Annotated in this window: 38 protein-coding genes, 1 other RNA gene and 1 riboswitch; of the genes, 15 read left to right on the top strand and 24 right to left on the bottom strand. The window is 40.7% G+C overall.

Annotated features, from left to right (window positions below; translation table 11 throughout):
- The 5 genes from B9Y69_RS05380 to B9Y69_RS05360 all read right to left on the bottom strand — a co-directional run.
- On the bottom strand, window positions 1–442 hold a 442-nt coding region (locus B9Y69_RS05380), incomplete at its 3' end, for a GNAT family N-acetyltransferase (protein WP_085471936.1).
- Between the two features lie 13 nt (window positions 443–455).
- Entirely contained in the window at window positions 456–911 is a 456-nt protein-coding gene (locus B9Y69_RS05375; RefSeq protein ID WP_085471935.1) for a GNAT family N-acetyltransferase, read from the bottom strand.
- Window positions 912–1,757: 846 nt separating this feature from the next.
- Window positions 1,758–2,125, bottom strand: a transfer-messenger RNA (tmRNA) gene (gene ssrA, locus B9Y69_RS05370).
- Window positions 2,126–2,202: 77 nt separating this feature from the next.
- The gene (locus B9Y69_RS05365) at window positions 2,203–2,439 is read right to left on the bottom strand and encodes a hypothetical protein (RefSeq protein ID WP_085471934.1); all 237 of its coding nucleotides are present in this window, start codon (window positions 2,437–2,439) and stop codon (window positions 2,203–2,205) included.
- A 3-nt stretch (window positions 2,440–2,442) separates the two neighbouring features.
- Window positions 2,443–3,306, bottom strand: coding sequence for a universal stress protein (locus tag B9Y69_RS05360; RefSeq protein ID WP_085471933.1), 864 nt, complete (start codon window positions 3,304–3,306; stop codon window positions 2,443–2,445).
- Window positions 3,307–3,525: 219 nt separating this feature from the next.
- Here B9Y69_RS05360 and B9Y69_RS05355 point away from each other — a divergent pair, with 219 nt between their 5' ends.
- Window positions 3,526–4,137, top strand: a complete 612-nt coding sequence (locus B9Y69_RS05355) for an RNA polymerase sigma factor (protein ID WP_085471932.1) — start codon at window positions 3,526–3,528, stop codon at window positions 4,135–4,137.
- Between the two features lie 12 nt (window positions 4,138–4,149).
- Entirely contained in the window at window positions 4,150–5,481 is a 1,332-nt protein-coding gene (locus B9Y69_RS05350) for an outer membrane beta-barrel protein (protein WP_085471931.1), read from the top strand.
- 2 nt (window positions 5,482–5,483) lie between these two features.
- Here the strand turns inward: B9Y69_RS05350 and B9Y69_RS05345 are convergent, their stop codons facing one another.
- Window positions 5,484–6,095 carry an HAD family hydrolase gene (locus B9Y69_RS05345; RefSeq protein ID WP_085471930.1) on the bottom strand — a complete coding sequence of 204 codons (612 nt, stop codon included), beginning with the start codon at window positions 6,093–6,095 and terminating at the stop codon, window positions 5,484–5,486.
- A 387-nt stretch (window positions 6,096–6,482) separates the two neighbouring features.
- On the opposite strand from B9Y69_RS05345, the gene B9Y69_RS05340 reads away from it, so the two are divergent.
- The 3 genes from B9Y69_RS05340 (at window position 6,483) to trxA (ending at window position 12,669) form a co-directional block, all read left to right on the top strand.
- Window positions 6,483–7,691: a purple acid phosphatase family protein gene (locus B9Y69_RS05340; protein ID WP_085471929.1), complete on the top strand. Its 1,209-nt coding sequence runs from the start codon at window positions 6,483–6,485 to the stop codon at window positions 7,689–7,691.
- Window positions 7,692–7,824: 133 nt separating this feature from the next.
- Window positions 7,825–12,249, top strand: coding sequence for a DNA polymerase III subunit alpha (gene dnaE, locus B9Y69_RS05335; RefSeq protein ID WP_085471928.1), 4,425 nt, complete (start codon window positions 7,825–7,827; stop codon window positions 12,247–12,249).
- 102 nt (window positions 12,250–12,351) lie between these two features.
- A complete protein-coding gene (trxA, locus tag B9Y69_RS05330; RefSeq protein WP_085471927.1) occupies window positions 12,352–12,669 on the top strand; it encodes a thioredoxin in 318 nt (105 codons plus the stop codon).
- 59 nt (window positions 12,670–12,728) lie between these two features.
- Here trxA and B9Y69_RS05325 read toward each other — a convergent pair whose 3' ends face one another.
- Window positions 12,729–13,367 carry a hypothetical protein gene (locus tag B9Y69_RS05325; RefSeq protein ID WP_234991106.1) on the bottom strand — a complete coding sequence of 213 codons (639 nt, stop codon included), beginning with the start codon at window positions 13,365–13,367 and terminating at the stop codon, window positions 12,729–12,731.
- 52 nt (window positions 13,368–13,419) lie between these two features.
- Window positions 13,420–14,541 (bottom strand): lipid-A-disaccharide synthase, encoded by a 1,122-nt coding sequence (gene lpxB, locus B9Y69_RS05320; RefSeq protein ID WP_085471926.1) that lies wholly within the window; start codon window positions 14,539–14,541, stop codon window positions 13,420–13,422.
- 223 nt (window positions 14,542–14,764) lie between these two features.
- Here lpxB and B9Y69_RS19085 point away from each other — a divergent pair, with 223 nt between their 5' ends.
- Window positions 14,765–15,745, top strand: coding sequence for a hypothetical protein (locus B9Y69_RS19085; protein WP_144036500.1), 981 nt, complete (start codon window positions 14,765–14,767; stop codon window positions 15,743–15,745).
- Between the two features lie 32 nt (window positions 15,746–15,777).
- On the opposite strand, the gene B9Y69_RS05310 is transcribed toward B9Y69_RS19085, so the two are convergent.
- From B9Y69_RS05310 to B9Y69_RS05290, 5 genes are all read right to left on the bottom strand, one after another.
- The gene (locus B9Y69_RS05310) at window positions 15,778–17,073 is read right to left on the bottom strand and encodes an NAD(P)/FAD-dependent oxidoreductase (protein WP_085471925.1); all 1,296 of its coding nucleotides are present in this window, start codon (window positions 17,071–17,073) and stop codon (window positions 15,778–15,780) included.
- A 146-nt stretch (window positions 17,074–17,219) separates the two neighbouring features.
- Entirely contained in the window at window positions 17,220–18,503 is a 1,284-nt protein-coding gene (gene hisD, locus B9Y69_RS05305; RefSeq protein WP_085471924.1) for a histidinol dehydrogenase, read from the bottom strand.
- 1 nt (window position 18,504) lies between these two features.
- Window positions 18,505–19,356 (bottom strand): ATP phosphoribosyltransferase, encoded by an 852-nt coding sequence (hisG, locus tag B9Y69_RS05300; protein ID WP_085471923.1) that lies wholly within the window; start codon window positions 19,354–19,356, stop codon window positions 18,505–18,507.
- 237 nt (window positions 19,357–19,593) lie between these two features.
- Window positions 19,594–20,433, bottom strand: a complete 840-nt coding sequence (locus tag B9Y69_RS05295; protein ID WP_085471922.1) for a prephenate dehydrogenase — start codon at window positions 20,431–20,433, stop codon at window positions 19,594–19,596.
- A 20-nt stretch (window positions 20,434–20,453) separates the two neighbouring features.
- Window positions 20,454–21,614, bottom strand: coding sequence for a pyridoxal phosphate-dependent aminotransferase (locus tag B9Y69_RS05290; RefSeq protein ID WP_085471921.1), 1,161 nt, complete (start codon window positions 21,612–21,614; stop codon window positions 20,454–20,456).
- Window positions 21,615–21,854: 240 nt separating this feature from the next.
- Between B9Y69_RS05290 and B9Y69_RS05285 the strand changes: the two genes are divergently transcribed.
- The 4 genes from B9Y69_RS05285 (at window position 21,855) to B9Y69_RS05270 (ending at window position 26,387) form a co-directional block, all read left to right on the top strand.
- Entirely contained in the window at window positions 21,855–23,690 is a 1,836-nt protein-coding gene (locus tag B9Y69_RS05285; protein ID WP_085471920.1) for an ABC transporter ATP-binding protein, read from the top strand.
- A gap of 156 nt (window positions 23,691–23,846) precedes the next feature.
- Window positions 23,847–25,040: an aminofutalosine synthase MqnE gene (gene mqnE / locus B9Y69_RS05280; protein WP_085471919.1), complete on the top strand. Its 1,194-nt coding sequence runs from the start codon at window positions 23,847–23,849 to the stop codon at window positions 25,038–25,040.
- Between the two features lie 5 nt (window positions 25,041–25,045).
- A complete protein-coding gene (locus B9Y69_RS05275) occupies window positions 25,046–25,672 on the top strand; it encodes a histidine phosphatase family protein (protein WP_085471918.1) in 627 nt (208 codons plus the stop codon).
- A complete protein-coding gene (locus B9Y69_RS05270) occupies window positions 25,665–26,387 on the top strand; it encodes a menaquinone biosynthetic enzyme MqnA/MqnD family protein (protein ID WP_085471917.1) in 723 nt (240 codons plus the stop codon). The genes B9Y69_RS05275 and B9Y69_RS05270 overlap by 8 nt, the downstream gene beginning before the upstream one ends.
- 426 nt (window positions 26,388–26,813) lie before the next feature.
- Here the strand turns inward: B9Y69_RS05270 and B9Y69_RS05265 are convergent, their stop codons facing one another.
- From B9Y69_RS05265 to B9Y69_RS05230, 8 genes are all read right to left on the bottom strand, one after another.
- Window positions 26,814–27,998 (bottom strand): chloride channel protein, encoded by a 1,185-nt coding sequence (locus B9Y69_RS05265; protein ID WP_085471916.1) that lies wholly within the window; start codon window positions 27,996–27,998, stop codon window positions 26,814–26,816.
- A gap of 31 nt (window positions 27,999–28,029) precedes the next feature.
- Window positions 28,030–28,091: riboswitch (Fluoride riboswitch) on the bottom strand.
- A gap of 7 nt (window positions 28,092–28,098) precedes the next feature.
- Window positions 28,099–28,473, bottom strand: coding sequence for a DUF423 domain-containing protein (locus B9Y69_RS05260; RefSeq protein WP_085471915.1), 375 nt, complete (start codon window positions 28,471–28,473; stop codon window positions 28,099–28,101).
- Window positions 28,474–29,178, bottom strand: a complete 705-nt coding sequence (locus B9Y69_RS05255) for a thioredoxin domain-containing protein (protein ID WP_085471914.1) — start codon at window positions 29,176–29,178, stop codon at window positions 28,474–28,476.
- Between the two features lie 89 nt (window positions 29,179–29,267).
- Entirely contained in the window at window positions 29,268–30,518 is a 1,251-nt protein-coding gene (locus tag B9Y69_RS05250) for a PQQ-dependent sugar dehydrogenase (RefSeq protein WP_085471913.1), read from the bottom strand.
- Window positions 30,519–30,624: 106 nt separating this feature from the next.
- Complete coding sequence (gene rplI, locus B9Y69_RS05245) at window positions 30,625–31,068, bottom strand: 50S ribosomal protein L9 (RefSeq protein WP_085471912.1); 444 nt, start codon at window positions 31,066–31,068, stop codon at window positions 30,625–30,627.
- Between the two features lie 10 nt (window positions 31,069–31,078).
- Complete coding sequence (rpsR, locus tag B9Y69_RS05240) at window positions 31,079–31,342, bottom strand: 30S ribosomal protein S18 (protein ID WP_085471911.1); 264 nt, start codon at window positions 31,340–31,342, stop codon at window positions 31,079–31,081.
- On the bottom strand, window positions 31,342–31,710 hold the full coding sequence (gene rpsF / locus B9Y69_RS05235; RefSeq protein WP_085471910.1) for a 30S ribosomal protein S6: 369 nt from the start codon (window positions 31,708–31,710) through the stop codon (window positions 31,342–31,344). The genes rpsR and rpsF overlap by 1 nt, the downstream gene beginning before the upstream one ends.
- A 97-nt stretch (window positions 31,711–31,807) precedes the next feature.
- Window positions 31,808–32,209 (bottom strand): YchJ family protein, encoded by a 402-nt coding sequence (locus B9Y69_RS05230; RefSeq protein ID WP_234991104.1) that lies wholly within the window; start codon window positions 32,207–32,209, stop codon window positions 31,808–31,810.
- Between the two features lie 135 nt (window positions 32,210–32,344).
- On the opposite strand from B9Y69_RS05230, the gene B9Y69_RS05225 reads away from it, so the two are divergent.
- On the top strand, window positions 32,345–32,860 hold the full coding sequence (locus B9Y69_RS05225) for a lipocalin-like domain-containing protein (RefSeq protein ID WP_085471909.1): 516 nt from the start codon (window positions 32,345–32,347) through the stop codon (window positions 32,858–32,860).
- Between the two features lie 106 nt (window positions 32,861–32,966).
- On the opposite strand, the gene B9Y69_RS05220 is transcribed toward B9Y69_RS05225, so the two are convergent.
- Genes B9Y69_RS05220 through gyrA form a run of 3 tightly spaced genes read right to left on the bottom strand, consistent with a single transcriptional unit; the run spans window position 32,967 to window position 37,881 of the window.
- Window positions 32,967–34,136, bottom strand: a complete 1,170-nt coding sequence (locus tag B9Y69_RS05220) for a tetratricopeptide repeat protein (RefSeq protein WP_085471908.1) — start codon at window positions 34,134–34,136, stop codon at window positions 32,967–32,969.
- A gap of 3 nt (window positions 34,137–34,139) precedes the next feature.
- Entirely contained in the window at window positions 34,140–35,237 is a 1,098-nt protein-coding gene (locus B9Y69_RS05215; RefSeq protein WP_085472010.1) for a tetratricopeptide repeat protein, read from the bottom strand.
- A gap of 4 nt (window positions 35,238–35,241) precedes the next feature.
- Window positions 35,242–37,881, bottom strand: coding sequence for a DNA gyrase subunit A (gyrA, locus tag B9Y69_RS05210; RefSeq protein WP_085471907.1), 2,640 nt, complete (start codon window positions 37,879–37,881; stop codon window positions 35,242–35,244).
- Window positions 37,882–38,261: 380 nt separating this feature from the next.
- Here gyrA and serC point away from each other — a divergent pair, with 380 nt between their 5' ends.
- The 4 genes from serC to lysA all read left to right on the top strand — a co-directional run bounded on the left by serC (window position 38,262) and on the right by lysA (window position 43,167).
- A complete protein-coding gene (gene serC / locus B9Y69_RS05205) occupies window positions 38,262–39,329 on the top strand; it encodes a 3-phosphoserine/phosphohydroxythreonine transaminase (protein ID WP_085471906.1) in 1,068 nt (355 codons plus the stop codon).
- A gap of 18 nt (window positions 39,330–39,347) precedes the next feature.
- The gene (locus tag B9Y69_RS05200) at window positions 39,348–40,295 is read left to right on the top strand and encodes a D-2-hydroxyacid dehydrogenase (protein WP_085471905.1); all 948 of its coding nucleotides are present in this window, start codon (window positions 39,348–39,350) and stop codon (window positions 40,293–40,295) included.
- A gap of 377 nt (window positions 40,296–40,672) precedes the next feature.
- Entirely contained in the window at window positions 40,673–41,986 is a 1,314-nt protein-coding gene (locus tag B9Y69_RS05195; RefSeq protein WP_085471904.1) for an aspartate kinase, read from the top strand.
- Window positions 41,987–42,009: 23 nt separating this feature from the next.
- Window positions 42,010–43,167: a diaminopimelate decarboxylase gene (lysA, locus tag B9Y69_RS05190; RefSeq protein WP_394365778.1), complete on the top strand. Its 1,158-nt coding sequence runs from the start codon at window positions 42,010–42,012 to the stop codon at window positions 43,165–43,167.
- The last annotated feature ends 162 nt before the right edge of the window (window positions 43,168–43,329 follow it).

Raw genomic sequence — 43,329 nt, 5'->3', positions numbered from 1 at the left:
AACCATTTTTTTTGTAAAAGCTGATCGCTCTCGGGTTTTCTTCCCAAACACCTAGCCAAACGTAGTCTGCTTTTTTTTCCTTGGCGATCTCCATAGCTTTTTGATACAGGACTTGTCCGACATTTTTGCCATGATATTCTTTTAATACATAGATACGTTCTATTTCGAGGGCTTTCTCATCTTTTAATTCGGTTTGGGATTGACCGAAGTTGATTTTTAAGTAACCGATCACCTCATTTTGGGCTAAGGCGAAATAGAACATAGAGGTTGAATTATTCAGTTCGTCGGTGAGCTTTTCGAAAGAAAACCCTTCTGTTAAATAATTAGCCATATTTTCCTCGGTATTACTTTCGGAAAATGTTTCAAAGAATGTTTCTTTGCCTATTTTTTGTAATTGATCGATATCGCTTAGGGATACTTGCTTTATTGTTATCTGTTCCATCAGTGCCTTGTTTTTAGATGTTCCATTCGTAATTTAACCAATCCTTGTTTTCTTCTGCGCCTAATCTTTCATAGAACTTTATTCCTGCTTCGTTCCAAGGTGCTACGGTCCATTTTATCTGTTTACAATTATTCGTTTGAGCTTCTTTTTTCAATACATTCATTAGTTGCTCGCCAATTTTTTTACCACGATAATTTTCATCGACAAAGAGCTCTTTCATATAGATTGCGGGGCGATTTTGGGCTGTGTATGGGAGGAAGTAATAAACGAGCATCCCTGCAATCTTGTCGCCATCTTCGGCTACAATACAATAAAAATCTGGGTTTGCTTTCTTAAAGCCACTGTCTCTGACAATTTCTGGGGTGATGGCAAAGCTGTTGATGTATTTTTCGAACACAGCTAATTCTTTCATTAAATGCCAGATTTTATCGCTGTCCTTTTCTTCGGACTTTCTAATTAATATACTCATTTTCTGAAATTGTTTATTAAGGAACGATGATGCTAGCGGATATAGTTTGGGTAACTTTAGGACAATGGATCTTATTTGTAGTAAAGTGGAGCAACATATGTTCGTAGTGAATATTGAGTCTAAGTTCGGAAATGAATTTGATGTAAATTTTTACAAATGATAAAAAAAAAGTAATTTCTTTTATTTATATCATGCGTAAAACTGTCACGTCCTGTAGCAGTTTTGTTTCAGTTTGAAAATAAAGGTATCCGATGGGTGAGATATGTTGGATATTGATGTTTTAGACTATATAGGTGTGTTTGTTTATTAGATCTTGAATTTTTTTTTATTTAACCAATTTACGGGAAAGCCCTTTATAATGGAAAGTGAGATATGTATTTTTTGGACATCATAGGACTAATCAAATTATTACAACATTAATTTCCCTTTTTCTGGTTATAAACTAAAATTAAGCGTTGCTTAAAATCGTAGTATTTATACTTGCTGAAGAAAAAGTAAATAAAAAATAATGAAACAAAAAAAGGGTACTTTCCTAGGTTATTTGCTTTGGTGGGCTTAGCGTACATGTGGATTGTGAGATTGGCTTTCATAGTCGTGGTGTTTTTACTTTCCTTTAATTTGCTTCTTTTTGTGCTCTAAATCAAGATGTTTGAATCTTGTTCTTGCTTCGTAACTATCTTGTAGTCATGTTTTTATGGCCTTTGGCGAGACCAAATTTTGAATATTTTTTGGTCTCGATTTGGTCTCGCTGCAAATGTGAATTATGGAATGATCGGGAGGCTTTAAAACGAGAAAACCCTATAAACAGTGCTGTTTATAGGGTTTTGGTACGGTTTGTACCTCAAAATGTGGAGCCGGAGGGAGTCGAACCCTCGTCCAAACATAGTATGATTTACGCTTTCTACATGCTTAGCTTCTCTTTAATTGTCGAGAGAGGGAAGGTGAGTCGCTTACCTATACCGTACTCCGTATTTGCTGTTTCTCGCCTCGGCTTAGCAAAATCACCGCGACCAGTTCTATTGTTCGATGCCCCGAATGTTAGACCAAAGAACAGGATCTAACGGGACAAATAGCTATGTTAAGTCTAACTTAAGCAGCTAAGGCGTAGTTTTCTTCGCCAGTTGTAAAGTTGAAAGTTCAGATTTAAGTGCTCTTCTTACAACGCACTGCATGCTTACATAACCATCGCTATCCTGTCAAATCCAGTCGACCCCATTATGTAAATGTAGGCTACAAAGATACGAAATATATAATCAAAAATAGCCTGTTATTACGAAAAAGCCCTATAATATTATTTGAGCAACATTGCTTCCCTATGGTTTAGCAACGCATTTAGCTTAGGTGCACCTTTGGCAAGCAAGGCTTCATGATATGGCGCTGGAACCATAATTTTATAATTACGGCCCTTTACCTCCAAGAAAAACAACGCACCATGTGCCTTTTGAGATTCATCAATCAAGAGCGTATACTTCGCCGCTAATTCATCCAACCTTTTCTCCTCCGTCAGCGATTTGATTAACTGCTGCATCACCTAAAAAACTTCCTCCGTATTATCTCCTTCATGCAAGATTAACGTAGCCGTATTCGTGTGTACCGTCAGCCTATTACTGATACTAGAAACAAATAAACGATTTAAGAACGTACGGTTGCGTTTCACAACACATAAAAGGTCAACCTTATGGGCAGCAATATACTTATTAAGTGTATTTTCGATGCTCTCATCGAAATCTAAGAAAACAAACTCAAGTTCGTAATCTTTAAAAATGTTCTCCCAATGATCAGCCACACCAATGATATCTACATCATTATTCTTATTCACATTGACACACTTCACCTTAACACCAAACTTCTTCGCAAGCTCTAGTATTTCTCTCAATGCTGCTTCATCTTTTTGGCGGAACAACGTTGTGAAGACAATCTCTTTAATACCTTGATAAGACGCCTCCCGCGGAACGGATAACACCGGTACCTTTACACCACGGATAACCCCAATCGTGTTCGAACCGAAAATTTTATCAATAATACCTGTTGCACGATTCGTACCCATAACAACCAAATGGATACCCTCTTTTTCGATAATCGTTTGTGCGTTGGAAACTACAGTACCTTCTTCAAACAAAAAGGTTAAGGGAATATCAGATCTATTCTGCTTATGCGCCATATCACGCAATTGCGCAGTATATTTTTTAAAGCTCTCGAAACGATGCAACTCATAATTTTCATAGACCTCAGGAACCATTTCTGGTTGGCCCGCATGCGTTGCTGATAAAACAGGCTGCATATAGGTATTCATCACATATATTTCTGCGTCCATCTCCTTCGCTAAGCTTAATGCATATAAAAAAGCATTGTTAGCAGCGTCTGAAAAGTCGGTAGGGAATAATATCTTTCTCATGACTCATTCGATTTTTGATTATCCTAATTTAATGCTTTTATTTTGTTTAAACAAGTTTTTATAGAACCCCAATACGCTTTTTTCTTCGCGTGTAGCGTTTGTAAATGCGTATTCGTTTATAGTAATAAAGTAAGGCTTAAAGCATGCGAAAAAATTAATCCGCTGTTCTGATAATAGAAGATTATTTAAGTAATTTGGCAATCTGAACAGACGATTTAAGTGAAGAGTATAAAACAGTATTTCAAAAGAGACAAGCCATTTTCGCTGCGCGAAGCTTTGGATGACTGTCTTTTGGCTAATACTGAGCGTGGTAAAGCCTTCCTGTATAAGAAGTATTATGGTTATGTGATGGCGGTAGTTTTGCGTTACATCGCGCAAGAGATGGATGCAGAAGAAGCTGTAAACGAAACTTTTGTGAAGGTTTTTCGGAAACTTGAAAGTTTTGAACGGCACCCCGACGAAGAGATTCTAGAAAAGACATTTAAGTCTTGGATGGCACGAATAGCTGTAAATACATCAATCGATCTTTTACGTACAAAAAAGCAAACCAATCTTTTTGAAGATAACGACGAAGAGAATGTGATGTCGCAAGCTGTTATGGTAACCGATCGGTTAGCGGTAGAGGACATCCTAAAGCTATTAAATCAGATACCAGATGTGCAACGCTCGATTTTCAATTTGTTTGAAATCGAGGGCTATACACATGAAGAAATAGGGAAGATGTTGGATATTCCGGAGAGTACGTCGCGGACGTACCTCACCAGGGCCAAGCAGCGTTTACGGAAGTTGTATGTGGAAGAATTTGGGGCATTACGTAATAGTAATCCTTAACTAAAGAGTAAGATGAAGGATAAAAATAACAAGGAATTAATCGACGTTGTCAGAGAGCAGCTTAAAGCTTTCGAGGAAACTCCATATAAACAAGGAGCCTGGGAAAGCTATAAAGCGACGTATGAGTCGGCAGGGAAGACCAGAAGGCTTACGAGCTGGTATTGGGCTTCTGCAGCGGCAGTCGTTGCTATGGGCATCGGCTTATTTATCTCCCAACGACAAACGGTTGATATTCCTGTTCAACAGGTTGTGCATACAGATCAAAGATCTACTGCTTCGCCGGCAGAGCGTGGTTTGGGCAATTCGTCCGATGCTGCAACCGAACTTCCTCTTATGAATACGAATGAAAGCGAAGAGCTTGCTCGAGTAGAAAGTGGAGATGCACATAATGCGGCCGTTTCATTGCCAAATACTTTCGCGCAACGTGCGCAGATTGCGGTGCAACAGATTCTCTCTTCAATTACTCCAGAGACAGCGGCGACCGTTCAGGCATCGCAACTTGCACATACCCATATAGCGGTGGGACGCCCCGTACTTCGAGATGTTCACGATGGTGATCCGCAGGTTGCAGATGTGGACCTTGGATTGGGATTTGCATTAGCGCAACAAGATGCTAGTTCAAATTTTAAAAAGGAGAATCAAGCCCTTGCTTTGGCGCCTAAAAAAATGCGTATCTTATCTAAAATGGAACTTGGTGCCTTTTTGAGTCCAAGTACAACAGATAGTAAAATAGATTTAGGCGGTGGTTTGATATTAGGGTATCAATTGAATGATAAGCTGACACTTCGTACTGGCGCTTCTTTCAATCAATATGAGGTGGGTATTTTACCTTCGGGAATGTATGGGAAAGAACAAGTACAAAATTCACCTGTCGTCGGTCAGGCTTCAAAAGATATGCCGTACAAAACCTATGCAACATTGCCTAATATCAATGCCGTAACAGGAAAAGTACAGACATTGGATATCCCGTTGGAATTGCAATACAAGATGGGGAAACAGTTTTATACAAGTGTTGGAGTATCCTATGCTGCTGTTTTATCGCAGGAACGCTTCAATCACTATCAAGAAAATGCAGATCCATTGATGTTTTCGTCAACCTCAAACACAGAACGTCCGACGAATGAAGATGTAAAAGTTGTCGAAAGAAAGGTGCAATCGGTGGATAATAATGTGGATCCAAATGGGTTTGCCGGATTTGTGAACTTCTCTATCGGTAAGAAAACAAACCTTTCGAAGGCATTGAAGCTTTCTATTGAGCCTTACGTGAAAATCCCTGTCGGCCAGTTTAAACGAGCCGACATGAATTATACAAACGGTGGGATAAAAGTGATTACAACCTTCTAGGACTAGATTTGATCCACCCGAACCCATCCCATTCCAGCTGCTATGGCACCTTGAACTCCCGGATCGCCGTCTTCAAATACCAAGCACTCAGTTGGATCAACTCCTAGGTTTTTCGCCGCAAGTAGAAACGGTTGTGGGGAAGGTTTACCTAGTGGAGTATCACCTGCACAAACCAATGTTTCAAATTTATCGGTAAGTCCAATTACATCCAGTGTGATAGCCAAGGTTGAACGGGACCCACCCGAAACAATTCCAATTTTTTTCTTTCCGATATTCGATAATAAATGCGCCAATACATAATCGACTGGTTGGGTATCACGAATAAAACGTTCTATAAAGATGGCTGATTTTCGTTTTGCAAACGTAGGGATGTCAAAAATAGTTTGATATCGTGTGGAGATTTCCTGCGCAACATCAATGGTGGGCCATCCTGCCAGCTCCTCCACAATATTAGGATCTAATTTAACCCCGTATTCTTCCGCAACGGCAACGTATGCCGCTTTGTGTGCGTGCATATTGTCAGCTAGCGTGCCGTCCACATCATAGAGCAAAGCCGTATAATTAGCTGACTTCTCTTCCAGCGTTTTGTATTTTTCTAACGAAATAGTGTTCATGCTGCAAACATAATAAAACCATATTAAAGTTGGGGCCATTGAGAATAAGGCGTAACGCCTCGGTATTTGTAACTTTAATGTGAGAATCTATCTTTTTTATGCTCCCGCTGTAACAATTGTTTGAGCAACTCCGTTATAGTTTCAAATTTCATAATTTAGGTTAATAATTGGTTAGTATGAACACCTGGAGCTCCCCGCTCTGGGTGTTTCTTTTTTTGTTGCGTATAAAACCAAATTTAGGTATGTTTGCTTACCTAAATTTAAAACTTAACAAACAGCTTTATTAACTTATTTTGTAGTGTTCAAACAAAACATCACCTGTTCGATCTATTTTCGACATGTCACTGTTTATGTTTGGAGGCTCATCACTAATCTTTTTATGTTGTAATGAACAAAACAAGACGGAATTTTTTAAGACAGCTGACTGTTGCGGCGTCGGTATCGACTTTGCCTGTTAGTTTAACGGCAAGTCCATTTATTCGAAGCTCCTCGTCTGATGAGGGGAGTTTTTCATTTGTTGTTGAGCCTTATTTGCAAAATCTTCAGCAAGATGAAGTAACGATCTTTACCGTGGTAAATCGGAAGGCGTTCACGTGGGTAGAACGTATGGATGAAAACCAAAAGGTAGAACGTTTTTATGAAGTACATGAGGGGCTTCGCCATGCAAATGACGTGCTATCACGAATTACTTTAAAAGGACTGAAGCCGAACACGCAATATACCTACCGGGTTTGCTCCAAAGAAATAACCAAATTTGATCCCTATAAGATTGTCTATGGGGCGGAGATAAAAACAGCCGACCGTCAATTTAAAACGCTTGATACAAAGCTTCAAGATACAGTCTCTTGTTGTGTCTTTAATGATGTGCATGAAGATACAGCGACTTACGCTGACCTTTTAGCCTTGGTGAATAAAAACACATTGGATTTTGTGGTCAACAATGGGGATGCTGTCCATCATCTATCCACAGCAGACGATTATAGCAAAAAGGCATTGGCTCCCTTATCAAAAGCCCTTGAAGGACGTATTCCAATGATAATAAACCGGGGTAACCATGAAACAAGAGGTGGATATGCATTTGACTATAATAAATACGTAAAGCATGATTCGGGACATTATTACCACAGTTTTGCTTCAGGGAATGTGTACTGGATCTTTTTAGATACGGGAGAGGATAAGCCCGATGACCATGAGGTCTATGCCGGATTGTCCGATTACGATGCCTATCGCGAGGAGCAAGCCATTTGGTTGACGAAGGTGATGGCTAGTAAGGCCTACAAAAAAGCGAAGTTTAAGGTTGTTGTAATGCATATTCCGACTTATCACTCCGATGAGTGGCATGGAACTGTACATTGTCGCAACCAGTTCTCACCGCTTTTTGATAAGAATGGAGTTGACTTAGTTGTAGCCGGGCATAGCCATCAACATGGACATTATCCGCCAGATAAGGATCATAAATATACGCTGTTGATCGGCGGTGGACCAAAAAAAGGAAATCGTACTTTGGTGACTATTGAAGGAAAAGGAAATGACTTAACCTATAAGATGTTGGGCGATGACGGGCGTATTATTGCCGAAAAGAAATTGACGAAATAACCGCCAGCCCGGTTTTGTGTAGCAGGTCGATAAGACAAACACAAGACCGGGCTGTTTGTAACTCCGGAGTTTGTGTGGATAAAACAGACGTATATTTTATTAACTTTGCTAGTAAGTAGAAAAGGGAAGATACATGTATATTATTTTTGACACGGAAACGACGGGTTTACCAAAACGTTGGGATGCACCTATTACCGATACCGATAATTGGCCGAGGTGTATTCAAATTGCTTGGCAGCTACATGATGAGATGGGGCGATTGGTGGAGCATCAGGATTACCTGATAAAACCCGATGGTTTTAATATCCCCTACGATTCCGAAAAAATTCATGGTATTTCTACCGAGCTAGCGGAACAAGATGGCGTGCCTCTGATGGATGTTCTGGTGAAGTTCAATGAAGCTTTGGCAAAAGCCAAATTTGTTGTTGGACAGAACTTGGGATTCGATATCAATATCATGGGGTGCGAGTTTTATCGTTATGGAGTTGATTCAAAGATGGCAAGCATGCCCCTCTTGGATACCTGTACCGAAGTTACAGCAGACCTTTTGAAACTTCCTGGAGGACGGGGAGGACGCTTCAAATTGCCTAATCTAACGGAGTTACACGCCTACCTATTCGGTGTTCCTTTTGCGGAGGCGCATAATGCCACCGCCGACGTGGAGGCAACTACGCGTTGTTTTTTTGAATTGGTACGTCGCGAAGTATTCACGCCTGAAGAACTACAAGTTGACACAGGTTATTTTGTAGACTTTAAACAAAATAACCCAGATTTAATTCCAACGGCTGGCCTAAAGCATATCAACTTAAAGGCCGCGTCGGACGCTATCCGAAATAAAAGTAAGTCTGGTAGTACAACGGTTGAGGTTGACGAATCCTTACTTCAAGCACTTAAAGATGCAGAGTTCGTGCATCTCCATAACCACTCCCAGTTTTCAGTTTTACAATCAACGATTTCCATCCCTTCCTTGGTGGGGGCGGCGGCTAAACAAAATATGGTCGCTGTCGCGTTAACCGACCATGGAAATATGATGGGAGCGTTCCACTTCGTGAGCAATGCGCTGAACTATAACAAAGATATTGAAGCGAAGAATGCCGATGCCATGGAGAAGGGGGAACAGCCTGTTGGTCGGATTATAAAGCCTATTGTAGGAGGGGAGTTCTATGTCTGTGAAGATCATACCGATAAAACACGGAAAGATAATGGGTATCAAATGGTCTTTTTAGCGAAGAATAAGGAAGGGTATCATAACCTCGCCAAGATGGCCTCTGTCGCTTACACTAAAGGATTTTATTATGTGCCTCGTATTGATCGATCGGTTGTCGAGCAGTATAAAGAAAACCTTATTGTTCTTTCCGGTAACTTGCAAGGAGAGGTGCCGAGTAAAGTCTTGAATATTGGTGAAGCACAGGCGGAGGAAGCTCTTCTTTGGTGGAAAGATACTTTTGGTTCTGATTTTTACATCGAAGTGATGCGTCACGGGCAAGAAGATGAGAACCGTGTCAATGAAACGTTAATTCAGCTAGCGCATAAGCATGAGGTGAAACTTATTGCTACAAATAACACTTATTACGTCAATAAGGTAGATGCCCATGCGCACGATATCCTACTGTGTGTGAAGGATGGTGAAAAATTAAGTACACCTAAAGGGAGGGGACGAGGGTTTCGCTTCGGTTTACCTAACCAAGAGTATTATTTCAAGTCGGCAGACGAAATGAAAAAGGTGTTCGCTGATTTGCCGGAAGCGATCATCAACATCCAAGAGGTACTGGATAAGATTGATATTTACTCCTTAAACAGGGACGTCTTACTTCCAAAATTCGAAATTCCAGATGAGTTTATTCATCAGGAGGATGATGAAGATGGAGGAAAGCGTGGTGAGAACGCTTTTTTAAGACATCTTACCTATGAAGGAGCGAGGAAACGATACGATGAGATTGATGAGATCGTAACCGAACGGTTAGACTTTGAGCTTGCTACTATTGAGCGTACGGGGTATCCGGGCTACTTTCTAATTGTACAAGATTTCATCGCAAAAGCGCGTGAAATGGGGGTATCTGTTGGACCTGGTCGTGGTTCTGCAGCTGGATCAGCTGTAGCCTATTGTTTGGGAATTACCAATCTTGACCCCATTAAATATGACTTGCTATTTGAGCGTTTCTTAAATCCCGATCGGGTTTCCATGCCCGATATTGACGTGGATTTTGACGACGAAGGTCGTGGACGGGTCATGCAATATGTAATTGATAAGTATGGTGCTTCCCAAGTGGCGCAAATCATCACTTACGGTACGATGGCGGCCAAGTCCTCCATTAAGGATACTGCACGGGTACTTGATCTTCCGCTTCAGGAAGCGAATGATATTGCTAAACTAATTCCGAATTTAAAGCTAAGTAAGATTTTCTCACTCGATGAAAAGTCGTTAAAAGAAGTGTTGCGGAGTGAGGAAATTGAAGCCGTTAACCGCTTGAAGTCTTTAGCAGATGGTGCGGGACTCGAAGCCGAGACTATTAAGCAGGCTCGTGTGCTGGAAGGATCCATGCGTAATACAGGAGTCCACGCCTGTGGGGTTATTATTACGCCCGACGATATAACGAACTTCGTTCCGGTCTCTTTAGCAAAAGATTCAGAACTCTTTGTTACACAGTTTGATAACTCGGTAGTAGAGAGTGCAGGATTGCTGAAAATGGACTTTTTGGGATTAAAGACCCTAACCCTGATCAAGGATACCGTAGTAAATGTTAGGCTTCGACATGGAATTGAATTAGATCCGGATAATTTCCCTATTGATGACGAGCTTACTTATGAACTCTTTCAACGGGGAGAAACAATCGGTGTGTTTCAGTATGAGTCGCCGGGGATGCAGAAGTACATGAAAGAGCTGAAACCAACTGTTTTTGCCGATTTGATCGCCATGAATGCTTTGTATCGACCGGGGCCGATGGAGTATATCCCATCCTTTATTAAGCGTAAGCATGGTATTGAGCCTATTACATACGATTTGGATGCTTGTGAAGAGTATCTGAATGAAACATATGGTATTACAGTTTATCAAGAACAGGTAATGCTGTTGTCACAGAAATTGGCGGGCTTCTCTAAGGGTGATGCCGACGTACTGCGTAAAGCAATGGGTAAGAAGCAAAAGTCTGTTCTGGACAAAATGAAGCCTAAGTTCGTTGGTCAGGCCGTTGAGAAGGGGCACAACGCAAAAGTGTTGGAAAAGATTTGGACCGACTGGGAAGCATTTGCGTCTTATGCGTTTAATAAGTCGCACTCTACATGTTATGCCTGGGTGGCCTATCAGACGGCATACTTAAAAGCACATTTTCCAGCGGAATATATGGCCGCCGTGCTTTCCAATAACATGAATGATATCAAGCAGGTGACCTTCTTTATGGAAGAGTGTCGCCGCATGGGACTGGAGGTTTTAGGGCCAGATGTAAACGAATCATATTATAAGTTTACCGTAAACGATCAAGGAGCTGTGCGTTTTGGTATTGGTGCAGTAAAAGGTGTAGGAGCAGGTGCGGTAGATACCATTGTGCAGACGAGAGAGAAAGATGGTAAGTACAAATCTGTCTTTGATCTAGCGAAGCGTATTGACTTAAGATCGGCTAATAAAAAAGCTTTTGAAAGTTTAGCGTATGCAGGCGGTTTTGATAGTTTTACTACGACGCATCGAGCGCAATACTTCCATAATGATGGTGATAACTCTACAGGGTTAGAAAAAGCTATTAAATATGGAAATAGAATAAAAGAGAATGAAAATTCAGCTCAGGCGAGTTTGTTTGGTGGTTCCGCTGCTACGGAACTTCCTGAACCCGTTATGGCCCCTTGTCCGCAATGGGGGTTAATTGAGAAACTGAAGTATGAGAAGGATGTGATCGGAATATACTTGACGAGTCACCCTTTGGACAACTATAGGTTTGAGATTAAACGATTCTGCGCTAACACTGTTCGGGATTTACAGCTTATCAACAAAGTGAAAGCGAGTGAGGTTGAAGAGGAAGTATTGATTGAGTTTAATCGGATAAAGAACAAAGAGGCCGTGGTTGGGGGAATTATAGCCATGGCAAACCACCGTGTTTCTAAAAATGGTAAGCCGTTTGGTTCCTTCATTATTGAAGATTATGGCGATTCTTTTGAGATTATGGTCTTTGGTGAGGATTATGTGAAATTTAAGGGCTATTTACAAGAAGGTTTCTTTGTGCAGATACGCGGTTTAGTCCAAGAACGTTTCAAACAAGTGGGAAACTGGGGGTTTGAGCTTAAAGGTATTCAATTGCTGTCTGATTTACGCGAGAAAATGGCCAAATCACTAACAGTACAGATTCCACTTCATCTCTTGAACAATGAATTTATTGATTTAATGGAGGATTTGATTGAAGGAACGAAACAAGAAGGACAGGAGGCATATTGTCAACTTAATTTTCAAGTAGTTGATATTCAAGGTGATATAAGTATCGAACTTCCGGGTAAAGCCTTGAAGATTATCTTGACAAATGAATTTTTGGATGGTATCGATGCAGTAGAAGGAGTGAAGTATAAATTAAATTGATAGGGTATAGAAAAATATGAATTTGCAATGGCTTTTATATTTTTTCTATTAGCTATCTTTGTATATTAGATTTACCGAAGAATTGATTAAAAATTAGATATTATGGCATTAGAAATTACAGACAGCAACTTCGAAGAGCTTGTATTAAAATCAGATAAACCCGTATTGATTGACTTTTGGGCAGAATGGTGTGGTCCATGTCGCATGGTTGGTCCGGTTGTAGATGAAATCGCAAAAGAATACGAAGGCCAAGCCGTAGTGGGTAAGGTTAACGTAGATAATAATCCTGATATTTCCGTGAAATATGGTATCCGTAACATTCCGGCATTATTATATTTCAAAAATGGCGAGATTGTAGATAAACAAGTAGGCGCTGTGCCTAAATCTGTTTTAGTAGAAAAATTAACGAAACAGTTATAAAAAAATAAAGCCGCTCTAGAGCGGCTTTATTTTTGATATGATTATTTATGGGTATTGCATTATAGTTTTTCAATTTCTACTTTTCCTTCCTTACCAGGGGAACCCGAATAAATTTGTCCTTGTGGTAAACCACGAAGCCCAGGTGCCGACATCGCAATTCTAGAATAGATCTGATTCAGGTCCGATGTAGGGTTTATAGCACGTCCACCAGCGGACACATCAACCAACAAGTAATTCTTCTTCTTTCTATCTGTCGTCTGTGGTGCGATACCATTGCCATCATATTTAAGCTTCACGATACCACCGTCCCCATTCGGATCGGTACGTGTGCCATTCATTGCATCTTCGCCTCGGGCTATCACATAAAGCGAACCTAGTTTCTTAAAGTTAATTTCAATATCGAAGTTCGATGCATTGTTTCGTCCTGCAATACCGCTAATCGATGCACGATCTCCAATTTCAGCATGTTTAACGACCAATTTAACATCTTTCTTGCCCATGAATATCAAGGATGACTTATCCTTCATGATTAATGTGTCAATATAAATGACAGACGATGAATCACGATCGTTAAAATATTGTTTTTTCTTTTTCCCCAGCTCAAGTTTGCTGATATGTTGCGTATTGGTCTGCGCCTGTATCGCGGCAGAAGTCAATAGGCCAACGAACATCAAAATTATAAAACGCTTTATTTTCATAGTGTTTAAATTTTTGTTTCTATTCGTTAGAGTATAGATACATCAAAAAAGTTTAATCACTACTGTCGCTTGTGTAAGAAAAAATTAATTTCGCTGCCTTTTGCGAAGCACCAGGTTGTCCTAACTTCTCGGCTAAGATGTCGTAATTCTCTAATACACTTGCGCGATGTTCCTTGTTGTTAATCAGCTCTTTAAGCTCATCGGCGATAGCGCGTGTCGTACAGTCTTCTTGGATTAATTCACGGACAGACAGGAAGTTATTAATCAAATTTACGAGTGAAATAAATTTTACTTTTACAAGAAGTCTAGCGATTTTTATGCTCAAAGCATTCGCTTTATATACGACAACTTGTGGTACCTTAAGTATGCCCGTTTCTAAAGTAGCTGTACCGCTGGTGACTACCGCTGCATCAGCGACCTGTAATAAATCGTACGTTTGGTTAAAGACCACTCGAATAGGAAGGTCTCCGATATAGCGTTGGTAATAATCGGTGCCAAAGTTGGGGGCACCGGCAATTACAAACTGATGGGCCGGAAATAGATAATACAAACCCACCATTTCTGGTAGTATTTTCTCAATTTCCATTTTTCGGCTCCCTGGGAGCAAAGCAATAACAGGACGTTCATTAAGGCCGTTATCTTCCTTGAACGCTGGATTAAACTGGTAGCTGGAGATCGCATCTAAAAGTGGGTTCCCGACATAATCTACTGAATAATTGAATTTTTTATAGAAGTCAACCTCAAAAGGCAGGATACACAACATGTGATCCACTATTTTTTTTATTTTATGAACTCGACCTTGATTCCATGCCCATATTTTAGGCGAGATGTAGTAGCAAACACGTATTCCTTTCTTTTTGGCGAACGCAGCAATCTTAAGGTTGAATCCTGGAAAATCTATTAGGATGAGTGTGTCCGGTTGGTAACGGATAATATCCTCTTTTACAGCTTTAAGATTCTGACGTATCGTGCTTAAATTCATCAATACTTCGACAAAGCCCATGAAAGCCATGGCAGAAGTGTGGATAAGTGGATCTTGATCGGCTGCAGTTTTCATCTGGTCGCCTCCTACAATACGAAAATCTGCATGCGGATCTTCCCGTTTTAAAGAAGCAATCAGATTTGCGCCATGAAGGTCGCCCGAGGTCTCACCGGCAACTATATAGTATTTCATATGCTTAAGCTCAATTTCTTTTTCTAGTTAAACTTAGATAAAATTGCGTTTATACGCAATTTATATGGGGATTATAAAATAGAAATCGCTTCAGTAGATAAATATCAATTAATAATTTATAAATTAGCTTAATACGAACCGGAGGATGGTTTGTTATTTATAAGATAAACAAAAACCTTATTGCCTTGTTTATCTTTTATTATAGAACCTTAATAGGTATTTTATGACAACAGAAAAAAATGAGCAAAAGGATGGGCAGTCTGTAGAAAATACAACGCCCGAGACCAAAACGACTCCCGTAACTAAACCAGCTCCCAAACCCGCACCTAAAAAAGTAACAACGAAGGTTGCTACAAAGGCTACTGTAACAGCGAAAGCTACAACAAGTGCAGGAAGCAGTCCAGAAGCAGCGGCTGGTAAAACTACAACAGCAAAATCAAGCTCAACCAAAACCACGGGAACTAAGCCTTCTGGAACTAAACCTTCTGGAACGAAAGTTAGTGCTTCGAAACCCGCTGTGGCGGCATCTAAGACAACATCAGCACCAGTCAAAACAACGGCTGCAGCTGTGAAGACCGCTACACCTGCTGCAAAAACAGCGGTAGCGCCAAAGGCGAAGGTCGTAAAGGCTACGCCAAGTAAAGCCCCTATTAAAAAGGCTACAGCAAGTGTCGGCAAAAGTACACCTGCTCCACAGACCAAGGTTGAGCCGAAAAAAGAGCTTATTCCTGTAAAGATTAACAAAGAGATCGTGCCCGTAAACGTGCTCAAAGCTAATAGTACGAGTTCTGCGGGAGTAAAGAGTAAGGCCGCTGAGAAAGAGGTAAAGAAGAGCGACAAAAAGTCGACACCTAAGAAAGAAAGTAATTCGATCGATGCGAAAGAGGTCAAAATGTTACGAAAGGAGTCTGGCTATAGTGAAGAGTTTAAGGTAAAAAAATCGAAAGATGATGCAAAAGCTGAACAGGCCAAAAGCAAAGATAAAGTGAAGGAAACGGCGAAGCTAAAAGATAAGTCTAAAGAAAAAGAAAAGGCGAAAGAAAAAGAGAATAAAGCCAAGAAAGAAAAAAAGGCAAAGCAAGACAAAAAAGCTAAAAAAGAAGCCAAGAAGAAGAGAGATAAATCCGCTAAAAAATTGAAGAAAACAATAAAAAAAATAGCAGAAAGCGTGGTGAAGAAAGATAAAAAGAAGAAAAAGAAATAATAAAAAGGGGCTGGTTAACCAGCCCCTTTTTATTATGCATTTGTACGTACTTCGTTTTTATCACGTTTTCGCTCACTTCGGATAATAAGTCGTAAACCTGAGTTTGCCGAATAGAAGGACCAAGTCCAGTTTCCGATTAACTTCCCTTTATTACGGAATCCCGCAATAGGGATAAGGTGGATCAATAACCAAGTCAACCAAGCAAATAATCCTGTAAACGATAGTTTAGGTAAGTCGGCTACCGCTTTATAACGCGAGATAACAGCCATACTTCCTTTATCCCAATACGAAAAAGCTTTTAATATATTGTTTGTGTCTTTCTTAACAATGTTTTTTGCTAATAATACACCTTGCTGCATTGCCACTTGAGCAAGTTGCGGGTGACCATTAGGGAAGTTCGGGTCGCTCGATTGAAAACAGATATCGCCGATAGCGAAGATATTAGAATAACCTTGTACGGCGTTGAATTCATCGACCAAGACACGGCGACCACGCGTGATAACCTCTGCCGGTAGTCCCGGTAGTTCACGTGCAATAACACCCGAAGTCCAGAGTAATGTTTTTGTTTTTATTTCAGTACCGTCCCCTAAAAAGACGACATCATCTATGTAATCCTTAACAGCAACGCCTAACGTAATTTCTACTCCCAAATTCTCAAGCACACGTTTTGCCTCCTGTTGTGCTACTTTGCTCATCGGCCCCAGTAGGGCAGCACCCGCATCAACCAAGAAGATTCTTGGTTTGATCTCTTTTAATTCAGGGTACTCTCTTTTGATGATACGATCGCTGAGCTCAGCAATCATTCCGGAAAGCTCAACACCAGAAGGACCACCACCAGCAACGACAATATTTAAGTAGGCGTCCCTATTTGGGTCGTCTTTACGTTGGATATATTCCTCTAGGTTTAGTAATATTTTATTACGAATAGCTAACGCATCACTCATATTCTTCATGGGAAACGCATTTTTCTTCACGTTTTCCATGCCAAAATAGTTCGTCTCTGTACCGGTCGCTAATACCAAATAATCATAAGAAAGAACGCCAGCATCTGTCTCAATCGTGTTATCGGCACTGTTGATCTGGATTAATTTTCCCAGGTGGAAAGAAAAGTTTTTGTATTTTCTAAACAGTTTCCGGAAAGGAGCACTGATATTAGAAGATTCGATAAAAGCTGTTGCTACCTGATAGATAAGAGGGGGGAAGAAGTTATAGTTGTTGATATCCACTAAGGTCACATGGTAGGCCGGATTGTCGCCTAGCGCCTTAATGAAGTTAATACCCGCGAATCCTCCACCTACTATAACAATATGTTTTTTGATGTCTGCCATAAATACACTGATCGTTTTGTTCTGCAATCGATATAAGGTGGTTGTCTATGCAATAAGTGAATATACAAACCACCTATAAAGAAGGTGCAAAATTAGATAAAATTTATCGTTTATCCGCGATAAAAGCATGAGGAATATCGAAAGGATTACTTCCGAACAGTCACTGCATTTTTATGTGCTTGCAATCCCTCCAGCTCCGCTAAGATCTCTACGGTCGCACCTATTTGCTTTATTCCTTCTTCATTAATATGTTGAAACGTTATTTTCTTCACAAACGAATCTACTGATACACCAGAATATGCACGTGCGTATCCAGATGTAGGAAGGGTGTGGTTTGTCCCCGAGGCATAGTCTCCTGCACTTTCTGGCGTAAGGTGTCCTAAAAAGACAGAGCCAGCATTTAAGATCCTCCGCGTTAATGGTTCCCATTCGGCAACTTCCAAAAGTAGGTGTTCAGGGGCATAGCTATTGGAGAACTTCATCGCATCCTCAAGATTGTTTGCTAAAATAGCATATGAATTTTCTATTGCTTTTTGCGCAATATCTTGACGCGGTAATTGTGCCAATTGCTGCACAAGCTCTTGATTCACACGCTCGATAAGCGATTCTGTTGTTGCGACAAGTATAGCTTGACTGTCCGCTCCGTGCTCTGCTTGTGCCAATAAATCGGCCGCCACGAAAGTAGGGTTGGCGGTTTCATCAGCAATAACAAGTACTTCAGAAGGACCCGCAGGCATATCGATACTTACATTTGTCATACTTTGAACCAAGCTTTTTGCTTTGGTGACAAATTGATTTCCCGGGCCAAAGATCTTGTCTACTTTTGGTATTGTCTCCGTACCAAAGGCCATAGCAGCGACAGCCTGGGCACCACCTACAAGATAAATGCGTTCTATCTTAAGTAAATGCAAACAGTAAGCCACGTATCCGTTAATCTTACCATCTTTCTGTGGAGGCGAACACACGACTATTTCTTTACATCCCGCAATGCGTGCTGGGATACCAAGCATGAGCAATGTACTCGGCAAAACTGCGGACCCCCCAGGAATGTATAATCCAACTTTTTCGATTGGACGAATTTCCCGCCAACACTTCACACCGGGCATTGTTTCGACCACGCGTTCTCGTTTTACCTGAATGCTGTGGAAACGGTGAATATTTTGAAAGGCAATTTCCAGGGCGCGCTGCTGTTCCCGTGGGATACGCATTGCTAGGTCTTCAATCTCTGATTTATCGAGATAAAGGGTATCAAGGGAAACCTTATCAAATTTTTGAGCCAATTCTTTTAAGGATGAATCGCCGCCCGTACGAACGTTTGATATGATATCGAGCACAACATCTGTTACCTGAAGGCTCTCATCGGCATTGCGCGTTATCAGTCGTTGTATATCCGTTTCGGATAAAGTGCTATATGGATAGGTTTTTAGCATGTTACATAATGATTTTTTCGATCGGCATCACCACGATACCTTGTGCACCAGCAGCTTTCAACTTATTGATCTTATCCCAGAAATCATCTTCCGTAATAACGGTGTGTACAGCCACCCAACCATCTTCTGCCAAGGGCATTACCGTCGGGCTTTTGACGCCGTGCAGAAGTTCCGTAATTTGTGGGAGGTTAACCTTCTCGACATTCAGAACCACATATTTGGTTTCTTTCGCCCGTAGTACCGATTGTACCCGTTGCAAAAGTTCACATAGTGTAGGATCTTCAGCAATTCCATTGCGTCCAATTAAAATGGCTTCTGAGTTTTTAACGTCGATAAATGGTTTTAAACCATTGCTTTTAAGGGTTCCACCAGTCGAAACAATATCACAGATTGCATCGCTAAGGCCTAGTCCTGGCGCTATTTCTACAGAACCAGAGATTTCTTGGATGTTGGCATTAATGCCCTTTGAAGTTAAAAAGTCTTGTAGGATTACAGGATAGGATGTTGCGATAGACTTTCCATTTAAATCAGAAAGCTGCTCAATATTAGAATCTTTAGAAACGGCAATCTTAAGCGTACATTTGCCAAATCCTAACCGTTGTAGGTAAGAGACTTCGACCTGTGTTTCATCGATTACATTTTCCCCAACAATACCCAAATCTGCTATGCCTTGCGCAACGTAACCGGGAATATCATCATCCCGAAGGAAGAGGATTTCTAGGTTAAAGTTATTGACACGTGTAATGAGGGAGCTTTTGTAGTTCTCGAAATCTAAACCACAGTTTTTTAATAATTGTACAGATTTTTCGTTTAATCTACCCGATTTTTGGATAGCTATTTTAAGATTTTTCAAAATATAAGGTTTTGCTTTTTATTATTAATAATACAGAAAAAATACACCGGGGGAGAAACTGCTTCACGTAGAAACATAAACATTACATATCGCCAAACTGGCGATGATGCATATGTGTATGAATAGTGAACAATGGTGTCATTTTTATTAATAATATAGCAAATGTAAGCTATTGCTGTAGAGATATCAAGTATTTGGTGAAATAAATATTAATTTCTTACAACAATAGCCCTTTATTTACTTTATAATGCGTTTTATCTTATTTGATTTCTTGATTAACTTATGTAATCCTTCATAATCTTCAGCCGCTAGTTTATTATAGAGGTTTTGAAGCTGTTTGATATGTTCTTCCAATACTTCAAGCACATTTTCACGATTCTGCTTAAAGATCGGCGTCCACATCTCCGGCGACGATTTCGCTAAACGTACTGTTGATTGAAAACCGGAACCAGCTAATTCAAAAATACGCCCTTGTGATTTTTCTTTCTCCAAAACTGTTAATGCCAAAGCAAAAGAAGTTAAGTGCGAAATATGTGACACATAAGCGGTATGTTCATCGTGTTCATCGGCATTCATGAACGAGGTTTTCATTTCCAATTGTTCAGTCACCGCATCAGCGAGCTCGAAAGCATCTTCGTCCGATTTAAAGGCTTCAACGTAAACCATCACCTTTTCTTTGAATAATCCCGGGACAGCTGCCTCTGGACCTGAATACTCCGTTCCTGCCATTGGATGTGCAGCCACGTATCGACCACGTTTTGGGTGATCGGCAATGGTGCGTAAGATATTTGTTTTGGTCGATCCCATATCAATAACGACCTGATCGGTAACCTTATCGAGTAAACCCGGAAGTATTTTGACTATAGCGTCAACCGGGATGGTCAGGATAATAATCTTGGCTTGTTTAAGCGCTTCCTCTAAGGGCAGAATCTCATCGACTAGACCGAGCTGAAGCGCTTTCTTTTGGTTGGCTTCATTTTTTTCTACACCAATTATTTTTTGAGCAAATTGGGTCTCTTTTAAGCGGATTCCGATGGAGCCCCCAATAAGACCGATACCAACTATAGCAATATTCATGTTCGTTGTTCTATCGTTTATTAGCGAATAGTTTTAATTCTTTCGATCGCTTGATCCAATACTTCCGTCTTGGCACATAGGCTAATCCGTATATAACGGTTCCCACTAGAGCCAAAGATTCCCCCTGGTGTAATAAAGACATGTGCTTTATCTAATACATCATCTGTTACAGCGTAACAATCTGTTGCATCGTCAGGTATGCGAGCCCATACAAATAGACCAACTTGTTGTGGATCGTAGGTACAACCAAGCAAATCCATTATAGCTTCCACTTTTTTACGTCTTATTCCGTATTCTTCGTTTAATTGCGTGTACCAAGTGGCTTCCAATTGTAATGCAACGGCCGCAGCCAGTTGAAGAGGAAGAAACATACCGGAGTCCATATTACTCTTAAAGCGCATAATTTCAGCGATACGGTCCGGATGAGCAACGAGCATACCGACACGCCAACCAGCCATATTGGATGATTTGCTAAGAGAGTTCAGTTCAATGGCTACATCCATTGCGCCCGGAACCGAAAAGATACTCATCGGTTTATCATTTAAGATAAAGCTATATGGATTATCGTGGCAGATAAGAATGTTATGCTTTCTACCAAAAGCAATGACGCGCTCGAAAAGATCATAAGTAGCAAGTGCACCTGTTGGCATATGCGGATAGTTGATCCACATAAGTTTCACTTTGGAGAGATCACGTTTCTCCAAGGCCTCTAAATCCGGGAGCCATTGATTTTCTGCACAAAGTTCATACGGAACAATCGTTGCTTCTGTAAGACGCACGGCGCTGGTATAGGCGGGGTACCCTGGGTTGGGAACCAAAGCTTCATCACCAGCTTGCAAATAGGTCATACAAATGTGTACTATTCCTTCTTTGGAACCGATCAGGGGAAGAATATCTCGTTCGGCGTCAAGTTGCACATGATAATAGCGCGCATACCAGTCGGCCATAGCTTGCCGTAGCACAGGAGAGCCCTTATAGCTCTGATAACCATGCGTGGTGGCCTTGGCCGATTCCTCGTTCAATACCTTGATAACATCGGGATGCGGAGGTAAATCTGGACTTCCGATACCGAGGTTAATGACTTGAGCGCCAGATTTATTCATGGCGTCAATTTCCCTAAGTTTCTTCGAGAAATAGTACTCCTCTGTTGCTAGGAGTCTATTTGCGACTTTAATATCCATTCTGATTTGCGATTTAAGCTGCCTAAATTACAGATTATCTATAAGACTTGTAGACAAGTTAAGGTAAAATATTATCTCTTTTATATGGCGACGACTGTGGGCCTCAAGAGTGGTTGTTTGTGTTAATCTCCGTAAACGTATGTTAAATAAACGACATAATTGAAATAAACATTCGTTTCATTTCAGCGTATATGTTTATTTGAGTATGGTTTTTATTACTTTTGTAGCTTATCGGATTACATGAAAACTTATTTTAGACTGCTATCGTTTGCAAAGCCTATTGAGAAATACGCAATTCCATATATTATCTGTACCATTATTACAGTCATCTTTGGAACGTTAAATCTCGCTCTATTAGTGCCTTTGCTGCAAGTATTGTTCAAAGGTACTGGAGATGCAGACCTGCAGCCTGTAGCTGTCGCAGAAAAACCATCAGGTCTGGATGATCTAGGTGGATGGTTTACATATTATGCAGATAAGCTGTATTATGAATTAGGACCCTATGAAGCATTAAAGTACGTCTGTATCGTTATTATTGCCTCTGTATTTTTAAGTAATGTGTTCCGCTACCTCTCGCAGCGTATCATGGAAAATCTACGTATCCATACGTTGCTGAATCTTCGCAAGTCTGTTTTCGATAATGTGATGGATCTGGATTTAGCGTATTTCACGAACCAGCGTAAAGGAGATGTGATTTCAAAAATCGCATCAGACGTTCAGGTGGTACAGTTCTCTGTTACAGCAACATTACAAGTGGTGTTTAAAGAGCCACTACAGTTGATTGCTTATGTCTTTGTACTTTTTTCTTTGTCGGCGAAGTTGACTTTGTTCTCTTTATTAGTTATTCCAGTTTCGGCATTTTTTATATCGCGGATTGTAAAGCGATTGAAAGAGCAAGCACGCGAAGGACAACAGTCATACGCCAATATGATTTCATATTTGGATGAAGCTTTGTCAGGCATAAAGATCATTAAAGCATTTAACGCCGTTCCGTTTGTAAAAGATAAATTTAATAACGAGAGTGCAAGCTATTCAAAGATTATGCGTCGTATGGCACGTCGTCAACAAATGAGCTCTCCCGTTTCCGAATTGCTGGGCGTAGTGATGGTGGCTATCATTTTGTTGTATGGTGGTAATTTGGTTTTAAGTGGTCAGGGTGATTTAAAAGCATCTGAATTTATCGGATATATTGCTGTTTTTTCACAAGTGATGAGACCTGCGAAGGCATTAACTGATGCTTTTTCAAATATCCACAGTGGTATTGCAGCAGGTGAACGTGTGCTTGATCTTATTGATGAGAAGAGTCACGTGAACGACAAACCAGACGCGGTGGCTTTAAAATCTTTTGAGCAGTCTATTGTATTTAAAGATGTGCATTTCGCTTATGGCGAAAAGGAGGTATTAAAAGCGATTAATATAGAAGTCCCTAAAGGAAAGACAGTCGCTTTGGTGGGGCCTTCCGGAGGTGGGAAATCTACGTTGGTAGATCTTATTCCGCGCTTTATGGATGTAACAAGCGGAGCGATCTTATTTGATGGTACAGATCTTCGCGATGTACAGCAGGAATCTTTACGTGCGTTGATCGGAACCGTAAATCAAGAATCTGTTTTATTTAACGATACCATTTATAATAACATCGCATTTGCAAATGAAAGTGCGACGCAGGAAGAAGTGGAGCAAGCGGCTCGCATTGCAAACGCCCATGAGTTTATCCTGAAAACTGAAGGTGGTTACGATACGAATATCGGCGATCGTGGGGCGAAGCTATCGGGAGGGCAGCGACAACGTATATGTATCGCCCGTGCTGTACTTAAAAATCCACCGATTATGTTGTTGGATGAAGCAACCTCGGCATTGGATACCGAATCCGAAAAGTTAGTTCAAGATTCCTTGTATAAACTGATGGAGAATAGAACAACTGTTGTGATCGCTCACCGCTTGAGTACGATCCAAAATGCCGATAAAATTGTGGTGATAGACAACGGTACTGTGGTAGAACAAGGAGGGCACCTGGAGCTTATTGCGAAAGGCGGATTATATAAACGCCTGATTGATATGCAACAGTTTGTAGATTAATATTTTAAAGCGACTCTGGTGAGTCGCTTTTTTTGTGCCAGTCATTTAGAGCAGCGAAATGCACCCATATTTTCTTCGCTTTATTGTGCATCTGTTTGCCTTTTTAGGCGGTTTTTAAAAGAAAAATAGCTAAGTTTGTTTAGATAGGAGATAGAAATGAATGCAACGCAAAAGCTTGAGTTTTTAATTCAAGATCATAATTTATCAGCAGATTTAAAGGCGATTGCCACGAAGGTAATCCAAGGAGAGCGCATCAGCTTCGATGAAGGCGTTTTACTATATGAAAAAGGCGAGCTTGGTTACCTTGGTGCCCTCGCAAATTTTATTCGCGAGAAGCGACACGGTGACAAAACTTATTTTAATCGTAATTTTCATATTGAACCTACGAACGTATGTGTGTACGACTGTAAGTTCTGTGCCTATTCGCGCTTGATTAAAGAGCGCGAACAAGGGTGGGAGATGGATGTCGATGGGATGATGGAGATCGTGCAAAAGTACGATGGGGAACCGGTTACCGAAGTTCATATTACAGGGGGCGTGGTACCGAAACAGAACCTTGAGTTTTATGCCGAATTTTTTAAGCGCTGTAAGGCACATCGTCCTGATCTTCATATCAAAGGACTTACACCGGTAGAGTATTACTACATCTTTAAAAAGGCTAAATTAAGTCACTACGATGGCTTGAAATATTTAAAGGAATGTGGACTTGATTCAATGCCTGGTGGTGGCGCTGAGATTTTCGACTCAGAAATCCGTGAAAAGATAGCGGGCGATAAGTGTACGGCAGAGCAATGGTTGGATATTCACGAACAAGCACATAGTTTGGGCATGCGTACCAATGCGACGATGTTGTATGGGCATATTGAGGAGTTTAAGCATCGGGTGGACCATATGGACCGCCTTCGGCAATTACAAGATAAAACGGGAGGCTTTCAGGCTTTTATTCCATTAAAGTTTAGAAACCAAGGGCACCAAATGTCGGATGTACCGGAAGTATCGGTTATTGAAGATTTGAGGAATTACGCCATTTCTCGTATTTATTTAGATAATTTTGAGCACATAAAGGCTTATTGGGCAATGATATCGAGAGATACAGCTCAACTTTCACTTGCTTTTGGTGTTGATGATATTGATGGCACATTAGATGATACGACCAAGATTTACTCGATGGCTGGCGCAGAGGAACAAACGCCTGCAATGAGTACCCAACAGTTGGTTGAACTTATCAGACAGGTAGGTCGTCACCCAATTGAGCGAGACACGCTTTATGGCGTTATAACGGACTTCAAGGATGTTGTTTTTGAAACAGAAAACAAACCCAAGTATTACTCTTTACCTGTAGTAGAATAAAGAAATTGAAAAAGATATTTTATTTTATCCGGCACGGACAGACCGATTTGAATCGGAGAGGGATCGTGCAGGGACGTGGTGTAAACTCACCGCTCAATGATACGGGAAGAGAGCAGGCACAGGCTTTCTTTGACGCCTATAAGGATATCCCCTTTGATAAGGTTTATATTTCGACGTTGCTTCGTACGAAGGAAACGGTACAGTCTTTTCTTGATTTAGGAATTCCTTCCGAGGAGCTGATAGGATTGGATGAGATTAGCTGGGGCGTTTACGAAGGGAAGGAACAAGATGAAACGATTATGGCGGGATTTAACCAAGTTGTTGCGGCGTGGCGCGCTGGTGATCTAGACTTAGGTATAGAAGCGGGGGAGTCTCCGAATGCACTAGTTGAACGACAGAAGGAGGCGATTGCTCATATGTTGAAACAACACGATGAGGAGACTGTTTTGGTATGTATGCATGGACGTGCGTTGCGGATTATGTTGTGCCACCTTACCAATATACCGGTCAATCTCATGGATGACTTCCCGCATACGAACACGGCCTTGTATGTATTGGAATATTCCGATGACGTATTTACCATTATTGATCATTACAACATTAAACATTTAGAGGAGTTAGGCGATGCATAAAATACGCATATCTGCAGTATCCTACACCAATACATTACCCTTTCTTCAGGGGATAAAAGCTTCTCCGGTGGTTATGGATCAGATTGATCTATCGGTAGATTATCCAAGTGAATGCGCCCGCAAAGTATTGGAGGATGAAGCTGATATGGGAATTATTCCGGTAGCAGCTTTGGCAAGATTAGAACATTACGAGATTATTGGTGACTATTGTATTGGGAGTGATGGTGCTGTAGACTCTGTCTTCATATTTTCGAATAAACCAATAACAGAGATTAATTCTTTATTGTTGGATAAGCAGTCACGTACTTCAAATGGCTTGGCACAGATTCTCTTAAAGCATTATTGGAAACGTGAAGTTAAGGTTGTAGAGCATGGTGAAGCAGATGCTTATGTCCTGATCGGAGACCGGACCTTCGGAAAGAAAGAAGAGGTGCCTTATGTTTATGATATGGGCTATTACTGGAAAGAGATGACCGGTTTGCCTTTTGCTTATGCAGTATGGGTAGCGAATAAATCATTACCATCATCTTTTGTTCAGGTTTTCAATGAAGCACTTGCTGCTGGCGTATCTCACCCCGAGGACGTGATTGAAGGATTGCCTGTATATCCTAATTTTGACTATAAGCAGTATCTTACCAAGAATCTTGATTTTCATTTAACGGATGCCAAACGGCAAGCGATTCAAAAGTATTTGGAATTGTATCGGAGCTTGTAGGTTGTGCAAGCAAAAGTGCTCCTCCAATAGTATTTATTACCAAGAACGCAACCAGAAACTAATCTATTCGTATGGTTTTCTTTCCATGTAGGGGCTACCCTTGCGGTCGCCCATTTTTGATTATTCATAAATTACTGAAAAAAGGAAACGATTGCTAATTGTGAAGGAGGGCGGGGGCAAGCCCAGCCCCTACGTATGACGAATTAAAAATCACGAACCACAAGCAACGAACTCCGGTCTACGAGCTAGGCACAAACCACCATCCACCAACTAGCCACAAACCCCGAAGGGCTCAGCGGAGCTAAATCTTGTGGCTCTACAAAACCACCAACTACAATCTACCAACTACAATCTACAAACAATAATCTACCAACTACACTCTACCAACTACAATCTATAAACAATAATCTACCAACTACACTCTACCTACGAATAAATACTTTTCTTGCCAGAGAGCACATAGGCCACAACACAAGCAACCAAAACCCACGGAAGTACGTCTACACCGAATAGTTCGGCGCCCATGATTGCACAAGCTAAGGGTGTTTTGGTACTACCTGCAAACACCGCGACAAAACCCATCGCAACGAGGAGTGCCATTGGAAGCGGTATAAATAAAGCAAGAGCATTTCCTAATGTCGCACCAATAAAGAATAAAGGTGTTACTTCACCACCTTTAAAGCCACAACTAAGCGTGATGGTGGTAAGGATTAATTTAACCGCAAAATCATAGGCCGGCAGTTCACTGTCGAAGGCCGAGACTAGGGTTGGAATACCAAGACCAATATGTCGTGTTGTATGCGATAATAGAACCCAGGCAACAACGATAGAGCCGCCCAGGATTGGACGGAAGAGCGGTTGCTTTATGAAAGAAAAAGCCTGGTGAAGATAACTGTTAAACTGTATAAATATATATGCCGTACAACCGAAGAAAGCTGCGGCAAGCAAAAGACTTCCGAAATGTAGCCAACTCCACATGGTCGGCAAATCGGTCAATTGTGGGTAATGTGTATGCTGGTTTCCGTAAATATTACACACATAAAAAGCCAAGAAAGCGGTCGCCATTGTTGCCAACAGTCGCTTATAGTTAAAGTAGCGCCAACCGACAAGTTCTATTGCAAAGAATAAGCCTGCCCATGGTGTGCCAAAAAGCGAGGCGAACCCAGCTGCAATACCACAAGAAAGTAACGTTCTTCGATCTTCCGCACTTCCCGGTAAGAAGCGCGAGAACTGATCTGCAATAGTGGCACCATACTGAATAGCTGTTCCTTCACGTCCAGCGGATCCGCCAAATAGGTGGGTGATTAATGTGGTGACAAATATAAGTGGAGCCATAAGGAAAGGCAATACGGCGCTGGGGGCTTTAAACTCAGCGAGTACTAACTTATTCCCACCTTGTGAAGCAGATCCATAGCGTTGATACAACCACACTATAAATACACCCGCTAAGGGAAGAAGATAGATGAGAACGAGATGTTGTTGACGGTAATTCGTGACCGCGTTTAGCAAATAGAGAAATAGGGCAGAGGTGCTGCCAACAAGAAAGGCAATAAGTACAATACTTAAAAGCCATCTAAAAATAAGATTACGGGATAGTGCTGATAGAGACATACTTCAATACGTTAATGAGATAATTCCATTATTCAAAGTAGACGTCATCAGCTCCAGTAGCGGTTCAAGGCAGACATCATTGCCTATAGTTAAAAATATATTATAAAAAACTTACAATAAGGGATATCCAACCTATTATCATCAACAAGCCACCTAGTGGTGTAATCGGACCTAAAAAACGCAGATTTACTTTCCAATGGTTTGCGAAAGCTAACAGATAGATACTTCCTGAAAACAAAAATACGCCGAAAGCGATCCCGTAAAATGCGAGTCTGGCGCTATAAAATGAGAAGTCCGCTTGATATCCGATAATAAGTAACGCTAAGGCAGCGTACATTTGATAGCGAACACCAACCTCAAAAGAGGAGAGCTTATCTTCCGGAAGAAATTTCTTAAAGGCATGTGCACCAAAGGCACCCAATATAATAGCTATTGTCGCTAGTAAAGCAGCCGTTACAAGAACCGTTGTGTTCATTTATAGTTGTTTTTTTATTGCCTGTACTAATTCCGCTTCACTTAGCCCGCCAGTATGATCCCACACTTGCTTCCCATTTTTATAGAGCTGTAATCGCGGTATTGCGCTTATTTTTAATTCCTTTAACAAGTCTGGGTTAGCATCTGCATCGATGTAAACAACCTTTGTTTTATAGCTTTTATCTGCAGCAATTTTTTCGATATACGGTTTTATTTTTTGGCACGGTCCACACCATTTTGCAGTAAAGTCTATAAAAACTAGTGGATGTGATTGCTGTATTGCTTGAAAGTCAGCTAAGGTTAAGCCCTTTAGATCCTTTACATTGCTTTTTGCTGTTGTCGCAGAAGCTTTAGTTTCACTGTTCAGCTTCATGAGACCGCCCTCCAATTCGAAAACAGTAAAGCCTTCTTTTGTGAGCATTTGGGCAGCTTGTGTGCTACGCCCCCCACTAAAGCAAAATACATAAACCGGCTTTTTCTTGTTGAGTTTAGCAGCTTGCAATTGAAAAGTTGACTTATCGTTCCAATTGATATTTTTAGCGTGTTCCAACGTTCCCTTAGCATATTCCTCAGGCGTGCGGACATCCACAAGCTGTGACTTGCTATTCTTTTTTAATCGCTGTTGGAAATCTGTTGGCGACAATTTTGTTTGCGCAGCCAAAATCCCTGAAGAAAGCAGGGTCAAGAACAGGAATAGATATCTCATAGTAACGTAAAGGTAATTAAAAAACTAAGGCTAAGAAATACAAATCCCCCAGAATTGAGTATCTCTGGGGGATTTATATTATTAAAAATTTACTTTTTACTTATTTTATACAATAAACCAGCATCAGTAATCGCAAAGATCTCACCATTCTTGCCTTGGACTACATCCCGGAAACGCTGTCCTTCTTTCGCTAATAAGCGTTCCTCGCCAACCACCTTTTTATCTTTAATGACTAATCGTGCGATATGGGTACTACTTAATCCGCCAATAAATAGACTGTTTTTCCATTCAGGAATTGCATCTCCCGTATAGAACATTAATCCGCTCGGGGATAATACAGGATCCCAATAATAAACAGGTTGCTCCAATCCTTCTTTCTGTTGTATAATTGGATCACCGATAGGTTTTCCACTATATTCCAATCCATAGGTGATCGTCGGCCAACCATAGTTTTTACCCGCCTCCACAAGATTTAGTTCATCACCGCCACGTGGGCCGAATTCAGTTTCCCAAAGATCACCTGTTTCTGGGTGTATCGCAATTCCTTGCACATTACGGTGGCCATAGCTATAAATCTCTGGCAACGCCTTACTATCGTTTAAGAAGGGATTTCCGGCAGCCGGTTGTCCGTCTTTCGTGATACGAATAACCTTACCCAAAGCCGATTTTAGATCTTGCGCTTGTGGTCGTGTCTCCAGCTCAGAGCGTTCACCTGTTGTTACGAGAAGATTGCCGGACTTATCGAAAATAATCCGTCCACCATAATGAAGCTTACCATTGAAAGTTGGTAACGCTCTGTATATCGTTGTCGCATTTTCAATTGTTTTATCATCCGCGGCCAATTTGCCCTTAGCCACGGCCGTATGGTTTCCTCCACTTACTGGTTCAGCAAATACCCAATATACCATTCTGTTCGTAGCAAAATCAGGATCTAGCGTGATACCAAGCAATCCACCTTGCCCTTGCTCATCGACCTTAGGAAGACCTGTAATGGCTTCGCTTACGGTACCATCAGCATTTACAATACGAAGTACACCTGCTTTTTCTGTAATCAATAAACGTCCATCAGGAAGTACGGCAATACCCCATGGTGATTTTAATGCTTTGGTAACTACCGTATGCTCGTACGGCGTTGTCGTTTTCACCCCAGCAACGCGCGTTTGGCCGGCAAAAGCAGGTTTATAATCCGTATTTGCTTTTCCGGACTCGACAGGCGGGTAGATGCTATCGGTGGGTGCACCATCCACTGGTGGCTGACTGGTCGAAGCACTGTTACTACAGGATGCAGCCAACACTAAGGTAGCCGATGCGAGTAAAAATGCAGGAATTTGGATTCTCATAGTTTTCTTATGTGTTTAGGATATAGACGCAAAATAGCGAAATTTGTTTTATAAAAAAAGCCGTCATACAAATGTATGACGGCTTCTTACTTTTTATGTGGATTGCTTATTCAGCAACTACTTCAAAAGGAACTTGTACTTTCACTTCTTTGTGTAAGTTCAAGTTAGCGATGTATTCACCTAAAGTTTTAGGCTCAACTTCGAAAGTGATGCGACGACGGTCAACATCAAAACCTTGCGCTTTCAAAGCATCAGCAACTTGAATGCTGTTTACTTTACCGAAGATTTTTCCTGTTTCACCAGCTTTAGCACCGATAGAAAGTTTTACGCTTTCTAATTTAGTAGCTAATTCAGCTGCATCTTTCTTGATTTTCTCTTGTTTGAACTGAGCTTGTTTAATGTTCTCAGCCAATACTTTTTTAGCAGACACTGTTGCTAAAGTAGCAAATCCTTGAGGAATTAAGTAGTTACGACCGTAACCTGGCTTAACAACTACGATATCGTCTTTCTCGCCAAGGTGCTTAATATCTTGTTTTAAAATAATTTCCATGTCGTTCTTCCTATTTTAATGAATCAGCTACATAAGGTAATAAACCGATAATACGCGCACGTTTAACAGCTTGAGCTACTTTACGTTGGAATTTCAAAGATGTTCCTGTAAGACGACGAGGTAAAATTTTACCTTGATCGTTTACAAATTTCATTAAGAAGTTCGCGTCTTTGTAATCGATATACTTAATACCGTTCTTTTTGAAACGGCAATATTTTTTACGATTGTCCTCTACTTTAGGGGCAGTTACGTATTGAATATTCTCGTTTGCCATTAGTTTGCTACCTCCTCAGTTTTAGTTTCAGGTTTTTTGTTGAAAGCACCGCTACGTTTTTTCTCAGCGAATGCTAATGCATGCTTGTCTAACGCAATAGTTAAGAAACGCATAACACGCTCATCACGTTTGTATTCAACCTCTAATTTTTTGATTAATTCACCTGGAGCCTTGAATTCAGTTAAGTGATAAAATCCAGTTGTTTTTTTCTGGATCGGATACGCTAATTTTTTCAAACCCCAATTGTCTTCAGCGACAATCTCGGCTCCGCCTTCTGTTAGGATAGCTTTGAATTTTGCGATTGTTTCTTTCGCAGCCTCCTCAGAAAGCAACGGGGTAAGAATGATGACAGATTCGTACTGTTGCATTTTTTTAATAGTTATATTAATTAAATATTTGTTCCGCACTCACGGAAGTGCAAAGGTAAGAATATTTCTTATATAAAAGATGTTTTTCTGCAAAAAATCACGATAGCAATCTGCCATCGACATAATACCAGATTCCTTGTGTTCGCTTAAACGTTGATTTCTCGTGGTGTATCTCTACTTCTCCGTTCGCATTAAGGTAATGTGCTTTGAATTCTACGGTAGTTTCGGTGGCGCGTAGTACTTCGAGCTGCATCCATTTGTTCGCTGAAGCCCATTGTGCTATTGCTGCTTTTTGCTGAAAACGTCGCGTAGTAGGGTGGAAGCTGTTATATAGAAAGTCGATTAAGCCCTTAGTAAAAGCGCAATACCGGGCGCGCATAAGGGATTCGGCCGTAGTAGCCTCACGTAAATCTTGATGTATTGGGGCGCAGCAATCCGAATAAGGTTTTTCCGAGCTGCAACCACAAAGAAAAGTATCAACTGCAGTTTGTAAAATCACGATACAAACTTATAGAAAAATGTCTGTAGACACGATAAATTGATCAGTAGATTGTCACAATTTTGTTTGATTGCGAAATGTCTAAACTATTTGCGCACACTGAACGTTTTGAAATATAAAACTAACGCAATTTTCATGACTACATTAAAAAATGAATTAGTTGGAACATGGAAGCTCCTTTCTTATATAGAGGTGCCGATAAATGGTACCGATTCTTTGTTTCCGCTAGGTAAAAACCCAAATGGACTTTTGATTTATGCGCCCGATAGTTTCATGTCCGTACAGATTGCAAAGGAGGGAAGACTCTTGTTTGAGAGTAACGACAAGCTTCTACCTAGTGTTGAAGAAATGGAATCCTCGATAAAGGGTTATTTAGCCTTTACGGGTAAATATAAAGTTGACAATAGTACAGCCGTTGTTCATTATTTAGTAAAGAGTGCGCTTTATCCGAATTGGAACAACAAAGTGTTATCGCGAAAGATCGATTTTGAAGGCGATATCTTATACATGAAATCTGTAGAACCCACACTTTCTAATGGACAGCAGGTGAACTCCTACATGACCTGGCAAAAAGTGGATCGGTCGATTGATGATTTTTTTGATGAAGGGGTTATCGAAACGGCGTATATATCCAATTCGCAATACGAATAAGTTGTCGCGTGGCATCTTGTCGTCCGGCGAAATAACATGCATAATGAAAAAGGGTGCGATCCATTGAATTGGCGCACCCTTTTTCTATTTATGTCGTTGGCTAACGTTAGTTCAAAGCGTCTATTTTCGCTTTCAATTCGTTAGATTTAGCCTCATCCTGTTGGAAATCGTAGTAACCTTTTAAACTTTTCAAGGCATCTACATCTTTCGGATTAAGGGCAACGGATTTTTCCAAGTAAGGAAGAGCTTCTTTGATTTTCTCTTTCAACTCCGTTACTTTTTTGTTGTAATCGTTGTTTGATAATGTTTTGTTCTCGTTTAATGCGTTTAGCTGATCGCGTACACTATTTATTATAGTAGCTGCAGCATTTTTATTTGCATCATTATAGTTTGGATCAATCTCAACGGCTTTTTTGTAAGCAGCAATTGCTTTATCGTTATTGTTTGCCGCAGAATGTGCAATACCTAAATAGTAGTACAACGATTTGTTGTTACCATCTTTGGCAATTTGGTTTTCGATATCAGCAATTACTTTTGATTCTTTACCAGCGATCAGGTTCAATTCAATGTTTTGAACGGCAGCGTCGTTATCATTCGGGTAAGCCTGTGCTGCTTGTGCTGCGTAATCAAGTGCGCTAGCCGTATCTTTCATGGAAAGGTAAAGCTTAGGTAGGTCAACCATCACCGATTTATGTGCGGAGAAATCCTTTTTAGGAATCAGTAACTTGTACTTTTCAACTGCATTTTTGTAATCTTGGTTTTGGATTGCCGCCAAACCTCCGTAGTAAGTAAGTGTTGTGTCTCCAGGAAGGAAAGTTAACGCTTTATCAAACTGCGCGTAAGCGGATTTAAAATCTTGTTTTTCCCAAGAAGCTACCCCTTGATTAAAATTGTATTGACCTAAGACCTGTCCAACGACAGCGATATTCTCTGCGTTTTTCTTTTCTGTGTCCAAGGCCTTTGCTTTTTCAACACCTTCAGCTGCTGCTGTAGCCGCTTCTGGAACATTATCCATGGAAGCGATATTCGCATTTACCAAAGCGTAGATTGTCCATGCTTCAGGATCATCTTTCGTCTTTTCGTGGGCAACTGCTAAATCAATTGCTTCTTTAGCCGCGGTAAGATTTGATTTACCCAGAGCAGCAGAGCCTGCACTTTTTAATTCTTCAAACTTTTGTAAGCTGCTTTTTGCTTTTCTTAAATTACTTGTTTGCGCAAATGTCGTTGTACCTGCAGCAACCAGTAAAGAAAATACTATGGCTTTTTTAAAATTCATTTTTTAATTATTTGAAAGTTGATTTAATAATAGCTTTACTCGGTCTAATTGAGCCAAATCACCAGCCTTTTCGTAATACATAGATAGCGATTTTAGTGCATTGACATCATATGGTCTAATCTCATTTGCTTTTAACAATAAGTTTTGCGCATAGTATTGCGCCTCCACATTGGTGTCGTTTTTCAAAAAATCACCTAAGAATATCAGCCCTAAGGCTAAGTTGGCTTCGTAGTTATTTGGACTCAATTGCAATGTTTTCTGATAGTATCGTTTAGCGATATCGATGCGGCCGACAGTTTCGTTAGCATATCCTGCTAGATAATTCAACTCCACATTTTCGGGCTCAAATTTTATCGCTTCATCAATAATAGGAACGATAGCTTCGTAGTTATTATTGTGTGCTAACTCCTGAATTAAATTCATGAGCACAACTTTATTATCCTTGAATTTAGATCGCGCTGTTTCCAAGGTGCGTAATTGCGCATGCTTATCTCCAGATAGACGGTATACATCAGCAAGTTCCAGATACATGGTTGCCGTGGCGTCATCATCCTTAATAACGGTCGTATAATAACCGATTGCTTCCTTATACTGTTTACTTTGTACCGCCAGTAATGCCAAGTTATAGATTACATCCGTGTTGCCAATTGATAATTCTTTCACTTTGATGTAATTATCGTAAGCCGTCTTGTAGTCTTTTTTACCCAGGGCTTTATTGGCGCTTGAAATATGTGCCGCAGCTAAATTTTGCTTTACATATTTCATTTCGGCCGGATAGTTTTGAAGATCATTAGCCCTTAGTTTACCCAATGCATGATAGGTAATATCAATAGGATCTTTGGGGTTCTTGATCGTCCGGCTTGAGTCAGCATAAGCCATCGCACTATAAATCATGGCACGAAGGACATTTACTTTTGCGCTTGTCGAGTCCCGTTTGTTTTGGTATCCGGCATCGTTAAATTTCTTTGCACTTTCCAGATTCTTTAAGTCTCCCGATTGCATGTACATGGCAAAACTGTTGCTACTCTCTTTGTAATTAGATTGTGCAAAGCCTGTAAAAGAACAGGAGACTAAAAGACCCAAAATAACCGTTTTCTTCATAAAATTATGCTTCGTTGTCTTCGTTATCAGCTTCAGCGTCATTAGATTCCGCATCTTCTGAAGGACTAATTATTGCACCATTTGACGCATCACGTAGGATGTTGTCTGTGTCATCCGTTGTTGGGGTGTCGATTTCACCCTCTGCACCGCCTAAGCCTTCTTCATCATCCTCTTCGCGCTCTACTTTGGTGATCGATGCAATTTCATCTGTATCATTTAACGTTATTAAGCGCACGCCTTGTGTGGCACGACCCATAACACGTAATGAATCAACGCCAATACGAATCACGATACCAGATTTATTGATAATCATCAAGTCGTCCTGGTCGGTTACGCCTTTGATTGCAACAAGCTCACCGGTTTTATCCGTAACATTAATAGTTTTTACTCCTTTACCACCCCGGTTTGTTACGCGGTAGTCCTCGATATCCGTACGTTTACCATAGCCTTTTTCAGAAACAACAAGAACAGTAGAATCATTGCTGTCAACAGCGATCATACCTACTACTTCATCTTGCTCACTGGCCAAAGTAATACCACGTACACCTGTCGCGGTTCTACCCATTGGGCGAACTGTTCCTTCATTAAAGCGAATAGCGCGACCCGAGCGAAGAGCCATCACGATTTCGCTGGTACCCGTTGTTAAACATGCTTCCAATAGCTCATCGCCTTCATTGATATTAATTGCATTAATACCATTTGCACGCGGACGAGAGTAAGCCTCTAGCGATGTTTTCTTGATCGTACCTTTCTTGGTACACATAATAATGAAGTTATTCTCCAAGTACTCCTGATCCTTCAAGTTGATTACCTTGATAAAGGCCTTGATTTTCTCTTCTTTCGGAACATTGATAATATTCTGCAGGGCACGGCCTCTCGAAGTACGACTTCCTTCAGGGATCTCAAAAGCACGAAGCCAGAAACAACGTCCTTTGTCGGTAAAGAGTAGGAGGTAGTTATGTGCAGATGCTGTGATGATATGCTCGGTAAAGTCTTCATCGCGTGTGGTCGAACCAATAGCTCCCTTACCACCACGGCCTTGACGACGGTACTCTGAAAGCGGAGTGCGTTTTACATAACTGTTATGCGAAATGGTAATGACGATTTCCTCATCATCGATGAAATCTTCCATACGCATATCCTCTGCCGAGTGAACGATAATAGAGCGACGCTCATCACCATATTTTTCTTTTACTTCAGCAAGTTCGTCTTTAATAATACGCATACGTAAGCCTTCGTCACTCAAAACTTCTTTCAAGTAGTCGATAGTCTTCATTAATTCGGCATATTCTTCTTTAATCTTGTCACGTTCCAGTCCTGTTAGACGACGTAACGTCATGTCTAAAATAGCACGTGCTTGAATATCGGTCAGGCTAAAGCGTTCCATTAATCCTGTACGCGCATCCTCTGGTGTCTCGGAGCTACGGATTAATTTAATCACTTCATCCAGGTGATCTAATGCAATTAAATAGCCTTCTAAAATGTGTGCTCTTTTTTCTGCTTCCGCCAACTCATATTTAGTACGACGGATAACAACCTCATGTCTATGTTCCACAAATTCATGGATCATATCCTTCAAGTTCATCAACATCGGACGCCCTTTAACTAAGGCAATGTTATTTACAGAAAATGAGGTCTGTAAGGCTGTGTATTTATAGAGATTGTTTAATACCACATTGGCATTAGCCTCTCTTTTTATTTCGTAAACAATACGGAAGCCATCGCGGTCAGATTCATCACGGATGGTAGCGATACCTTCAATTTTCTTTTCGTTGACAAGCTCTGCCGTGCGCTCAATCATATTCGCCTTGTTGACTTGATATGGTATCTCGGTAACGATAATACATTCGCGTCCATTTTTCAAGGTTTCTATCTCGGCTTTACCACGCATAACCACACGTCCACGACCCGTTTCACATGCATCTTTAACGCCATTGTACCCATATATAATACCGCCGGTAGGGAAGTCAGGGCCTTTGATGTGTTGCATCAACTCTGAGATCTCAATATCGCGGTTGTCAATATACGCTGTAATACCGTCAACAACTTCTGTGAGGTTGTGTGGCGCCATATTAGTCGCCATACCTACAGCGATACCCGAAGCACCATTTACCAATAAATTTGGAATCCGAGTAGGGAGAACTGTTGGTTCTTCAAGGGAGTCGTCAAAGTTGAGTTGAAAATCTACCGTATCTTTATTGATATCAGAAAGAATATCTTCTGCAATCTTTTTCAATCTGGCCTCCGTATAACGCATTGCTGCTGGAGGGTCACCATCAACCGAACCGTAGTTACCTTGACCATCAACCAACGGATAACGCATGCTCCAGTCTTGCGCTAAGCGCACCATTGCATCATACACCGATGAGTCACCATGTGGGTGGTACTTACCTAATACGTCACCGACAATACGCGCCGATTTTTTATAAGGTTTACTACTGGTAACACCCAAGTCCAACATACCATATAAAACCCGTCTATGTACAGGTTTCATACCGTCTCTTGCATCAGGCAACGCACGAGAAACAATCACCGACATCGAGTAATCGATATAGGCAGACTTCATTTGGTCCTCTATGTTAATGGGGATAATCCTGTCGTTAGCAGGAAGTAGATTGTTTTCGTTCTCTGTCTCTTCAGCCATATTAAAATTTGGTTTCGATAAAACTTAATAATGTGCACCTGAATAAAGTACACACATCGCATGCGAAGTTACGATTTTTTTCGTTCAAAGTGGCAAAATCTCCTTGCTATTATTATTGTATAACATAAAGTCTAGGGGACGGTTCAGATGAAGTTTTTTGCATGTTCTTTAAGGTATTGGGAGTAATTTGTTGATTAGAAGGGCGCAAACGTTATTGTTGTGTCATTTTTATATTAAAAAAAGTAAAATTTTATATTCTTATCAATAAAACATTGAAAAATGTAAAAAACTTTTAAAAAAAATTTTACTTTTGCTTTTCATTTAGCCAAAGGTGGTTTGATGAGGGAGTAGTTATTTTATTTATCATTAATTTTTTTACGATGAAACATAATTTTGGGGCAGGACCATGCATCCTTCCAAAGGAAGTATTTCAAGAAGCGGCACAAGCAGTAATCGATTTTAATAATTCGGGCTTATCGATCCTTGAAATATCGCATCGTTCCAAAGATTTCGAACAAGTTGTTATTGAAACAGAAGCCCTTGTGCGCGAATTGTTAGCCGTTCCTGCCGATTATTCGGTGTTGTTTTTGCAAGGAGGCGCCAGTCAGCAATTTGCTATGGTTCCTATGAATTTGTTGCCTGAAGGAGGTAAAGCAGCTTACTTGGATACGGGAGTATGGGCTTCCAAAGCCGCTAAAGAAGCTTCGAAACTGGGGAACGTAGAAATCGTGGCTTCATCGTCGGATAAAAATTATACGTACATCCCGAAGGTATTTACTGTACCAACAGATGCAGCATATTTCCACTATACATCAAATAATACAATCTATGGTACGGAGATTTTTGAAGCACCAAAAGTTAATGTTCCTTTGGTTGTTGATATGTCCTCGGACATCTTAAGTCGTACGATAAACGTAGCGGATTACGACCTGATTTATGCGGGTGCACAAAAGAATATGGGACCGGCTGGTGTAACCTTGGTTATTGTAAAGAATGATATTCTAGGGAAATCGGGACGTACTATTCCTGCCATATTTGATTACAGATCACATGCGTTGGCAGGCTCTATGTATAATACGCCACCTGTATATTCAATTTATGTATCAATGTTGAACTTACGTTGGTTAAAAGCAAAAGGTGGTATTGAGGTTATTGAGCGAGAAAATATCATCAAAGCACGGACACTCTATGACGAAATCGACAGAAATCCGTTTTTCCGCGGCACAGCCAATCTGGAAGATCGTTCACGTATGAATGTGAGTTTTGTGATGGATACAGCAGAGCAGGAAGCAGAATTCTTAGAATTAGCGAAGGAACGTGGTTTGATCGGTATCAAAGGACACCGTTCGGTTGGTGGATTCCGTGCTTCAATTTATAATGCATTGACGCTATCGTCTATAAATGCATTGGTTGACGCGATGAAGGAGTTTGAAGAAAGATATAAATAAGCTTAGTTAGATACAAGAATGAGAATATTAGCAAATGATGGTATCGATGCCGTTGGCAAGCAGCTTTTAGAAGCAGCAGGCTTTGAGGTTGATACAAACCATATACCGCAGGAGGAATTAGCGGAAAAATTAAAAAATTACGATGCAATAACGGTACGTAGTGCCACTAAAGTTAGACAAGCGTTGATTGATGCTTGTCCCAATATAAAGGCCATTGGTCGGGGCGGTGTTGGTATGGATAATATTGATGTTGAATATGCCCGCTCAAAAGGTATTGCCGTTATTAATACGCCTGCAGCTTCATCGTTATCTGTAGGTGAGCTCGTATTTGCACATTTACTAAATGGAGTTCGTTTTCTTTATGATGCGAACCGTAAGATGCCAATTGAAGGTAATACTAAATTCGGGGACCTGAAGAAAGCATACGCAAAGGGTGTTGAATTAGGAGGGAAGACATTAGGTGTTGTTGGCTTTGGTCGTATTGGTAAAGAAACAGCAAAGATCGCTTTAGGTTTAGGGATGAACGTATTGTATACCGATTTATACGAAGGGCCTAAGGCGCTAACGCTTACACTTTCGGGAGGAATCCAGGTGGATGTTCCTGTGAAACAGGTTGCCATCGAAGAGATCTTTAAAAATGCTGACTTTATATCTTTGCATGTACCTTTCTTAGATAAACCGGCTATTGGGGCTGCTGAGTTTGCTCTATTAAAAGATGGTGTTGGTTTGGTGAACGCTTCACGCGGTGGCGTGATTGATGAGCTGGAATTGATTAAGGCGTTGGATGCTGGAAAAGTGTCTTTTGCTGGTCTTGATGTGTTCGATAACGAACCTACACCGAGAACAGAAATTCTTACGCATCCACGGATTTCTTTAACACCGCATATCGGTGCTGCTACGAACGAAGCGCAAGAACGTATTGGTGTCGAACTAGCAACATTGCTTATTGAGACATTGAAGAAGTAGTACTTCCGCATAATATAGATGCGGCGCAAGAGCTTTTACAGCATTTGCGCCGCTTTTTTTTGAGAAAAAATATAGAAATATAAAAAAATAAACCATCGTTGTTTATTCTTTGACTGCTGCTGTTTCAAGAAGATTTTTTGTGTATTGGATGGGATCAATGAACAAAGACCAGTAATGAGCATCGAAAAGGGATATTGTGCTAAAAGTATACGAATAGATGAGGTTGGAAAACACGTTGTTTTTTTTGTTTTGTTTATTATAATACAGACTTTTGCATTTTTAAACACGGATAATTAATACTAATTACTTCGTACCTGAGACGTATTGCTTCGTATTTTATATGCGTTACTACGTGCTTATGTACTTAAATAAAACTTATGAAAATTCTAAAATTTGGTGGCACCTCGGTTGGTAGTGCAGAACGCATCAAAGGATTACTTGAAATTGTAAATCCTGCGGAGCGTCAAATTGTCGTGTTATCTGCTGTAGCAGGCACGACAAATGCTTTGGTAGAAATTGGACAGGCTTTTCTTGCTGAGAAGAAGGACGAAGCATTAGCACTTACCAAGCAGCACAAGGATAAATATGAGCTTTTGATTCAGGAGCTTTTTACGACTGTTGAAGGGCTATCAAAGGGTAAGCAATTGATTGATTATCATTTTAATTACATTGCTTCCTTAGGAAATGAAATGTTCACTTCGGTGGAAGAAAAAGCTATTCTTGCACAAGGTGAGTTGCTTTCGACAACACTGTTTCATTTTCATTTAGAAGAAATTGGTGTTCCATCGGTATTATTGCCTGCCCTTGATTTTATGAAGATCGATGAAGACAATGAACCCATGGTCGATTATATTGGCGAGAAGTTAGGTGCTATATTGGACCTTTCGCCAGCAAATACACTATTCATTACACAAGGTTATATTTGTCGAAATTCATTTGGTGAAATCGACAATCTACGTCGTGGTGGATCTGATTATACTGCGTCCCTAATAGGGGCTGCAATACGGGCTGAAGAAGTTCAAATCTGGACGGATATCGATGGTATGCATAATAATGATCCCCGTATCGTAAAAAACACATCGCCTATTGCAAACCTTAGTTTTGATGAGGCAGCTGAACTGGCTTATTTTGGAGCGAAGATATTGCATCCGCAGAGTGTGTTTCCAGCACAAAAATATAACGTACCCGTACGTTTGTTAAATACAATGGATCCAGCTGCAGCAGGGACATTGATTAGTAAAGACGGCGGAAACAAAGGACAGATACGAGCAATTGCTGCTAAAGATGGCATTACGGCTATTCACATCCATTCTTCAAGAATGTTGTTAGCTTATGGTTTTTTACGTAAAATATTTGAGATATTTGAACGCTACAAAACGCCAATTGATATGATCACGACATCTGAAGTTGCCGTTTCTTTAACGATTGATGAAACACGCTATTTAGCGGATATTATTAAAGAGGTGGAGGATTTCGGTCGTGTGAGCATCGATAATGAACAAACCATTGTATGTGTAGTCGGAGATTTTAGTGCCAATATGCATGGTTATGCGGCACGCGTGTTGGATGCGATCAAACATTTGCCTATTCGTATGATTTCCTACGGCGGGTCAGATTACAATGTATCGATCCTTCTGGATAGCGAACATAAAACAGAGGCGTTGCGTTCGTTGCACAATAGATTATTTTAAGTAATAGAATTAAATTCGATATGTTGTTTACAAAAGATCAGCAAGAGAAGATAAAAAATTTAGAGACCCCGTTTTACTACTATGATATGGGGTTACTCGAGCGAACGTTGAATAGTGCTAAGGCTGCTGCTGATAAGCGTGGATTTCATGTACATTATGCCTTAAAAGCTAATTTCAATGATCGCGTATTGGATATGATTCAATCGAAGGGATTTGGTGCTGATTGTGTAAGTGGTAATGAGGTGCAAAAATCAATTGATAAAGGCTTCGCTCCGGAGATGATTACCTTTGCCGGTGTCGGAAAATCCGATAAAGAGATCATTGCGGCATTGAAACACCAGATCTTCGCTTTCAATGTAGAGTCTATCCAAGAGATGGAGGTTATCAATGAGCTTGCTGGTCAGTTGGGTGTTGTGGCCCAGGTATCGCTTCGCATTAACCCGAATGTGGATGCACATACACATCATTATATTACGACTGGCTTGGATGAGAATAAATTTGGGGTGCCTACTTCGGAGTTAGAAATTGCGGCTTCGGTTATCCGTCAAGCACAGCATGTAGAGCTCATCGGATTGCATTTTCATATAGGCTCTCAAATCACAGATATGAACGTATTTAAGAGTTTATGTGTGAAGGTTAATGAATGGAAAAATTGGTTTGAAGAGCGGGGAACAGCGATTAAAGTCTTGAATGTTGGAGGAGGACTAGGGGTTGATTATCAACATCCAGATGAAAATTCCATGCCTGACTTTGAAGCATATTTTGATATTTTTGATAAGTTTTTGGAGCGTACCGCACAGCAAGAAGTACACTTTGAATTAGGTCGTGCTTTAGTGGCGCAGTGTGGGAGCTTAATCAGTAAGGTTCTGTATACGAAAAGTGGTATTAAAAAGAACTTTCTAATTCTAGATGCAGGGATGACAGAGCTTATGCGTCCGGCTCTCTATCAGGCTTATCATAAGATCGAGCATGTCGCAAAAGAGGTGACGACAACTATAAACTACGACGTCGTCGGCCCGATTTGCGAGAGCTCAGATTGTTTTGGTAAAGAAGTACCATTACCAGAATCCCAACGAGGCGATCTTATTGCTATCCGCACTGCGGGAGCTTATGGCGAGGTGATGGCATCAAGCTATAATCTTCGTGATGAAATTCGTTACGTTTATAGCGACAAGCTTTAAAAGCAAGTAGTTCTTTAGTGCATAGTACGTAGTCTATAGTACATTGTTCTTACTTTCAAAATAGAGCGTATGGGGTACCTCGTGTTTCATACGCTCTATCCATCACGATCTACCAACCACAATCTACCAACCACAATCTACCAACCACCATCTACCAACCAC

Origin of the sequence: Sphingobacterium psychroaquaticum (assembly GCF_900177625.1) — a bacterium.
GTDB lineage: Bacteria > Bacteroidota > Bacteroidia > Sphingobacteriales > Sphingobacteriaceae > Sphingobacterium > Sphingobacterium psychroaquaticum.
Note: the sequence above shows the minus strand (reverse complement) of the source record. Positions and strands in the feature narration are given on the sequence as shown.

What these genes read in the sequence shown, in the direction of transcription:
- B9Y69_RS05215 (WP_085472010.1), bottom strand. Translation starts at nt 35,237, where the DNA reads ATGAAGAAAACGGTTATTTTGGGTCTTTTAGTCTCCTGTTCTTTTACA.
- B9Y69_RS05360 (WP_085471933.1), bottom strand. Translation starts at nt 3,306, where the DNA reads ATGAGAAAGATATTATTCCCTACCGACTTTTCAGACGCTGCTAACAAT.
- lpxB (WP_085471926.1), bottom strand. Translation starts at nt 14,541, where the DNA reads ATGAAATACTATATAGTTGCCGGTGAGACCTCGGGCGACCTTCATGGC.
- B9Y69_RS05340 (WP_085471929.1), top strand. Translation starts at nt 6,483, where the DNA reads ATGAACAAAACAAGACGGAATTTTTTAAGACAGCTGACTGTTGCGGCG.
- B9Y69_RS05345 (WP_085471930.1), bottom strand. Translation starts at nt 6,095, where the DNA reads ATGAACACTATTTCGTTAGAAAAATACAAAACGCTGGAAGAGAAGTCA.
- B9Y69_RS05285 (WP_085471920.1), top strand. Translation starts at nt 21,855, where the DNA reads ATGAAAACTTATTTTAGACTGCTATCGTTTGCAAAGCCTATTGAGAAA.
- B9Y69_RS05200 (WP_085471905.1), top strand. Translation starts at nt 39,348, where the DNA reads ATGAGAATATTAGCAAATGATGGTATCGATGCCGTTGGCAAGCAGCTT.
- gyrA (WP_085471907.1), bottom strand. Translation starts at nt 37,881, where the DNA reads ATGGCTGAAGAGACAGAGAACGAAAACAATCTACTTCCTGCTAACGAC.
- B9Y69_RS05375 (WP_085471935.1), bottom strand. Translation starts at nt 911, where the DNA reads ATGAGTATATTAATTAGAAAGTCCGAAGAAAAGGACAGCGATAAAATC.
- B9Y69_RS05195 (WP_085471904.1), top strand. Translation starts at nt 40,673, where the DNA reads ATGAAAATTCTAAAATTTGGTGGCACCTCGGTTGGTAGTGCAGAACGC.
- B9Y69_RS05255 (WP_085471914.1), bottom strand. Translation starts at nt 29,178, where the DNA reads ATGAGATATCTATTCCTGTTCTTGACCCTGCTTTCTTCAGGGATTTTG.
- dnaE (WP_085471928.1), top strand. Translation starts at nt 7,825, where the DNA reads ATGTATATTATTTTTGACACGGAAACGACGGGTTTACCAAAACGTTGG.
- B9Y69_RS19085 (WP_144036500.1), top strand. Translation starts at nt 14,765, where the DNA reads ATGACAACAGAAAAAAATGAGCAAAAGGATGGGCAGTCTGTAGAAAAT.
- B9Y69_RS05220 (WP_085471908.1), bottom strand. Translation starts at nt 34,136, where the DNA reads ATGAATTTTAAAAAAGCCATAGTATTTTCTTTACTGGTTGCTGCAGGT.
- mqnE (WP_085471919.1), top strand. Translation starts at nt 23,847, where the DNA reads ATGAATGCAACGCAAAAGCTTGAGTTTTTAATTCAAGATCATAATTTA.
- B9Y69_RS05260 (WP_085471915.1), bottom strand. Translation starts at nt 28,473, where the DNA reads ATGAACACAACGGTTCTTGTAACGGCTGCTTTACTAGCGACAATAGCT.
- hisD (WP_085471924.1), bottom strand. Translation starts at nt 18,503, where the DNA reads ATGCTAAAAACCTATCCATATAGCACTTTATCCGAAACGGATATACAA.
- rplI (WP_085471912.1), bottom strand. Translation starts at nt 31,068, where the DNA reads ATGGAAATTATTTTAAAACAAGATATTAAGCACCTTGGCGAGAAAGAC.
- B9Y69_RS05290 (WP_085471921.1), bottom strand. Translation starts at nt 21,614, where the DNA reads ATGGATATTAAAGTCGCAAATAGACTCCTAGCAACAGAGGAGTACTAT.
- B9Y69_RS05365 (WP_085471934.1), bottom strand. Translation starts at nt 2,439, where the DNA reads ATGCAGCAGTTAATCAAATCGCTGACGGAGGAGAAAAGGTTGGATGAA.
- B9Y69_RS05310 (WP_085471925.1), bottom strand. Translation starts at nt 17,073, where the DNA reads ATGGCAGACATCAAAAAACATATTGTTATAGTAGGTGGAGGATTCGCG.
- B9Y69_RS05225 (WP_085471909.1), top strand. Translation starts at nt 32,345, where the DNA reads ATGACTACATTAAAAAATGAATTAGTTGGAACATGGAAGCTCCTTTCT.
- B9Y69_RS05350 (WP_085471931.1), top strand. Translation starts at nt 4,150, where the DNA reads ATGAAGGATAAAAATAACAAGGAATTAATCGACGTTGTCAGAGAGCAG.
- rpsF (WP_085471910.1), bottom strand. Translation starts at nt 31,710, where the DNA reads ATGCAACAGTACGAATCTGTCATCATTCTTACCCCGTTGCTTTCTGAG.
- B9Y69_RS05325 (WP_234991106.1), bottom strand. Translation starts at nt 13,367, where the DNA reads ATGAAAATAAAGCGTTTTATAATTTTGATGTTCGTTGGCCTATTGACT.
- rpsR (WP_085471911.1), bottom strand. Translation starts at nt 31,342, where the DNA reads ATGGCAAACGAGAATATTCAATACGTAACTGCCCCTAAAGTAGAGGAC.
- B9Y69_RS05250 (WP_085471913.1), bottom strand. Translation starts at nt 30,518, where the DNA reads ATGAGAATCCAAATTCCTGCATTTTTACTCGCATCGGCTACCTTAGTG.
- B9Y69_RS05265 (WP_085471916.1), bottom strand. Translation starts at nt 27,998, where the DNA reads ATGTCTCTATCAGCACTATCCCGTAATCTTATTTTTAGATGGCTTTTA.
- trxA (WP_085471927.1), top strand. Translation starts at nt 12,352, where the DNA reads ATGGCATTAGAAATTACAGACAGCAACTTCGAAGAGCTTGTATTAAAA.
- B9Y69_RS05295 (WP_085471922.1), bottom strand. Translation starts at nt 20,433, where the DNA reads ATGAATATTGCTATAGTTGGTATCGGTCTTATTGGGGGCTCCATCGGA.
- B9Y69_RS05270 (WP_085471917.1), top strand. Translation starts at nt 25,665, where the DNA reads ATGCATAAAATACGCATATCTGCAGTATCCTACACCAATACATTACCC.
- serC (WP_085471906.1), top strand. Translation starts at nt 38,262, where the DNA reads ATGAAACATAATTTTGGGGCAGGACCATGCATCCTTCCAAAGGAAGTA.